Below are 57,321 nucleotides of genomic sequence, written 5' to 3'. Positions count from 1 at the left end.
ATGGCTGCGCAGCAGGCGGATCGACATCCCGGAGGAGTTGTTGCCGTGACGATTTGGCACACGCCCGAACGCGAGCAGCTGCGAAAAACCGTGCGCGCGTTCGTCGAACGCGAGGTACTCCCGCACGTCGATGAATGGGAACGCTCAGGATCGCTGCCGCGCGAGCTGCACCTGAAGGCCGGCGCGGCGGGACTGCTCGGTGCCGGCCTACCCGAGTCGGTCGGCGGAGGTGGCGGCGACGGCGCGGACGCGGTGGTGATCTGCGAGGAGATGCATTACGCGGGCGCGCCGGGCGGGGTGTTCGCGTCGTTGTTCACCTGCGGGATCGCGGTGCCGCACATGATCGCCGCCGGCGACGAACGGTTGATCGACACCTACGTGCGGCCGACGCTGCGGGGCGAGAAGATCGGCAGCCTCGCGATCACCGAACCGGGCGGCGGGTCGGACGTCGGCCACCTGACGACGCGAGCTGTGCGCGACGGCGGCCCGGCTGGTATCGAATACATCATCAACGGCGCCAAGACCTACATCACCTCCGGGGTGCGGGCCGACTACGTGGTGACCGCCGTGCGCACGGGTGGGCCCGGCGCGGCGGGGGTGTCGCTGATCGTCGTCGACAAGGGCACACCCGGATTTGAGGTCACGCGCAAGCTCGACAAGATGGGTTGGCGGTCCTCGGACACCGCCGAGCTGTCGTACACCGACGTGCGGGTTCCTGCCGCCAATCTGGTCGGCGCAGAGAACTCCGGCTTCCTGCAGATCGCCGGGGCGTTCGTCTCCGAACGTGTCGGGCTGGCTGCACAGGCCTACGCCAGCGCGCAACGCTGCCTCGACCTCACCGTCGAGTGGTGCCGCAACCGGGAAACCTTTGGCAGGCCGTTGATCTCACGTCAGCAGGTGCAGAACACCCTGGCCGAGATGGCGCGCCGGGTCGACGTTGCGCGGGTCTACACCCACAACGTCGTCGAACGCCAACTCGCGGGCGAGACGAACCTGATCGCCGAGGTGTGCTTCGCCAAGAACACCGCCGTCGAGGCCGGCGAGTGGGTGGCCAACCAGGCGGTGCAGTTGTTCGGCGGCATGGGATACATGGCCGAGTCCGAGGTCGAACGCCAATACCGCGATATGCGCATCCTGGGAATCGGCGGCGGTACCACCGAGATCCTCACCGCGCTGGCCGCCAAGACGTTGGGATTCCAGTCATGAGCCTGCGTTCCACCTTGGACACGGGGTCGTCTGCCTACGCCGAGGCCGCCGAGGTGATGACCGCCAAGCTGGCCGAACTCGAGGCCGAACACGCCAAGGCGCTGGCAGGCGGCGGCGCCAAATACGTGCAGCGCCACCATGACCGCGGCAAGATGACCGCCCGCGAGCGCATCGAGCTGCTGCTCGATCCCGACTCGCCGTTTCTCGAGCTGAGCCCACTCGCGGCGTGGGGCAGCGACTTCGCAGTCGGCGCCAGCATCGTGACCGGCCTCGGCGCCGTCGAAGGGGTCGAATGCCTGATCGTCGCCAACGATCCGACCGTCAAGGGCGGCACCAGCAACCCGTGGACGTTGAAGAAGATCCTGCGCGCCAACCAGATCGCGTGGGAGAACCGGTTACCGGTTATCTCGCTGGTCGAGTCGGGCGGGGCCGACCTGCCGACGCAGAAGGAGATCTTCATCCCCGGCGGGCAGATGTTCCGCGACCTGACCCGGCTGTCGGCGGCGGGCATCCCGACCATCGCGCTGGTCTTCGGCAATTCGACCGCCGGCGGTGCCTACATCCCCGGCATGTCCGACCACGTCGTGATGATCAAGGAGCGGTCCAAGGTGTTCCTGGCCGGTCCGCCGCTGGTGAAGATGGCCACCGGCGAGGAATCCGACGACGAATCGCTGGGCGGCGCCGAGATGCACGCCCGCACATCAGGTCTGGCCGACTACTTCGCGATCGACGAACCCGATGCGATCCGGATCGGCCGGCGCATCGTGGCCCGGCTGAACTGGCGCAAACAGGGGCCGTCGCCGGCGCCGGTCATCGAACCGGTCTACGACCCCGAGGAGCTGGTGGGCATCGTGCCCGCGGACCTCCGCATCCCGTTCGACCCGCGCGAGGTGATCGCCCGCGTGGTCGACGGTTCGGAATTCGACGAGTTCAAGCCGATGTACGGCTCGTCGCTGGTGACGGGTTGGGCGAGGCTCTACGGCTACCCGATCGGCATTCTGGCCAATGCGCGGGGGGTGCTGTTCTCCGAGGAATCGCAGAAGGCCACCCAGTTCATCCAGTTGGCGAACCGCTCCGACACGCCACTGTTGTTCCTGCACAACACAACCGGATACATGGTCGGCCGCAAGTACGAGGAAGGCGGCATGATCAAGCACGGTTCGATGATGATCAACGCGGTCTCGAACTCGACCGTGCCGCACATCTCGCTGCTGATCGGCGCCTCCTACGGCGCGGGCCACTACGGGATGTGCGGCCGCGCCTACGACCCCCGGTTCCTGTTCGCGTGGCCGAGCGCGAAGTCCGCGGTGATGGGCGGTGCGCAACTGGCCGGCGTGTTGTCGATCGTCAGCCGTGCCGCCGCCGAGGCCCGCGGTCAGCAGGTCGACGAGGATGCCGACGCGGCCCTGCGTGCGGCCGTGGAGGCGCAGATCGACGCCGAGTCGCTGCCCATGTTCCTGTCCGGCCGGCTCTACGACGACGGGGTAATCGACCCCCGCGACACCCGCACCGTGCTGGGGATGTGCCTGTCCGCCATCGCGAATGGCCCGATCAAGGGGACGTCGAACTTCGGCGTCTTCCGGATGTGAGCGCCGAGATGTCAGCGATTTCGGCGTGCTTGGTCACGGTCTGCGTGACCAGCTACGCCGAAATCGCCAAGGAGACGACATGATCACACGAGTTCTGGTGGCCAATCGCGGTGAGATCGCCCGCCGGGTCTTCGCGACGTGCAGACGCCTGGGCATCGGCACCGTGGCGGTCTACACCGACCCCGACGAGAACTCGCCGCACGTCACCGAGGCCGACGCGCGGGTACGGCTGGAGGGCCGCAACGGCTACCTCGACGCCGGCCAGTTGATCCGCGCGGCGAAGTCCGCCGGCGCTGACGCGATACACCCCGGCTACGGATTCCTCTCGGAGAACGCCGAATTCGCCGTAGCAGTGAAGGACGCCGGGTTGACGTGGGTCGGCCCGCCGCCGGACGCGGTCGCCGCGATGGGCAGCAAGATCGAGGCGAAGAAGCTGATGGCCGCCGCAGGTGTGCCCGTGCTCGACGAACTCGACCCCGACGCGGTCACCGAAGATCAGCTGCCGGTCCTGGTCAAGGCCTCGGCCGGTGGCGGCGGCCGTGGTATGCGCGTGGTGCGCGAGTTATCGGAGCTGCCAGGCCAAGTGGAGGCGGCCCGCCGCGAAGCGCAGTCGGCTTTCGGCGACCCGACCGTCTTCTGCGAGCGTTACCTCGCCAGCGGACATCACGTCGAGGTGCAGGTGCTCGCCGACGAGCACGGCACCGTGTGGGCCGTTGGCGAACGCGAATGCTCGATCCAGCGCCGCCACCAGAAGATCCTCGAGGAGGCGCCGTCCCCGCTGGTCGAGCGCACGCCGGGGATGCGCGCGAAACTGTTCGAAGCGGCCCGGCTGGCGGCGACCGCGATCAGCTACACCGGCGCGGGCACCGTCGAGTTCATGGCCGACAGCTCTTCTTCTGGGGAAGGCGAATTTTACTTCCTGGAGATGAATACCCGGCTGCAGGTCGAACATCCGGTCACGGAGGAGACCACCGGTCTGGATCTCGTCGAGCTGCAACTGCTTGTCGCCGACGGCGGCCGACTCGAAGCCGAACCTCCTCCGTCGCACGGCTTTTCGATCGAAGCGCGACTCTATGCCGAAGACCCGGCCAAGAACTGGCAGCCGCAGGCCGGCACCGTCCACCGCTTCGAGGTCCCCCGGAACGTGCGGGTGGACTCCGGCATCGTCGACGGGTCCACGGTGTCGATCTTCTACGATCCGATGCTGGCCAAGGTGATCTCCTTCGCGCCGAACCGCCGTCGGGCCGCCCTGGTGCTCGCCGACGCCCTGGCCCGCGCCCGCATCCACGGCGTGCGCACCAACCGCGACCTGCTGGTCAACGTGCTGCGGCACGCGGCGTTTCTCGAAGGCGCCACCGACACTGCGTTCTTCGACACCCATGGCCTCGCCGAGCTGGCGGCGCCGCTGACCGATGACCACGCCGTGACCGTGTCAGCACTGGCGGCCGCGCTCGCCGATGCGGCGCGAAACCGGGACGGCGCAACTGTTTTCGCGGCAGCGCCGAGCGGATGGCGCAACCTCGCGTCGGGATACCAGACCAAGCGCTACACCGCCACCGCGGGCGACGAGTACGACGTCCGCTACCGGTTCACCCGCTCGCGTCTGGAGTTGCCCGACCACGACGGCGTCGCGCTCGTGTCGGCGACCCCGACGCGGGTGGTGTTGTCGGTGGACGGCGTGGACCGGGCTTTCGAGGTCGCACGTTACGGCCGGGAGGTGTTCGTCGACTCCCCTCTCGGACCGGTGCAACTAGCCGCGCTGCCACGCTTCGCCGATCCCGACGCCGCGGTCGCCCACGGGTCGCTGCTGGCGCCGATGCCCGGTTCCGTGCTCCGCGTCGGCGCCGCGGCAGGCGACACCGTCACCGCCGGCCAACCGTTGGTCTGGCTGGAAGCAATGAAGATGGAGCACACCGTGACGGCACCCGGCGACGGTGTGCTCGCCGAACTCAACGTCGAACCCGGCCAGCAGGTCGACGTCGGGTACGTAATGGCCCGAGTAGAAAGCCCCGGAGGCACCAGTGAATAGTTTTGTCGAAACCGAAGAACAGCAGGCGCTGCGCAAGGCGGTGGCTGCGATGGCAGCCAACTACGGTCAGGACTACTACCTGGAGAAGGCGCGCGCCGACCAGCACACCGACGAATTGTGGTCGGAGGCAGGCAAACTCGGCTTCATCGGGGTTAACCTGCCCGAAGAGTACGGTGGTGGCGGCGCGGGCATGTACGAGCTGTCGCTGGTGATGGAGGAGATGTCGGCCGCCGGCTGTCCGCTGCTGCTGATGGTCGTCTCGCCTGCCATCAACGGTACGATCATCTCCAAGTTCGGCACCGAAGAGCAGAAGCGGCGCTGGATCCCCGGGATCGCCGACGGTTCGATCACGATGGCGTTCGCGATCACCGAACCCGACGCCGGCTCGAACAGTCACCGCATCACCACCACCGCACGTCGCGACGGCAGCGACTGGATCCTGTCCGGGCAGAAGGTGTTCATCTCCGGCGTCGACCAGGCCCAGGCGGTGCTGGTCGTGGGCCGTGCCTATAAGGAGGGAGCCCACAAGTCCGAATCTCTTCGGCCGGCGCTGTTCATCGTGCCGACCGATACAAAAGGGTTGAGCTGGACCAAGATCGAGATGGAGTTGGTCAGCCCGGAGAACCAGTTCCAGCTGTTCCTCGACGAGGTGCGCCTGCCCGCCGACGCGCTGGTCGGTTCCGAGGACGCCGCGATCGCGCAGCTGTTCGCCGGCCTGAATCCGGAACGGATCATGGGTGCGGCGAGCGCGGTCGGGATGGGCCGGTTCGCGATCGACAAGGCCGTCGACTACGTCAAGACGCGCCAGGTGTGGAAGACGCCGATCGGCTCGCACCAAGGGTTGTCACATCCGTTGGCGCAGAACCACATCGAGATCGAGCTGGCCAAGCTGATGATGCAGAAGGCGGCCTCGCTCTACGACGCGGGTGACGATGTCGGCGCGGCAGAAGCGGCGAACATGGCCAAGTACGCGGCCGGGGAGGCGTCGGTGCGCGCGGTCGACCAGGCCGTGCAGTCGTTGGGCGGCAACGGGTTGACCAAGGAGTACGGCATCGCCGCCGCGGTGACCGCTTCGAAGCTCGCCCGCATCGCCCCCGTCAGCCGCGAGATGATCCTGAACTTCGTCGCGCAGACCTCGCTCGGCCTGCCCCGGTCGTACTGATGGGCACGCTCGTCCGCTACGCGGTCGACGGCCCCGTCGCCCACCTCACCCTGGACTCGCCCGAGAACCGCAACGCCTTGTCGACCGCACTGGTCGAACAACTCCATCAGGGCTTCACCGACGCCGTGGCCGACCCCGGCGTGCGGACGGTGGTACTCGGCCACACCGGCGGAACATTCTGCGCGGGAGCCGATCTCGCGGAAGCAGCTGGACGCGATCCCAGTGAGGTGGCCGTTGACCGCGCCCGCGAGATGACCCGGCTCCTGCGCCGCATCCTGGAGTTGCCCGCGCCGGTCATCGGTGCGATCGACGGGCATGTCCGCGCTGGCGGACTCGGGCTGGTGGGCGCGTGCGACATCGTCGTCGCCGGGCAGAACAGCACGTTCGCGTTGACCGAGGCCCGTATCGGCGTCGCGCCGTCGATCATCTCGCTCACGCTGCTGCCCAAGCTGACCGCCAGGGCCGCGAGCCGCTACTTCGTCACCGGTGAGAAGTTCGGCGCCGAGGAGGCCGCCGAGATCGGGCTGGTCACCCTGGCCGCCGATGACGTCGACGCCAGCGTCGCCGAGCTCACCGCGTCGATCGCCAAGGCGTCGCCGCAGGGGCTGGCCGCGTCCAAAGCCTTGACCACCACGCCTATCCTGGAGACGTTCGACCGGCACGCCGAGACACTCACCAGACAGTCGGCCGAGCTGTTCGTCTCCGAGGAGGCACGCGAGGGCATGCTGGCGTTCCTAGAGAAGCGACCACCCCGCTGGGTGCGCTGATGCCGCATTCCATCCTCGTCACCGGAGCGACCGGCACCCTGGGCCATCGCGTCGTGCCGGAAGCGATCGAGGCGGGACACCGCGTTCGAGCGCTGAGCCGCAAGAACCACGTCGGCTACACCGGCGTGCACTGGGCACAAGGCGACCTGTACACGGGGGCGGGCCTCGACGCGGCGCTCGACGGCATCGACGTGGTGATCAACTGCGCCACCCAGCCGGTCGGCGGCAAGGACGTCGCCGCCACGCAGAACCTCGTCGCGGCCGCGAGCCGAGCGGGCATCGGGCACATCGTGCACGTGTCGATCGTCGGCATCGACCGCATCCCGCTGCCGTACTACCGGACCAAGTTGCGTGCCGAACAAGTCCTCACGGCGTCCAGCATCGGCCACACCGTGCTTCGCGCCACGCAGTTCCACGACCTGATCCGGACCTCCTTCACGGCGCAGCGGTACTTCCCGGTGCTGGCGACGCTGCGCGGGGCCCGGTTCCAGCCGATCGACACCGCCGACGTCGCCGCGCGCTTGGTCGAGTTGGTCGACGCCGAACCCGCGGGCCGGGCACCGGACATCGGTGGCCCGGCGGTGCACTCCCACGCCGAATTGGCGCGCATGTACCTCCGGTCCCGGGCAAGCCGCCGCCCGACCGTCGCGGTTCCGCTTCCGGGCCGCATCGCGGCGGGCTACCGGTCGGGTGCCAACCTCGTCCCCGACAACCCGGTGGGCGGCCTCTCGTTTGCTGAGTTCTTGGCGTCCGGGAGATGAATCGGCTTGTCCACATTCTTCGCCGTATGCGGTCAGGCCACAGTTTGGACACTGCTCTTGCTTGTCCCACGGTTCGTCGTAGGCTCGTAGCCGATGAGCAACCCAGCGTCGCGGAACAGTTCGATGCGTGCTGCTGACACCGACCGGATACAGGTGGCGCAGCTGCTCACGGACGCCGCCGCCCAGGGCCGTCTGCAACTCAACGAGTACGAGGACCGCCTGACCAAGGCATATGCCGCGCAAACCTACGACGAGCTCGACCGGATCTCGGCGGATCTGCCGGGCGCGTTCACCCGCGGGCGCAGCGGCGGCCCCTGCCGGCCCGCACCGTCGACCATGCTGCTGGCGATCATGAGCGGCTTCGAACGCCGCGGTCGGTGGAACGTGCCCCGACGGATGACCACGTTCGCGCTCTTCGGCGGCGGCGTCGTCGATTTGCGGTACGCCGACTTCACGTCGCCGGAGGTCGAGATCCACGCGTATTCGATTTTCGGCGGCCAGACGATCCTGGTTCCGCCGGAGGTCAACGTCGAGCTGCGCGGTGTCGGGGTGATGGGCACCTTCGACCAAGCCGTTGAGGGCGAAGGCTCCCCGGGCGCACCGTGCGTGTGTATCCGCGGTTTCTCGTTGTGGGGCCGGGTGGCCGTCAAGCGCAAGAAGCGCAAGGCCGCCTGAGCCAGGGGCACAGGCGACGAGTCAACGGCGTCGGCGCGAGCGTAGATAGTCGCCGACGACGGCGGCGCCCAACCCGTCGAGATCGGGAACCACGACGCGGCCCTCCACTCGGCGGGCCACCTGGTCGATGAACCGGGCCAGCCCGGGATCGTCGCCCAACCGGAATATCGTCACCTGCGCGCCGAGCGCGGCGACGTCGTCGAAGCCCTTGACGGTGTGGGCGATCGTCCGGGGGTGCGGCGGGTAGTCAAAAAACACAGCAGAACTGCGGTCGCCGTGCGGGCTGCTCTCCAAGTGCGCTGTCGGTTCGCCGTCGGTGACGACGAGCACCACCGGCTGGGCGTTGGGATGCCGGCGCAGATGCCGTCCGGCCAGCGCCAGCGCGTGATGAAGGTTGGTGCCCTGCTCGTACACCCCCTCCAGGCCGGTGAGCTCGGCCGCGGTGACCGTGCGCGCGTAGCGGCCGAACGCGATGATCTGCAGCGCGTCCGAGCGGAACCGGGTGCTGACGAGGTGGCTGAGCGCCAACGCCGTGCGCTTCATCGGCAGCCACCGGTTTTCCATCACCATCGAGAACGAGGTGTCGACCAACAGCGCGACCGCCGCCTGAGTGCGTGTCTCGGTCTCGGAGACCTCGACGTCTTCGACGGTGATCTTCAGCGGACGCTCGACGGTGCCCGTACCGGCGCTGCGCAGTACCGCGTTGGTGAGCGTGCGGGTGACGTTCCACGGTTCCGTGTCGCCGAACGCCCACGGTCGGGTCGCACCGGTCAGCTCACCCGCAGCACCAGCGCGACGGGTCTCTCGCTCCCCGTGCCGCCCCGAAAGACGTTGCGCCACATCACGTAGTGCGGTCTGCCCGAGTTGGCGCATCGCCTTGGGCGAGAGCCGCCACTGGCCGTCGGACCCACGGTCCAGGAAGCCCTGGTCCATCAGCGCCCGTTCCAGCTCCGCAAGCGTGCGCGCGTCGACGGCGGCGTCCTCACCGAGTTGGCGGGCCAGCATTTCGAGGTCGACGTCCTCCATCGTGGCGCCGGCATAGCTCTGCGACAGGGCCTCGGCGAGCTGTTCGAGTTCGGCGATGTCCTGCATCGCCTGGGCGCCCTCGCCCATGCCGAGCGGGTTGTCCCCGGAGAACCGCGACGAACCGGTCCAGTCCTCCCCCGGCCGCGCCGCCTGCAGATGCGCGTCGAGCCGGTTGAGCGCGTTCATCAACGACGGCGAGCCGAACGCCTGTTGGGCCAGTGCATCCAATTCAGCCCGCTGCTCGGCCGACAGGCTGTTGCGGAACCGCTGCGCCGCGGCCGCGCGCTGGGCCAGCGAGTCCAGCAACTCCTCGACATTGCGCGGGTTCTCCGGGAAGAACTCGCCGTGCTTGTCCATGAAATTCTCGAAGTCTTGCTGGGTGTCCTCGCCCCGAGAATGTTTGTCCAGCAGATCGTTGAGGTCGTCGAGCATCTCGTTCACGCGCGCACGGTCCTCGTCGGTGGCGTTCTCCAGCGCCTCCTTCATGCCCGCGAACCGCTGGTCGAGCATCTCGCGGCCGAGCAGATCCTTGATCTGCTCGTACTTCTCGCGGGCTTCCTGCGATCGCCAGTCGTAGTCGGACAGCTCCTGCACGGCCTTGGCCGGCGACGGCGGCAGGTTCTCGATCTGCATCTCCTGGAAGCGGGCGTCGTCGTCCAGCGCGCGGGCCAGCTCCTTGCGCTCGGCCAGCACCGCCTCGTCGAGGAGCTTCTTGATCTCGGCGAGGGTGCCGTCGAGGTTGTTGCGCTGCAACAACTCCCGACGACGGCGATTGGCCTCGGCGGCGAGCTTGTCGGCGCCGCGCATGTTCTTGGTGCCGCGCCGCATCAGCTCGGACAGCGCGCGCCGCGGCGAGCTGCCCTCCATCACGTCCTGCCCGATCTGCTCGAGCGCCTCGCGCAGGTCGATCGGCGGTGCCAGCGGGTCGGGCCCGCCGGTGTACCGCGAATACCGCGACGTCCTCTTACTCACCGGCCGCACCCCGCAACCGCCTCGAGTGTGAACCTGACGACGTTATCCGGCGCTTTCCGTCGTCAGATTCACACTGGGGCCCGCACCACGAGACATGGTCAGCCATAGACCGTTTCGCCTTCTCCGGACACCTTGTCGATGCGCTTGGCCAGATACAGCGCCTCGAGCGCCAACTCGACGGCGGCCGCGCGCTGGCCGTCACTCGTCGCGCCGAGCCGCTTCTGGACCTCGGCGATGGCGGGCACCTCGGGCACCGCGGCCAGCACCTCGCGCGCCGAAACGCGCTCACCCGTCGTCACCGCCGAGCCGTTTTCGATCGCCACCACCAGAGGCCCGACGTCGATGCCACCGAGCAGCCGCTGCGCCGTGTCGGCGGTCGCGCGCCTCAGCAGGTGTTCGAGCACCGCCTGCTCGCGGCCCTCTTCGCCGGACTCAAACTCGAGCTTGCCGCGCAGCACGTCGATCACCGTCGACAGGTCGACCACCCGGGCCACCGGCTCCCCCTCACCGAGCACCGCCGACCGGTGGCGGGCGGCCGCGGCGATTGTCTCGGCGGCGGCGATCGCGAACCGCGCGGACACCCCCGAGCGCTGATCGATCGAGCGGGACTCGCGCAGATATCGGGCGAACCGCGCCAGCACCTGCAGCAGGTACTCGGGCACCTCGGCGGCCAGGTGGGCCTCCTGCGTTATGACGCCGACCTCTGCCGCAAGCTCCAGCGGGTAATGCGTGCGGATCTCGGCGCCGAACCGGTCCTTCAGCGGGGTGATGATCCGGCCGCGGTTGGTGTAGTCCTCCGGGTTGGCACTGGCGACGACGAGCACGTCGAGCGGCAGCCGCAGCGTGTAACCCCGCACCTGGATGTCGCGCTCCTCCATCACGTTGAGCATCGACACCTGGATGCGCTCGGCGAGGTCGGGCAGCTCGTTGATCGCGACGATGCCCCGATGCGCCCTGGGAATCAGCCCGTAGGCGATGGTCTCCGGGTCGCCGAGGCTGCGGCCCTCAGCCACCTTGATCGGGTCGATGTCGCCGACGAGGTCGGCCACGCTGGTGTCGGGGGTGGCCAGCTTCTCGGTGTAGCGCTCGCTGCGGTGCCGCCACGCGATCGGCAGGTCGTCGCCCGAGTCCGCGGCACGGCGAATGGACTCGGGGGTGATCGGGACGTACGGGTGCTCGCCCAGCTCCGAACCGGCGATCACCGGGGTCCACTCATCGAGCAGACCCGTCAGCGCGCGCAGCAGTCGCGTCTTGCCCTGACCGCGTTCGCCGAGCAGCACCACGTCGTGGCCGGCGATCAGGGCGCGCTCCAGCTGAGGGATGACGGTGTCCTCGAAGCCGAGGATGCCCGGCCACGCATCACGTCCCTGTGCCAGCGCGGCCAGCAGGTTGTCCCGGATTTCTTGCTTGACGCCCCGCTCGCGATGGCCCGAGGCCCTCAGCTCGCCGACGGTGCGGGGTAGATCTTGGGGTTGAGTCACCACTCCAAGCTACGACTTGTCTCGCCCGCGTGCGGGTTCCCCATGCCCGCCGCGTCCACTCAGCCCTCCGACGGCGGCAGAAGTTGGAACCCGTCGAGGATCGCCTCGCTGTCGCGCTGATATGTCGGGTTCTCGGGGACCAGGGTCTGGACGGTCACGCTGACCGCGAAAGTCCGGCGCTCGGTACGCATCACCGCGCCGAGCGCGACGGCCGGGTGCGGCGCGACGTTACCCATCGCCGGCATCTGGTAGTCGAACGTCCTGGCGGGTACCCCACACAGCGCGCGCTCGGTTTCGCGCACGTCGGTGGCGCCGATGCCCGACTCGAGCGCGTCGCGCATGTTGGTGAATATCAGGCCCGCATCCTGCACGCCCGGCGCGCTCTCGAGCGTCACCACGACGTTCGGCGTGAACCCCTGCGCCGTCAGATCGTCGTTGCGCATGGCGAAGCGGATCAGCTCCGAATCCATCATCGTGGTCCGCACCCATCCCGGCGGCGTCGGGATCCGCATCACCGGCTCGTTGTCGTTTTTCGCCGGGATCGTCGTCAAAGGGTCGTCGACGACCTCGCACTGCGACGAGTCGAGTCCGCCGGAATCGGCCGCCGCCGACAGGTCGTCACCCGCGACCGCGCGCGCGTCGTCGATGGTCCGCGTGCAGGAGACCAGCAGACCCGTCGCCAGCAGGAGAGCGATGGCAGCACGCGACGCAGTGGGCATGCTGTGCAACATAACCACCTCCCGCCGTCTTCGGCGGAGATCAACCAGACATCAGTGCGCGAAGTGACGCGCCCCACTGAGATAGAGCGAGATACCCGCTCTGGCAGCGGCTTCGGTGACCTGCTCGTCGCGAACGGAGCCGCCCGGGTGGATGATCGCCTTCACGCCGCCCTCGGTCAGCACTTCCAGCCCGTCGGGGAACGGGAAGAACGCGTCGGAGGCGGCGACCGCGCCGCGCACCCGGTCGCCGGCGCGCTGCACCGCGAGCCGAGCCGCGTCGACGCGGTTCACCTGGCCCATACCGACGCCGACGGTGGCGCCGTCCGCGGCGACGACGATCGCGTTCGACTTGACCGCCCGGCACACCCGCCACGCGAACTTCAGGTCGGCCAGCGTCGCCGGATCGGCGGGCTCGCCGGTGGCCAGCGTCCAGTTGAGCGGGTCGTCGCCGTCAGCGGTGAACTCGTCGCGCTGCTGTACCAGCAGGCCACCGCTGACCTGGCGGAACTCGGTCCCCCCCGGCTGCGGTTCGGACGCCACCAGCACCCGGATGTTCTTCTTCCGGGTGAGCACCTCCACCGCGCCGGCTTCATAGGCGGGCGCGATGATCACCTCGGTGAAGATGTCGGCGACGGTTTCGGCCATCTCGACCGACACCGCGGTGTTGGCCGCGATCACACCGCCGAACGCTGAGAGCGGATCGCATTCGTGGGCCTTGCGGTGCGCATCGGCCACCGACCGCGACGAGATCGCGATACCGCACGGGTTGGCGTGCTTGATGATCGCCACACAGATCTCGGGGTGGTCGAAGGCGGCGCGCCAGGCGGCGTCGGCGTCTGTGTAGTTGTTGTAGGACATCTCCTTGCCGTGCAACTGCTCGGCCTGCGCCAGGCCCGGCCACCCGGCGTCGTCACGGTAGAGCGCGGCCTGCTGGTGGGGGTTCTCGCCGTAACGCAAGACGGCGCTGCGCCGCCACGTGCCACCCACCCACGCGGGCAGCTTCTGAGCCGGCTCCTCCGGCGCGAGAACGGCACCCATCCAGGAGGCAACGGCGACGTCGTATTCGGCTGTGTGCCGAAAGGCCAGAGACGCCAGGATCTTTCGTTCGGCCAGGGTGAACCCGCCGGACCGCACCGCGGCGAGCACGCCGTCGTAGCCCAGCGGGTCGACGGCCACCGCGACGCTGGGGTGGTTCTTCGCGGCGGCCCGAACCATCGACGGACCGCCGATATCGATCTGCTCGACGCATTCGTCGATGCTCGCGCCGGAGGCGACGGTCTCGGCGAAGGGGTACAGGTTGACCACGACGAGTTCGAAGGCCTCGACACCGAGATCGGCCAGCGCCGAGACATGTTCGGGCTTGCGCTGATCGGCGAGCAGTCCGGCGTGCACACGCGGGTGCAAGGTCTTGACTCGACCGTCGAGCACCTCGGGAAAGCCGGTGACCTCCTCCACGGGTGTCACCGGAACACCGGCGGCGGCAATGGTTTTCGCGGTCGATCCCGTCGAGACGATGCTGACCCCGGCCTCGTGCAGCCCGCGCGCCAGCTCGGCGAGGCCGGTCTTGTCGTAGACGCTGATCAACGCCCGCCGAATCGGCCGCTTGCCTTCGGTCATCCCAATGTCGCCTTTCGTCCCGTCCAGGTCACACCGCGGACAGCCACCGCGGCCAGTACTTCGGCCAGAAGCCGTCGTTCGACGACTTTGATCCGCTCGTGCAGTGTCGCCTCGTCGTCGTCGTCGAGGATGGGCACCGCCTCCTGGGCCAACACCGGCCCCGTGTCGGTTCCCGCGTCGACCAGATGCACGCTGCACCCGGTCACCTTGACGCCGTACGCAAGCGCATCGGCGACCGCATGTGCGCCCGGAAAGGCGGGCAGCAGCGCCGGATGTGTGTTGATGATGTGGCCCATGAACCGCGAAAGGAAGTGCGGCCCAAGGATTTTCATGAAGCCAGCCGAGACGATCAGGTCGGGCTCGTGCGCGGCGGTGGCTTCGGTGATCGCGGCGTCCCACGCAGCCCGGTCCGGGTAGTCGCGCAGGCGCACGGTGAAGGTCGGAACCGATGCGGCCGCGGCGATGTCGACGGCGGCGCAGTCGCGGTCCACACCGACGGCGACGATCGATGCGGGATAGTCGCCCGCGGTGGCGTCCAGCAGCGACTGCAGCAGCGACCCGGTCCCCGACGCCAGCACCACGACCCGTGCAGGAACCTTCGGCGGTACGCGGAGGGGTTGCTGCACGCCTGGCAGCCTAATGGGTGCCGGGCGGGCCGTCGTCGTCCGCCATGAAGTGCTCTTCGGGGTCCTCGACGACGTCGTTCGCGGCGTCGTTCGCGGCGTCGTTCGGCAGGTCGGCGGGGGCCTCGACCTGGTCGGCTTCGGTGCCCGCGTTATCCCTGATTTCGGCTTCGAGGGGTTCATCGCCGACGACCTCGGTGGCGAGTTCCGGTTCGACATCATCGGATTCCGGTTCGGGTTCGGGTTCGGGTGCCGCATCTGCCTCCGCCTCGGCCTCCGCGTCAGGGTCGACGTCGGAGTCGGGGTCGGAGTCGGGGTCGACGACCGCCTTGGGCGCGCGCGGCCTTCGGGCGATGCCGCCGGCCATCACCACCGTCAACGCTCCGATTCCGGCGAACCAGAGGAACACCGCGGGCCCGAACGTCGCCTGATCGACGCCGACGTCGCCGAAGTTGCCCAGCCGCCCACCGCCGGCGTAGCCGAGTAGCGCCATGGTCAGCGCCGCCAGAGCCGACGCGACGACCAGCTTGCCCAACGCCGGGCCGAGCGGAAGCGGATGTCGTGCGCACTGCTGCCCGACCGCGACCGCCGACGCCGCCGCGACGATGAGCAACGCCACCCACACCGGGCCCAGCGGCGGCGAGGGCACCGCCGCCAGCACCGGAAGCGCCGGAATGTCGCCGCCGAACACCGTGAAGGAACTGAAGGTGGCGAGCCCGACGTGTGCGCTGGACCCGACGGCCACCGCGGCCGTTCCGACCAGCACGTTCGGGATGTACAACACCGACAGCACGGTCAGGCTGAACTGTCCGAACATGGAGTCGGTGATCGAGTAGAGCTCGTCCATCGTCGACCAGTGCACGATCAGCGAACCCGCCATCACCACACCCGACAGGCCGACGAGCGCGAGCACACCCGCGACCGCGGCGCGGAAAGCATCCGGCAGCCAGGCGGGCAGCGAGAACCGAAGCGAGGTCGGAGCCATCAGCCGCGTGCCGACCCGGGACCCGACCCCCACCACGGCGCCGATCGCGTGCACGGCCAGCACACCGCCGAAGGCCCGCAACGCGTGCGGTGTCTGCAGTTCGGTGAGCACCGAAGCGGCGTCGTGCACGACGGCCAGCGCGATCGCCGCGATCAGCAGCGGACCGCCCAACGCCGAGGCAACCACCCAGCGCGTCACGAACCACGAGGCGTTCGGACCGGTCGCCGCGGCGGTCGTGCGGGCCGTGCCCCATACCATCGCCAGAGCGGGCATCAGCGGCATCACCCCGAGCTCGGCGCCGCCGATGGACACGGGCACCAGATGTACGCCGAGCCACATGCTGGCGATGGCCCCGAGGGCGCCGGTCATGTCGCTGTTGGCGATCAGCAGTTGCAACAACACGATCGCCGCGATGACGACAAGCGCCACCAACGACGGCCCGAACGCGACCCGAAGCAGCTCACGCGCCTGGCGTGCGCCGACTGGCCGTTGATCCACTGGTTGAGCCGCTCCTGTGTCAGGCTGCCGTGCGGCGGTGACGCACGCGCGGCTCAGACTACTGGCTCACCTCAGGAAGGCGGCGGACCCGACTGCGAGGAAGACGACGGTTGTTGGGGAGCCTGAGTCGTCGCCTCCGACGCCTGCGAAGACGACGACGGCGGTTGACCGTAGGCGGGGAACCCGGTCGGCGGTGTCGGCGGACCCTGTTGACCCTGCTGCCCCTGGGGGTGGCCCTGTTGCGGGGCTCCGGGGTAGCCGCCGGTCGACGGGCCGCCCGGATAGCCACCTGGGTACGTCGACGGATATCCGGGCCGCTGCTGCGGTCCGCCGTGCTGCGGCTGGCCCTGCTGTCCGTAGTACGGGCTCGGTGCGCCGTACTGCTGGTGTCCGTAGGACTGGTCGTACTTCGGACGCGGCGCCGGCGGAGTGATGATGCCCGACTCGAACAACAGCGCGGCCACCGCGACGATCGCCTGGAACAGCGAGAACGCGATGATCAGGTACAGGCCCCAATCGATCGCGGCACCGCTGGGCCGGTTGATCACTTCGGCGATGACGAGGAGGAACGCCGCAACCGCCAGCACCGCGTACACCGAGGTGTGGACGCCTTGCCGGGGCAGGAGCGCCGTTCCGGCGAGCAGTCCCGCGACGAGTGACGCCGCGACGGCGAGCACCAGACCGAACGAGCTTCCGCTGATGCTGCCCAGCCCCGGGAAATCCGACGCGGAGATGGTGAACAACGGCGCAAAGCTCGCGAGGTACACCGCCAGCCCCAGCAGCGCCACGGCGACAGCCAGGTACATCGGCAGCTTGCTCGCGACGTCGGACGCCGTCGATGAGCTCTCCGGCGCCCTGCCGAACTGCTGCGTCGGCGCCGAGAACTGGGTGGTCGGCTGGTGTGCTTGCGGGTATCCCGGGCTACCGGGTGGTCCTTGGGGGTACGACATGGCCTCTCCTGTGCTCGGGCGGGCTTTGAAAACCACGCTAGCGCACAGCGGCTCACGCAGAGACCAGCACCGGTTCGCCCACAGTGCCCTGTTCGGACCGTTCGATCTCGCGGACCAGCGGCAACACCTTCGCGCCGAAGTATTCGATTTCCTCCTGGAAGTGCAAAAAGCCCCCGAGGATCAGATCGACTCCGCGTTTGCGGTACGCCGCAATGCGTTCGGCGATCTGCTCGGGTGTGCCGATCAGCTGCGTGCGGAAGCCGTCGTTGTACTGCACCAAGTCCTCGAACGTCGAATCCGCCCACATGCCGCGCTTGTCCGCGGTCGAGTTGCCGGCCTGTTGGACCGCGGCGCGAAATCCCTCCACGGCGGGTTTGTTGGCCTTGGCGATGATCTCCCGCAGCGTCTCCTTCGCTTCTTTCTCGGTGTCGCGGGCGATGATGAAACCGTTGAGCCCGAACCGCACCTCGCGGCCGACCGTGCGGGCGTGCTCGCGGACGTCGACGATCTGCTCGGTCACCCCGTCGTAGTCCTTGCCGTTGGAGAAGTACCAGTCCGCAAAAAGGCCGCCGTTGCGCCTTGCGGCCGTGGAGTTACCGCCTTGGAACAGTTCCGGATTGGGCCGCTCGGTGGTGTTGAGCGGTTTGGGTTTGAGCGTGAAGTCGTGGATGCGGTAGAAGTCGCCGCGGAAATCAACGTCGTCCTCGGTCCAGATCTTGCGCAGCACCTGCAGGAACTCCGCGCTGCGCCGGTAGCGTTCGTCGTGCTCGAGCCACGGCTCACCGAGGTGGGTGAACTCGTCTTTGAACCAGCCCGACACCACGTTGACCGCGAACCGGCCGTTGGACAGCTGGTCGGCCGTCGCGCCGAGCTTGGCCAGCACCGCGGGCTGCCACAGCCCGGGATGCACCGCGGCGATCACCTTCAGTTTCTGGGTGGCCAGCAGCAGCGCCAGGCTGAAGCTGGTGGATTCGTGCTGATACTCGGCCCCGTAGTGGCCTCGTAGCGCACCTGGCTCAACGCGTACTCGAACCCGTTGTTCTCGGCGGTCCTGGCGAGCTTGGCGTTGTACTCGTAGTTCCAGTCGGTGCGCTGCTCGATGTCGCTGGTCACCAATCCGCCACTGACGTTGGGCACCCAGTAGGCGAACTTCACGTGATCGGCGATGCGTTCGGTCGTCATGGTCTGACATGACAACAGCGACCTGCTTGCACGTCGCCGGTATCGCTCGCGGTGATGCAAACCCCGTGCTTGCCCCCCAGACTGAAACACGTTCTAATTCTCGGCATGGATTACGGGCTCGTACTGTTCACCAGCGATCGCGGGATCACCCCGGCGGCGGCGGCCAAGCTCGCCGATGACCACGGTTTCACCACGTTCTACGTGCCCGAACACACCCACATCCCGATCAAGCGCCAGGCCGCGCATCCGACGACGGGCGACGAGTCGCTGCCCGACGACCGCTACATGCGGACGCTCGATCCCTGGGTCAGCCTCGGCACCGCGGCCGCGGTGACGTCGCGGGTCCGGTTGTCCACGGCCGTCGCGCTGCCGGTCGAGCACGACCCGATCTCGCTGGCGAAGTCGATCGCCACGCTCGACCACCTCTCCGGTGGGCGAGTCAGCCTCGGGGTCGGGTTCGGCTGGAACACCGACGAGCTCGCCGACCACAATGTGCCGCCCGGTCGGCGGCGCACGATGCTGCGCGAATACCTCGAGGCGATGCGGGCGTTGTGGACGCAGGAGGAAGCCTCGTACGAGGGCGAGTTCGTCAACTTCGGACCCAGCTGGGCGTGGCCCAAACCGATCCAACCGCACATCCCCGTCCTCGTCGGGGCGGCAGGAACCGAGAAGAACTTCAAGTGGATCGCCCGGTCCGCCGACGGCTGGATCACCACACCGCGCGACTTCGACATCGACGAACCGGTCAAGCTGCTACAGGACACGTGGGCGGCCGCCGGGCGCGACGGAGCACCGCAGATCGTCGCCCTCGACTTCAAACCCGACCCCGAAAAGCTCGCCCGTTGGGCCGATCTCGGTGTCACCGAAGTGCTTTTCGGCCTTCCCGACAAGTCCCCCGACGATGTCGCCGCGTACGTCGAGCGGCTGGCAGGCAAGCTGGCCGCCCTGGTCTGATCAGGGTTCACCGAAGCCGGCCGCGCCGAGTGCTCGCTGTCCCGCGTCGCCGGTCACCGCGTCGACGAAGGCTCGCGCGAGCTCCCGCCGCGTCGAATCGGACAGCGTCGCAATCGGATAGACGTTGACCACGTCGGCGGCTTCGGGAACCGGCACAGCGGTGACGCGCGTCCCGGCGTCACGGGCGTTGGTGACATAAACGATTCCGGCGTCGGCCTGGCCGCTGGTCACCTTGTTCAGCACGTCGGTGACCGACGACTCCTCGCTGACCGGGTTGAGATCGACACCAGCGGCCTGCTCCACCTTCCGTGATGCCGCCCCGCACGGGACCGCAGGGGCGCACACGACGGCGGTGATCCCAGGTCGGGTGAGATCACGTATTGTCTTGATCTCCTTGGGATTTCCCGGCGATACCACGATGACCATGGTGTTGGTCGCGAAGTTCACCGGGTCGCCGGCGAGCAGTCCGGCGTCTGCGACCTTGTCCATGTTCACGGTGTCGGCGGAGGCGAACACGTCGGCCCGCGCCCCCTGCGTCAACTGCGTGGCGAGGTCGGAGGAGCCGGCGAAGGAGAACTCCACCCGAGTGCCGGGGTGGTCCTTCTCGAACTGCGCGCCGATCTCGGTGAATGCCCTGTTCAGCGACGCCGCGGCGAACACCATGAGCGAATCGCGCTGCGGCCCTTGTCCGCATCCGGTGGCCAGGGTCAGCAGCAGTGCGGCCAGAAGCGAGAGAGGCCTCACGACTGCTCCTCCCTGTGGTCAGGCCAGGCTGGCGCGGTTGATCTTCTCCGTCGGACGCACCGTGATCGCCGCGCCGAGCGGATCGCCGTCCGACATCAACGCGACGAGATCCTCCTCCTCGGAGATGGCCAGGAACCGTGAGTCATCCGAATCGAGTCTGCCGACGATGATCCCGGTGCGGACCGGCCAGTCGTAGCGCACAGAGTAGGTCTCGATCGTCGCGCGCCCTTCCGGGCGCTCGGTCACCGGGACCGTCGGCAGTGCCGCGACGTCGGTGTCGAGGCGCTCGCTGTCATTCGTCCGCCAGTCGGTAGGCAGCGTCGAATAGATGCCGACGGAGTATTTGCTCATCGTGCCGCCGTTGGCGCCCACGAAGCCGAAACATCCGGGCCGATCGCGCATTTGGGTGACGGTCTCGGCGATGGCGTGCAGCGAGTAGCTGTTACCCGGGCCGCCGAAATACGGAAGGCCGCCGGTCACCGTCAGGCCCCGCGGGTCGTCGCCGTCGATGCCCAGCGCCTCGCAGGCGACGAACACCGGGAACGGGAAGCAGCTGTACAGGTCGAAGGTGGCGATGTCGTCGACGTCGATCTGCGCCACCCGCAGGGCTTCGTGTACGGCGTGCACGGTCGCGGGACTGGCGCCGAGGTCGACGCGGTCCAGCAGGTCCTGCTCGGTCATGTCCGAATGCCCGTGCAGATACACCCATTTCTCCTCGGGCACACCGAGTCGGCGTGCGGCCGCCACCGACATCATGATCGCGGCGGCGCCCTGGTTGACCTGATCGCGCGCCACCAGCAGCCGGGGGTAGGGATCACAGATCATCCGATTGTCGTCGGTGACGGTGAGGATCTCCTGCACCGACCGTTCGACCGGTGATGACGAAAACGGGTTCTTCGCAGCGACTCTGGACAGCGGTGCGAAGAGCTCGGCCATCTGCCTGCGATATTCGGCAACGCCGAGTCCCAACCGGCTGCGGCGCGCGTTGTCCAGCAGTCCGTACTGCACTGCGGCGCCGGTCAATCCGTGCGACGCGGTGTACTCGGTGAAGTATCTGTGGATCTGGTGTCCGCGGTCCTCGAGCTGGCCCTCGACGTGTTCGGTGAAGTCGGGCTTGGCTTGTCCCTGTTCGGCGGCACGGCGCCAGTAGCGCGCCGTCGAACCCGGTTCCGAACCGATCACCATCGCCACGTCGAACTCACCCGCCGCGATGGCTTTGCCCGCTTCGGTGACGAGCTTCTGCGGCCCCTGCCCGCCGACCGGTTCGAGCACGACGCGTGCGGGATCGCCGCCGACGCGCCCCATCACCGAGCGCGGGTAGTTGTTCGACTTGCCCAGCGTCGCGGGCATCGGCCCGGAGATCTCGAACTGGCGCAGCGCGTACACGGTCTCGATGGCCTTGGCGGCCACCGTGGCGTCGAGCCCGGTGTCGGCAAGCGCGGCGCGCACCGCTTCGGTCGCGAGGTCGACCGCCGACATGCCCCGATAGCCGGGATCGTCGATGCGCTCGGTGAACTGCCCGACGCCGACGATGACCGGGGTCCGGGAATCGACCATTACAGACCTCCTGACGACTGTTAATTCGTCAGGCTAATCGAGGACTGGAACGCGTTCCTAATCCTGCGGCATGCTTCACACCCCGCGTGGGCCCACCACAAGCCGCGCGTGGGCCCACCCACAAGCCGCGAGCGACCGCTTTTGCACACCGAACAGCGGCGTGTCGGCGTGCAGACGCGGTCGCTCGCGCAACGAGGGGCTTTCCCTACAAGCTCTGCAGGATCTCCCGCGCCAGGTTCGCGGTCTCCGACGGGGTCTTGCCGACCTTCACGCCCGCGGCCTCCAGCGCTTCCTTCTTCGCGGCGGCGGTGCCCGAGGAACCCGACACGATGGCACCGGCGTGGCCCATCGTCTTGCCCTCCGGCGCGGTGAACCCCGCGACGTAGCCGACGACCGGCTTGCTGACGTTGGCCTTGATGTAATCGGCCGCGCGCTCCTCGGCGTCGCCACCGATCTCACCGATCATCACGATGACCTTGGTGTCGGGGTCCTTCTCGAACGCCTCGATCGCGTCGATGTGCGTGGTGCCGATGACGGGATCGCCGCCGATGCCGATCGCGGTCGAGAACCCGAAATCGCGCAGTTCGAACATCATCTGGTAGGTCAGCGTGCCGGACTTGGACACCAGGCCGACCGGGCCCGGACCGGTGATGTTGGCCGGGGTGATGCCGGCCAGCGCCTCACCGGGCGTGATGATGCCCGGGCAGTTGGGTCCGATGATGCGAATTTTTGGACCCTTCCCTCCACCTTTTTCCAGGTTGTACGCCCACGCATACGCGGTGTCCTGCACCGGGATTCCCTCGGTGATGACGACCAGCAGCGGGATCTCGGCGTCGATGGCCTCGATGATCGCGTCCTTGGCGAACTTCGGCGGCACGAACACCACCGACACGTCGGCGCCGGTTTCCTTCATCGCCTCGGCGACAGTGCCGAACACCGGCAGCTCGACATCGTTGCCGTCAGAGTCCTTGTGCGACACCGTCGTTCCGGCCTTGCGTGAGTTGACGCCGCCGACCAGCTGCGTGCCCGCCTTGAGCATCAGCGCGGTGTGCTTGGTGCCCTCGCCGCCGGTGATGCCCTGGACGATGACCTTGGAGTTCGCGTTCAGAAAGATAGACATCGGTCATGGCTCCTTAAGACTTGTTCGCCAGCTCGGCGGCTTTGTCGGCGCCGGCGTCCATGGTGTCGGCCTGGATCACCAGCGGGTGGTTGGCCTCGGCCAGGATGCGGCGGCCCTCTTCGACGTTGTTGCCGTCGAGACGCACCACGAGCGGTTTGTTGGCCTCGTCGCCGAGGATCTTCAGCGCGTTGACGATGCCGTTGGCGACGGCGTCACACGAGGTGATGCCGCCGAACACGTTCACGAACACGCTCTTGACCTGCTCGTCATTGAGGATGACGTCCAGACCCGCGGCCATCACCTCGGCCGAGGCGCCGCCGCCGATGTCGAGGAAGTTGGCCGGCTTCACGCCGCCGTGCTTCTCGCCGGCGTAGGCGGTGACGTCGAGCGTCGACATCACCAGGCCGGCGCCGTTGCCGATGATGCCCACCGAACCGTCGAGCTTGACGTAGTTGAGGTCGTGCTCCTTGGCCTTGAGCTCCAGCGGATCGGTCGCGTCGCGATCCTCGAACTCGGCATGCTCGGGATGGCGGAAGTCGGCGTTGCCGTCGAGCGTGACCTTGCCGTCGAGCGCCAGGATCTGATTGTCGGGGGTGCGCACCAGCGGGTTGACCTCGACCAGCGTGGCGTCCTCGGCGACGAAGACCTCCCAGAGCTTGGCGATCGTCACCGCGGCGGCGTCGAGCACCTCCTCGGGCAGGTGGCCCTTCTTGGCGATCTCGCGGGCGAACGCTTCGTCGACGCCTTTGGTCGCGTCGACGGGCACCCTGGCCAGCCGGTCCGGCTTGGTGGCGGCGACCTCTTCGATCTCCATACCGCCCTCGACCGAGCACATCGCCAGGTAGGTGCGGTTCGCGCGATCGAGAAGGAAGGAGATGTAGTACTCCTCGGCGATGTCGCTGGCCTCGGAGACCAGCAGCTTCTTGACGATGTGGCCCTTGATGTCGAGGCCGAGGATGTTCTGGGCGTGGGTGAACGCGTCGTCGGCGGTGGCTGCGTACTTCACGCCGCCCGCCTTACCGCGGCCGCCGGTTTTGACCTGCGCCTTGACCATCACCGGCTTGCCGATCTCCTCGGCGATCGCCTTGGCGTCCTCGGCGGTGTCGGTCACCCGACCGGGTGTGGTGGGCACGTTGTGCTTGGCGAAGAGCTCTTTCGCCTGGTATTCGAAGAGGTCCATTGGCTTGGGAACGTCCCTGTCTCTAGCGCGTCGAATTGCGGAGTTGTTGGGCCGAAGGCTCGGAGGAACTTTATCCACACGCTCTGAACGCGTTGGCACCGCCCACCGGTCATGTGGTAGATCTCACCGCCCTAACCCAGTGATACAAATCACAATCTCCCGCGGAATAGGCTCTCGGCTTGCAGCCGTCGTCGCGAGTTGGTTAACGTGCCTCTGGTCTCGATAACGCTTTGGTCACGACAGGCTTCTCGACAGGCATCCGAAACGTAAGGACACCCCAGGTTGGCTTCGCACCGTTCGTCCGGATCTCATCGCAGATCGTCGACGAACCGGCAAATCAGCCGCCGTGCAAGCGAATCCCCCGCCGAAGTCACCGACATCATTCCGTTCAACGAGTTCGGTGATCTCGAAGACGTCGACTTCCGCGAGAACAGCGCTTTCGACCGCGAAGCCCAGGTCATCCACGCTCCCGAACTCGACGACCTGACCGACACCGACAACCTCGTCCCGCTGCGTCTCGCCGTGCCCTCCGAGTTCCAGTCCGGACCCCGGCACGCGCGCCGCTCGCACGCCTACCGCGACAGCCACACCGACACCAGCGACGGCATGGACGCGACCGACGTCATCCGGATCGGCAGCCGCAAGCCTGCGCACCGCAAGCAGGAAGTGCCCGTCAAGGGCCGCCTGATGGTCGCCGCGATGGCCGTCGGCGCCACCGCCGCGGGCGCGTACTCGGTGGCCAATGCCGCGCACGAGAACTCCTCGGAGGCCGTCCTGGCCGTCGAGGGGTCCGCGATAGCCAACCCGCTCGGCGAGACGTCGGGCGGTATGCAGGTGGTCGCCGTGACGCCCGCCGCCAGTTCTGCGCTGCACACCGAGGAGATCCAGAAGGCGGCCGCGTTCGCCCAGGAGCGCGCCGAACGCGAAGCCCGGCTGCAGCGGCCGATGTTCGTGACGCCCACCACCGGCGTGTGGACGTCGGGCTTCGGCTACCGCTGGGGCGCGCTTCACGGCGGCATCGACATCGCGAACTCGATCGGCACGCCGGTGCTCGCCGCCTCCGACGGCGTGGTCATCTCGGCCGGTCCGTACGCCGGTTACGGCAACATGGTCAAGCTCCGGCATTCCGACGGCACCGTGACGCTCTACGGTCACCTCAGCTCGTGGTCGGTGGAGGTCGGTCAGCGGGTCTGGGCCGGTGACCAGATCGCCAAGATGGGCAACACCGGCAACTCGACCGGGCCGCACCTGCACTTCGAGGTGCACCTGAACGGCACCGACCGCGTCGACCCCGTGGGTTGGCTGGCCAAACGCGGCCTGTCTTTCGGCAACTAGTCTTACTGAGTGGCCGGCGACGACGACTCCGATCTGACACGTCAATCACCGTCGAGCGCGGAAACGGGCATCATCCGCCGCCACCCTTCCGGCGAGATTCCGACCGGCCAGGACCCCCAGACGAATATCATCCGCCGCCATCCGACCGGTGCGATCCCGGTCGCCGGCCCGCCCACGCAGATGGCGGACGGAGGCGCGACACAGATGTCCGACCGCCCCGCGCCGGAGACGAGTTACATCCCTCGGGCCCGGCCCGTGGCCGTGTCCCCGGCCGGATCGCCGCCGGCCAATCCGAAAACCGCGATCGCCACCGCGGTAACCAGCATCCTGACCGGCTGGGCAACCGCCGTCATCGCCACCGACCTGATCACCGGCTGGTGGCGCACCGATCAACTGTTCTGTGTCGCGGTCGGCTTCCTGACCGCGATCTCGGCGGCCGCTCTCATCGCCGGGCTGATCGGACTTCTGTTGCGCCGCTGGGTGAGCCGCCTCCTGGTCATGGTGGGGTCGATGGTGGCGCTGCTGATCTTCTCCAGCCTTTTCGTCGCCGGGGCCAAGCTGCCCGCCGTGGTGTACGCGATCCCGGTGCTGCCGCTGGCGAGTATCGTGCTCGCCGCGCTGCCGGCCACCGGACGCTGGGAACGCTCCGGTTAGAGCTTGGTGATCGGCGCGTGGTTGTGCATGAGCTTGACCCGACCGGAGCTGCCGAAATCGATCAGCGACATCGCCGACTCGCCCACGCCGCTCACCTCTTCCACGCGGCCCAGCCCGTACTTGTCGTGCGTGACCCGGTCGCCGGGCTCGAGCACCAGCAGTGGCCGCTTGCCCGTACCCGACCGCGTCGGCGACGGTCTCGGCGTGCCGAACCGGCCCGCCCCGCTCACGGGCGCGCTGAACGACGGTGTCGGATCGGTGCGCCGCCAGTCGATCAGGTGTTGCGGAATCTCCTTGAGGAAGCGTGATTCCGGGTTCAGCATCGGTTGGCCCCATGACGAACGGACCTTGGCTCGGCTGAGGTAGAGCCGCTGCCGGGCACGGGTGATGCCGACGTAGGCCAGCCGGCGCTCCTCGGACAGCTCGGCGGGGTCGCCCAGCGCCCGCATGTGCGGGAACATGCCGTCCTCCCACCCGGTCACGAAGACGACCGGGAACTCGAGGCCCTTGGCGGTGTGCAACGTCATCATCGTGACGACACCGGCGCCGTGCTCGGGAAGCTCGTCGGCGTCGGCTACCAGTGAGACCCGTTCCAGGAACTGAGCCAGCACGCCGGTGTCGGGGATGTCCTCGTCCAGCTGCTCGTCATCGGCGAGCGCCTGCGCGTTGGCCAGGTCGGTGCTGAATTCGTGTGCGACGCTGACCAACTCGTTGAGGTTGTCCAGCCGCGCGAGATCCTGCGGGTCGCTTGACGACTCGAGTTCGGCGCGGTAGCCGGTGCGGTCGAGTACGGCCTCGACCAGTTCGCCGAGTTCATCGTCGAGGCGGCCGCGCAGTTCGTCGAGCATCTCCACGAACGCCGAGATGCATTTCTCCGCACGGGTGTTGAGCATCGGCACCTTGCCCTCGGCGGCCGCCTGCAGGGCGTCGTTGAAGCTGCAGCCGGCGTTCTCGGCGTACACCGCGACGCAGGCTTCGGCGCGGTCGCCGATGCCGCGGCGCGGAGTGTTCAGGATCCGGCGCATGCTCACCGAGTCGCCGGGGTTGTCCAGCACCCGCAGGTACGCGACGATGTCGCGGATCTCCCGACGTTCGTAGAACCGTACGCCGCCAACGACTTTGTAGGGGATGCCCGCGCGGATGAACACCTCTTCGAGCGCACGCGAGGAGTTGTTGGTGCGATAGAACACCGCGACATCTGAATAACTGCCACCGCCGTCGACGAGCGCATCGATCTCCTGCGCGACGAATCGCGCCTCGTCGTGCTCGTTGTCGGCGACGTAGCCGACGATCAGCTCGCCCTCCCCCTCGTCGGTCCACAGGCGCTTCTCGCGTCGGCCGGCGTTGCGGGAGATGACCGCGTTCGCGGCGTTCAGTATGTTCTGGGTGGAACGGTAATTCTGTTCCAGCAGAATGGTTGTCGCATTCGGATAGTCGCGCTCGAAATCCTCGATGTTGCGGATCGTCGCGCCGCGGAACGCATAGATCGACTGGTCGGCATCGCCCACCACGCACAGTTCGGCCGGCGGCACGCCCGCTGGATCATCTTGCGAGGCCGCCGTCCCGACCAGTTCGCGCACCAGCACGTATTGGGCGTGGTTGGTGTCCTGGTACTCGTCGACGAGGATGTGCCGGAACCGACGCCGGTAGTACTGCGCGATCTGCGGGAAGGCCTGCAGCACGGCGACCGTCTCGCCGATCAGGTCGTCGAAGTCGAGCGCGTTGGCCGCGCGCAGGCGGCGCTGGTACTCGGCGTAGACATCGGCGATGATGCCGGGCAACTCCTCGCCCGCCTCCGAGGCCTCGGCGGCCGCCTGCTCCGGGCCGACCAACTCGTTCTTGTGGGTGGAGATGGCGTTGGACAACAGCCGCGGCGAGTACCGCTTGGTGTCGAGCCCCATGTCCTTGCCGATCATCAGCAGCAGGCGTCGCGAGTCGTCGGCGTCATAGATCGAGAAGTTCGAGTTCAGCCCTGGCAGCAGCGAGGCCTGGTTGCGCAAGATCCGCACGCAGGTGGAGTGGAACGTCGACACCCACATTGCACGGGCACGGGGCCCCACCAGGCCCACCACCCGCTCGCGCATCTCGGCAGCCGCCTTGTTGGTGAAGGTGATCGCCAGCACCTGCCCGACGCCCACGTCACGGGCGGCGAGCAGATAGGCGATCCGGCGGGTGAGCACAGCGGTCTTGCCGGAGCCGGCACCTGCGACGATGAGCAGCGGCGAGCCCTCGTGCAGGACGGCTTTACGCTGCTGCGGGTTGAGCCCCTCGAGCAGTTGGTCGGATTCGGTGGCCCCGTTCGGTGCGATCAAGTTGGGTGCGCTCATGTCGGTATCGAACTTACCGCTGTGCAGGGACACTCCCGCGGTCGAACCGCCGCACAGCTTTGCGCTGGCACAGCGTTTGGTGGCACACTTTGTCCCGTGCTCAGCAAACAATGCTTCATCTACGGGTGCCGATCCGCGGTGCCCGTGGTCTAGCGGCTTCTGCGAGAGTCTCCTGTGTGAGCCCGAGGACCGGACGAGGACGAGACCTGAACACACGACGAGGCGGTGAAACCCATGACGACCGGAACCGAGACTGTGCCCGATATCGATGACCTGCGCCGGGAGATCGACCGGCTGGACGCCGAAATTCTGGCGGCCGTGAAGCGCCGCACCGAGGTGTCCAAGATGATCGGTCAGGCTCGGATGGCCTCCGGTGGCACCCGCCTGGTGCACAGCCGCGAGATGAAGGTCATCGAGCGCTACAGCGAACTAGGCCCCGACGGCAAAGACCTCGCGATGCTGTTGCTGCGGTTGGGCCGCGGTCGCCTCGGCCACCAGTGACTTCGGTGCCCAGACAGTCGCTGAGCGACTGCTAGAGCACCGAAACCACCGCTTCAGCGCAGCGCGTCGGTCAGCCACGGCGTCAACCATTCCACCGCTTCGGGCGTGGGGTGCACACCGTCGCTGCGGATGCGGATGCCGTCGATCCAGTTGGTGTAGCCGCCGTTCGGGCCGAGCTTGCGGTTCAAATCGAGCACGGTGACGTTCGAGCGGTACTTGACGGCGCTGCGCAGCAACGCGTTCCAGTCGTCGACCCGGTCGGGATCGTCCTCCGGATACAGGCTGCCGTCGCGCTTCTCGGCGCGGCGGTTGTAGGGCTCGGTGGTGACGACGACGCGCGCGCCGGTCGAGGACAGGATGTCGAGCGCGCGGTTGAGTTCGGCGCGCAGATAGGCGTCGTACGTCGGCTCGCCGATGTGGGTCCACACGCCTTCGTTCATCCGGTCGACGACTTCCCATCGGCCCACGATCATCAGCACCACGTCGGGCCGGTCATGTTTGACCCGCTCCGTCCACCTGCTCGGCCACGAATCGCACGCGGGCTTCTGGTTCAGCGTCTGACCGACATAGCGGTACGGCCCGCCGCGCGCGATGCCGCATCCGATCGTCGTGTAGTCGGTGAATCTGAGCCCCGGTGTCTCCGGCAGGTAGCGCATCAACGTCCACGCCACCGAGTCGCCGAACACCGCCACGGTCCTGGTGTTCGGATCGCGGCTGGTGTGGCGCTGCACCTGGATCGGCACCTCCGGCGCGACCAGCGCCGCGGAGTCGATGCTCGGGTCCTCCATCGGCGGCCCGGTCGGCACGCCGACCGGCAACACGCTCATCGTGATCACCGCGGCGGTCGCCGCCGTCGCGCCGGCCAACGGCAGCATCGGCACGATCACCGGCCGCCAGCGCCGGATGGGCTGCTCGAGCAGCCACCACGACAGCGCCGCGACCGCCAGCGTCGCCGCACACCGCAGGCCGAACAACGACCAGCCGGACCATCCGGTGCGTTCGCCGTTGAGCGCCAGGAAGATCGGCCAGTGCCACAGGTAGACGCCGTAGGAGATCGCGCCAAGCCAGACCAGCGGCCGCCACGCCAGCACGCGCGCGACCGGCCCTTCCTGATCCATCGCCACCGCACCGATCACGCACGCGGCGGCGAGCGCGACGACGATCAGCAGGCCCTTGCGGAAATCGCCGGCGCTGCCGGTCGCCATATGCACCGCGAACCCCAGGACGACGACACCGACGACAGACACCGCGCGGGCGGCCCCGCGCAGCCACCGCGTCCTGATCACCGGCCCGGCGAGCGTCACCGTGGTCCAGTCCCGCACCAGCAGGGCCGCCGTCGCCGCGCCGACCAGCAGCGCCTGTGCGCGGGTGTCGGTGCCGAAGTAGATCCGGTTCAGCGTCCCGTCGTCGACGAAGACGATCGCCACCGCCGCCGAGGCGATCGCCCCCGCGCCGGCAACGCCCAGGACCGCCCATCGCAGATGGGTCGGGTCTCGACGACAGAAGACGAACGCGACGGCGATCAGCAGCAGCGGCCACAGCAGGTAGTACTGCTCCTCGACCCCCAGCGACCAGGTGTGCTGCAGCGGCGAGGGTGGCGCCCCCTGGGAGAAGTAGTCGGTGCGCTGGGCGACGAACGCCCAGTTGGCCACCCAGAAGAACGAGGCAACGGCGTCGTCGCGCAGGTTCGCGACCGCCTCCGTCGAGAAGAATTCCCGCGCCGCCACCACCGCGAGCACCATCACCAGCAGCGCGGGCAGGAGTCTGCGGGCGCGACGTATCCAGAAGTCGCGCAGCCGGATTCGCCCGGTGCGGGCGTGCTCGTCGAGCAGCAGCGAGGTGATCAGGAAGCCGCTGAGCACGAAGAACAGGTCGACGCCGAGGAAGCCGCCGTCAACGCCGGGGATGCCGCCGTGGTCAGCGAGCACGAGTGCGACGGCGACGGCGCGGATGCCGTCGAGGGCGGGGATCTCGCCACGCCGACGCGCACGCGAGGAGGGATGTACTGACAGCGGGCGGCGATCAGCGGGCGCGACGGAGCGACGCGCGTTCACTTGCGAAATCTTGCCCGTGCGAGCGGACCTGCCGCGGCAGGCGCGGCGGCGTGTCGACCTACTTCGTCAGTGCGATGTATTTCACCTCGAGGTACTCCTCGATGCCCTCGAAGCCGCCCTCGCGCCCGAAGCCCGACTCCTTGATGCCGCCGAACGGCGCCGCCGGGTCGGAGACGACGCCTCGGTTGATGCCGACGATGCCGGACTCAATACCTTCGGCGACGCGCAGCGCGCGGTCCAGCGACTGCGTGTAGATGTAAGCCGCGAGCCCGTACTCGGTGTCGTTGGCTGCGGCGACACCCTCATCCTCGGTGTCGAATCCGGTGATCGGCGCGACGGGCCCGAACACCTCCTCCTTGAGGATGCGGGCGTCGGCGGGCACGTCGGCCAGCACCGTGGCCGGGTAGAAATTGCCCGGCCCGCCGGGCGCAACCCCGCCGACGGCGACCTTCGCACCGCGCGACACCGCGTCGGAGACCAGGTCTTCGACCGTGGCGACCTGTTTGGCGTTGATCAACGGTCCGAGTGTGGCCGACTCGTCGACTCCCTTGCCGAGGGTGAACTCGCTCATCCGCTTGACCAGCTTTTCGGTGAACTCCTCGCGCACCGAGTTCGCGACGTGGAAGCGGTTGGCCGCGGTGCAGGCCTCCCCGCCGTTGCGCATCTTGGCCAGCACGGCGCCCTCGACGGCGGCGTCGACGTCGGCGTCGTCGAACACCACGAACGGGGCGTTGCCGCCCAGCTCCATCGACGTGCGCAGCAGCTTGTCGGCCGACTGTTTGACCAGCGCCTTGCCGACGCCGGTGGAACCGGTGAAGGTCAGCTTGCGCAGCCGGCCGTCGTCGATCAGCGCGGCGGTGACGTCGCCGGGGTTCTTCGTCGGCAGAACCGAGAGCACCCCCTTGGGCAGGCCGGCCTCGTCCATCAGCTTGGCCAGCAGCAGCATGGTCAGCGGCGTTTCCTGCGCGGGCTTGACGATCATCGTGCACCCGGCGGCGAACGCGGGCCCGATCTTGCGGGTGCCCATCGCCAGCGGGAAGTTCCACGGCGTGATCGCGTAGCACGGGCCGACCGGTTGTTTGGTGACCAGGACGCGTCCGCTGCCCGCGGGGCTGGGCGTGTAGCGGCCCGCGATGCGCACTGCCTCCTCGGCGAACCAGCGGAAGAACTCGGCGCCGTAGGTGACCTCGCCCATGCTCTCGCGCAGCACCTTGCCCATCTCCAGGGTCATCAGCGTGGCGATGTCCTCGGCGCGTTCGGTGATCTTCTCGAACACCGCGCGCAGAATCTCACCGCGTTCGCGCGGAGCGGTGGCCGCCCACTCGGCCTGCACAGCGCAGGCGGCGTCGAGCGCGGCAATCGCATCATCGGCGGTGGCGTTGGCGACGGAGGTGATCACCGAGTCGTCGGATGGGTCGAGCACATCGAAGGTGGACGAGCCGTCGCGTTCCTCACCGCCGATCCACAGTCCGGTGGGCACTGACGACAACAGCTTCGCGGTATCCATAACTCTTCTGTACACCTTTGGTCTTTTCGCCGCACTAGGGTCATGTTCATGAATGCCGACCCCGACCAGATACCCGATATCACCTCGACTCCGGCGTGGCAGGCGTTGCAGCGGCATCACGACGAGATCGGCGCGAAACACCTGCGCGAGTTGTTCGCCGAGGATCCGGCCCGCGGCACCGAGTTGGCGACGATGGTCGGCGACCTCTACATCGACTACAGCAAGCACCGGGTCATCCGCGAGACGCTGGACCTGCTGGTGGATTTGGCCCGCGCCGCCCGACTGGAACAGAAACGTGACGCCATGTTCTCCGGCGCGCACATCAACACCTCCGAGGACCGCGCCGTCCTGCATACGGCCTTGCGGTTGCCGCGCGGTGCCGACCTGGTGGTCGACGGGCAGAATGTCGTCGCCGACGTGCACGAGGTGCTCGACAAGATGGGCGACTTCACCGACCGGTTGCGCAGCGGCGAGTGGACCGGCGCGACGGGCGAGGCCATCAAAACCGTCGTCAACATCGGCATCGGCGGGTCGGACCTCGGACCGGCGATGGCCACCCTGGCGTTGCGGCACTACGCCGACGCCGGCATCTCGGCGCGGTTCGTCTCCAACGTCGACCCGGCGGACCTGGTGGCCAAGCTCGATGGACTCGACCCTGCCACAACGCTTTTCATCGTCGCGTCGAAGACGTTTTCGACGCTCGAGACGTTGACCAACGCGACGGCGGCGCGCCGGTGGCTGACCGATGCACTCGGCGATGCCGCGGTGTCGCGGCACTTCGTGGCGGTCTCGACGAACAAGAAACTGGTCGACGATTTCGGCATCAACACCGAGAACATGTTCGGGTTCTGGGACTGGGTCGGCGGACGGTATTCGGTCGACAGCGCAATCGGTTTGAGCGTCATGGCCGTGATCGGCCGCGAGCGGTTCGCCGAGTTCCTGTCCGGCTTCCACATCGTCGACGAGCACTTCCGCACGGCGCCGCTGGAATCGAATGCGCCGGTGCTGCTGGGGCTGATCGGGCTCTGGTACAACGAGTTCTTCGGTGCGGAAACCCGTGCGGTGCTGCCCTATTCGAACGATCTCGCCCGCTTCGCCGCTTATCTGCAGCAGCTGACGATGGAGTCGAACGGCAAGTCGGTGCGCGCCGACGGTACGCCGGTCACCACGAGCACCGGTGAGATCTTCTGGGGCGAGCCGGGTACCAACGGCCAGCACGCGTTTTATCAACTGCTGCATCAGGGCACGCGTCTGGTGCCGGCCGACTTCATCGCGTTCTCTCAACCGACCGACGACCTGCCGACCGCAGATGGCAAGGGCAGCATGCACGACCTGTTGATGAGCAACTTCTTCGCGCAGACGCAGGTGCTCGCGTTCGGCAAGACCGCCGAGGAGATCGCCGCAGAAGGCACGCCGCCGAATGTGGTGCCGCACAAGGTGATGCCGGGCAACCGGCCCAGCACGTCGATCCTCGCGACCCAGCTGACCCCGTCGGCGCTCGGACAGTTGATCGCACTGTACGAGCACCAGGTGTTCACCGAGGGAGTCATCTGGGGTATCGACTCGTTCGATCAGTGGGGTGTCGAACTCGGTAAGACGCAGGCCAAGGCGCTGCTTCCGGTCATCACCGCCGACGGCTCTCCCGCCGAACAGTCGGACTCCTCCACCGACGCGTTGGTGCGCAGATACCGCAGCGAGCGCGGCCGATCCGCCTGACTCAGCGTGCGGCGCGAGCCTTCACGAACGAGCGCACACCGACGATCAGGTACACCAGCAGCAGAACGAACATGATGGTGCTGGTGATGACGGCCGCGGGTCGCTCGGCCGTGCCCGCGAACACATCGCCGAGACCGAACACGTTGCGTAGCGCACCGAGCGCGGCGAGCAGCGCGATCGCCAGGGCCGCGTGCGTCGCGTGCTGGCGCGCGCGGTCGGAGCGACGCCCGATGAGCGCGGCGATGAGCAGCAGGACGCCGACGAATGCCGGAATCAGCGCGGTGATGCTGACCGCGCCGCTGGCGATGTACGCGATCACCCCTGTCGCGACGAGCAGTCCTCCGGTCCAGGTGGTCAGGGCGAGCATCGGGATCCTTTCTACGGCTTATCGCCGACGACTCTACCCACGCAGCGAATCTCAGCGCGGCTCAGGCGTCGGGGTCCGGCCGGGTCCAGCCCAGGATCATCGCCGGCGCGCAACCGCCGAACACCAGGACGGCCAACGACATCAGCGCGCCCGAATAGGCCACGTCGGCGTCGGTGTCCTGCAGATAGATCGACGCGACGAGCAGGTAGCCGATCGGGATCAGCATCAGGTACTGGGTGATCGTCAGACCGACCGAGCGGGCGCTGTTGCGCTGCTGCACTTCGTACTCGTCGAGGGCCGCCTCCGGGGCGTCGCCCTGCCTGCCGGACACGATCTGCAGCATCGTCCACAGCGGGAGGAAGACGATGCACGCCCCCAGCCATAGCACGGGCGCCCACCGCAGTCCGAATGCGCTCAAGACGCTCACCACGAACAAGGACGCGAACGTGATGGCCAATCCCACGACGAGAATCCGGCGGCGGGACTGCGTGCGCCACCCGGGAAGCAAATTCGCGTACGTGCGCTCTCGCTTGAGAAACCGCCGGGTGCGCGATTCCTGGTAGCGGTCGAGCAACGTCGGGTCAGCCTGCCGGGTCGACGGGGACATCTCGGTCTCCTCCTTGCGATCGGGTACTCGTGCGGTAGAGCTCGGTGGACAACGGGGTGAACTCCGTTCGGGAGAACACGGCCTCGACGGGGAGACCGAAGACATCGCAGATCCGGAATGCCAGGTCCAGGCTCGGATAGTGGTCGCCACGTTCGAGCGCGCCGACCGTCTGCGGGTTCACGTCGATCAGCGCCGCGAGCTCGGCACGGGTCATACGACGCTCCGCGCGTAGGACACCGATTCGATTGTGGATGGGGAGCGTTTTACCCCTTCTCACCGGACTCACACAACATAGTGTTGGGAAAACACAACAAAAAGTCAAGCGTTTAGGACGCGGCACCGCAGCGGTGGTGCGAATTCATACGTGACACGCCGTCGGCGGCGGAGTAATCCGCACGTTCGGCGTCGACGCCGTGCCTCCACGGAAAAAGCGACGCGGCGCACGCTCAGCGAGGAGCGTGCGCCGCGTGGCCGGGCGCTGGATCGAGCTGCTAGTGGTTACGGGGCGGGGATGTTGATGCAGCCGACGTTCGGCAGGCAACCGCTCGCGCCACCGGGGCCGGCAGTCCCACCGGGTCCGTTCGGAGCCAGCGACCCGCTTGCACCGCCGGGTCCGGCCGTACCGCCGGGGCCACCGGGGATCACACCCGAGGCGCCGCCACCGTCAGCGGTGCCTTGGGGACCACCGGGGACGTTCACCTCCGCACCGCCACCGGGAGAGGCGTCGATGTTGCCGGTCACGGCGCACGGGGTGCCGTCGGCATTCAGACACGGAGGAGGTGCCGGCTGCGCACCGGCCACCGGCGCGACGGCGATCGCAACTGCCGCGGCGCCCGAGAACAACAGGGGCATCATCTTCGTCAGTTTTACGTTCATGTTCTGAGGGCTACCACGTCAGCGGATTACTAAAACCTTCAAACTTTCTCCGCCGGATGAGGCTCCGGTCACAGCCTGCCGACCTGCTTGAGTCCGGAAACGGTGTCCGCCAGCGTTTCCTGTGGATCGCGGTACGAGATTTCGAGTTCGGTTTCGCTGGGCGAATCGTCAGAGGCCGGCATCTGCGTGTAGTACTGCATCGCCGCTGCGGTGACCGGCGCGTCGAAGGGCAGCAACGGGCCAACCACGTCGACCACCCTCCCGATGTTGCGCAACACCGTATCCGGCACGGGGTACACCCGCAGCGACTTGTTCGCCGCCTTTCCGATCATCGACGCCAAGTCGGCGATCGGAACTCGCTTGCCGCCGGCCATGTATCGGCGTGGCCCCTTGCCGGGTTCGAGCAGCGCCGCGTGCAACGCAGCCAGGTCTCGAACGTCGACCACGATCCATGCGGCGCCGCGGCCCGGCACCCCGCGCATCTGGACCGCGGCTAAAACACCTTCTGCCGCTTCACCGAATTGGTCACCCGCGGGCGGCCCCAGCACCATGCCCGGGTACGTGATGCTCACCGGCGCACCCGCATCCTGTAGGCCTCGCGCGTACTTCTCCACCTCCGCCTTGGACTTCCCGTAGCCGTCAGTCCCTCCCACGACTGGAAGGTCGGCGTGCAGCACACTGCGATCCGGGTCGAACAGTGCCGTGAAGCTGGAGACGTGGATGATCGGGTCGAGGCCACGCTCGGCAGCCCCACCGAGCACGTTGTGGGCGCCGTCGAGGTTGGTCCGCAGCATCTTGTCGGCCTGCCGGGGATCGACTGAAACCATTGCCGCGGAGTGGATTACGGCATCACAGCCGTCCATAGCCGCGGCCGTCGACTCAGCGTCGGCGATGTCGCCGACGGCGTAGTCGTCGGTCGCGACACCGATCTGCGCGGCGCTCGTCTTCAACCGTGCCGGATCGCGGACCAGAAATCTCACCTGATGGCCCGCTTCGGCCACGGCCTTCGCCGTCCACGCCCCGACAAAACCGGTACCCCCGGTCACCAGCACCCTCATAAAAACCTCCTCTAGGAACTAGCGCTGCGGGTTCCCCCAAGCGCCAGCCTCTACACGGAGGCCTACGCGAACGGCTTCGTCAGCCGCGGCGGCAGCACCCGCAGCACGCGAACCAGCGGGGCCCACGGCCACCACGGAACAGCCGCGCGCCCACTTTCGCGTTCGATCACGGCGACCATTGCCCGGACACCGGTTTCGTTGTCCACCATCAACGTCGTCGACTCGGATCTGGCCGTCATCTCGGACTCGATGTAACCCGGCTCGAGCACCGTGACCTTGATGGGCCCGCGCGCATACTCCGCGCGCAGGGACTCCCCGAGTGACGACACGCCGGCCTTGCTGGCGGCGTAGGCGGCCTTGACGCCGGGCACGCCCTTGTTACCGAGAACCGATGAAACCAGTACCAGGTGTCCGCCGCCGGCCTTCTTGAACATCTCCAGTGCGGTCTCGATCTGAACAAGCGCCGCAACGAGATTCGTTTCCATGGTGGCCTTGTTCGCCCACAGTTTGCCCGAGCCCAGCGGCGCACCCTTGCCGACACCGGCATTGACGATGACGCGGTCGATCCCGCCGAGTTCGTTGCAGAGCTCGGCGAACACCTTCGGGACCTGCTCGTGATCGTTGACGTCGAGCGCGGCCACAGCGACGTTGATCCCGCGATGCCGCGCGAGCAGCTCGGCCTTGAGCTCATCGAGTCGGTCGACGCGCCGGGCACACAACGCCAGGTCACGACCCTTCGCGGCGAAGGCGCGGGCCATCCCGGCGCCCAGCCCCGAGCTAGCGCCGGTGATCAGGATCTTCTGCCGAGTCACCCCGACAGACTAGGCGAGGCGATCGCCGTCAGAATGGCCACATGGTTCTCCTGCGGACAGTGACATTCCTGCTCGCCGCGCTCTGCGTCGCGCTCTCCCCGACGGTCGCCGCCGCCCAACCGGCTTCTGACCTGTACCGGCTTGTCGATACGGCCGCGCAGCGCCTGGCCACGGCCGACGCGGTCGCAGCCGCCAAGTGGATCAACGGCGGGCCGATCACGGACGCACAGCGCGCCGATGCGGTTCTGGATGCGGTGGCCGCCGACGCCTCTGCGCGCGGCATCGACCCGGGGTACGTGCGCGCGATCTTCGCCGACCAGATCGACGCCACCGAGGGCGTCCAGTACACCCGTTTCGGCCAGTGGAAGTTCGACCCGGCCACCGCGCCTCGCACCGCGCCGGACCTCTCCGAGACACGTTCGCAGATCGACGAATTCAACAAAGCGATGGTCGACCAGATTGCGCTGCAGTGGAATTCGTTGCAGAGTCCGCACTGCGCAGCCATGCGGGAGGATGCGACAGCCGCCGTCGCCGACGCCCGCCGGCTGGACCCGCTCTACCGGCACGCGTTGTCGGCGGCCACCCGATCGTACTGTCGCGCCAACTGAACCGACGTAGGATGAGCGCATCGACGAACCCCGGAAACGACCCCGCCAGAACCGGTCCCGAGACACCGTGGAGGTGCTGCTCGAGGCCGCGGCTCAGGTTTTCAATCGCGAAGGCCTGAAGGCGACGACGAACCGCATCGCCGATCGCGCCGGCGTGTCGATCGGCAGCCTCTACCAGTACTTCCCGAACAAGGAGGCGTTGATCCGGGCGTTGGCCGAACGCCACGTCAACGAGGCTCGAGCGCGCATGGATGCGGTCTTCAAGCGCCTGCGTGACGAGGAGCCGCCGTTCGAGGAGTCGATGCGCATGATTCTCGAGGCGGTCGTCGACCTGCACCGCGACCGTCCGGGTCTGCACCGGCTCATGCACCGCCTCGGACCGCGCCTGCCGTCCGACCTCGACGCGCTGGGGTCGTTCGAGGACGACATCTCCGGCGAGGTGGCTTACCTCCTGGGCCGGTGTGGCCGCGGCGGCGATGACGCGGAACTGACCGCCCGGACCGTGGTTCACATGGTCGACGCACACCTTCACCGGGTGATGACCGGCCGCGACATGGACGTCGAGCAACTGGTGGCGCTGGTGGACCGGCTGGCGCCGCCGTCTTAGCGCCCTCTGTCCGCCGAACCGGACAACACGTCGTCGCGAACCGCGCGTAGCGTCGCCACCATCTGGGTGAGGCCGGGTTCCTCGATCGGGTAGTGTCCGCAGTTCTCGAGCAGCACAAGCGATGTCGGCGCGGCGATGCGGTCCAGGAACCGGGTGCTCAGTTGCGGCGGAGTCCAGCGGTCCGCCGCCGGATGCACCAGGGTGACCGGTGCCGCGCGGAATGCCTCGGGTACCGCGTGCCGGAAGTTCAACCAGCTACTGAGGAATCCGAGCGGGACCCGCACGCCGCCGCCTTTGGGGTCGGTGACACACAGCCGGGTCAACTCCGGGTCGTGGCTCATGTTGTTCATGTCGACCAGCCACCGGATCGGCACCCGGATGCGGCCGAACAACGGGTCGACCGCCTTCATCAACGCCGGCGCGATGGGCCCGATCGCCGAGGTGCGCGCAGCCGCCCGTCGTGCGTCGGGGTCGGCGGGATCGAGCAGACAGGTCGCCACGACGTGCGCGACTTCGCCTGTGCGCGCAGCCACCTCGTAGGCCATCATCCCGCCCATGCTGGCGCCCAACAGGACGAGCGGTCGCCGATCGTCGGCGCGTTCGGCGGTGACGAGATCGGCGAGCATGTCCAGCCAGTCCGGATAGCGGACCGACCCTGGATCAGGCTCGACGGTGTCGCCGTAGAGCGGCATGTCCGGCGCGAGCACTTCGACCCCCTCCCGTGCGGCGGCCGCCGCGATCGGCCACAGCGCGCCCGAGTAACCGCCACCGCCATGAACGACCATCAGTCGCATCGCGGCGTCCGGTGCGCTCGCGCGCGCGACGTGGATTCTGCGGCCGCGCCAGGTCCACCAGGTCGACGTCGGGTCGATCGGTGGGTCGGGGCGGTGGCGGGCGGGGATGAACGATGCGTATCGGGCGTATTCCATGCCTATCAGCGTCAGCCGACGATCACCGGCTGACAACTCGCGTTAGCGGACCGCGCTGCCTGCAGCGACGCGCGGCTGCTCACATTTACTTGAGCAGCCGCGACAGTCGCCGGTCGGCGAGCACCTTGCCACCGGTCTGACAGGTCGGGCAGTACTGGAAAGACTTGTCGGCGAACGACACTTCGCGCACGGTGTCCCCGCACACCGGGCACGGCAGGCCGGTTCTGGCGTGCACCCGCAGCCCGGAGCGCTTCTCCCCCTTGAGCGTCGCGGCCTGCTGTCCGACCGAGCGAGTCACCGCATCGGAGAGCACACCGATCATCGCGTCGTGCAACGCCGACAGTTGCGCGTCGGTCAACTTGGCCGCCGTCGCGAAGGGCGAGATCCGCGCGACGTGCAGGATCTCGTCGCTGTAGGCGTTGCCGATACCGGCGATCACCTTCTGGTCGGTGATCACCGTCTTGATCCGACCGCTGTTGCCCGCGAGCAGGCTTGCGAGGTCGTCGGGCCCGATCGACAGGGCGTCGGGCCCCAGCGTGGCGATGCCGGGCACCTTGGTCGGATCGTCGACGACCCACACCGCGAGCCGCTTCTGGGTCCCGGCCTCGGTGAGGTCGAAGCCTGCCCCTTCGCCCGGAGTCCCGAGGTGCACGCGCAGCGCGATCGGCCCCTTGCCCGGCTTCAGCGGCGCTGCGGCCAGCTTGTCCGACCACCGCAACCACCCGGCGCGCGACAGGTGGGTGATCAGGTGCAGGTCGCCGACTTGCAGCCCGAGGTATTTGCCCCACCGGTTGGCGTCTGTGACGGTCTGACCGTGCAGCGCCGTGATCGGCGGGTCGAAGGTCTTGAGCACCGAAAACGCCGAGACGTCGATGCGCGCCACCGTGCGGCCGACGGCATGGCGGCGCAGGTGGTCGGCGAGTGCTTCGACTTCGGGGAGTTCGGGCATGGTTCCAGTGTGCCGGTCAATCGCTTCGCGAGGCACCGCCGGCGATCAGCGACAGCAGCCAGCTCACGACGGACAGCACGATCGCGGCCCAGATCGCCGTCCACCAGAAGTCGTCGATGTAGAGCCCCCAGTGCGTGGTGTGCTCGGTGATCCACGACGTAATCCACAACATCAACGCGTTGATGACGACGTGGATCAGCCCGAGAGTGAGGATGTAGAGCGGGATCGAGATGATCTGCACGATCGGCTTGATGAACGCATTGACCAGACCGAAGATCACCGCGACGACGAAGATGATGCCGACTTCCTGCAGTCGCGAGTCGGCCCCCACGAACCTGATTCCGGGAACAACCAGTGTCACCACCCACAGCGCGAGACCGGTCAAAGCGGCCCGCAGGAGGAACGACATCGCATTAGCCTAAACCAGTCGACGCACCGGAGGGGCAGCCGTGGATTTCATTCAGCGAACCATCGACCTCGCACGGCGAAACGTCGAAGAGGGTGGTCGCCCGTTCGCCACGGTCATCGCCAGGGACGGACAGGTGCTGGCCGAGAGCGCCAATCAGGTTGTCCAGACACATGATCCGACCGCGCACGCCGAGATCCTCGCTATCCGGCAGGCGTGCACAATGCTCGGCACCGAGCACCTGGTCGGCACGACCATCTACGTTCTCGCCCACCCCTGCCCGATGTGCCTGGGCTCGTTGTACTACTGCTCCCCTGACGAAGTGGTCTTCCTGACCACCCGCGACGACTATGCGCGCTACTACGTCGACGATCGAAAGTACTTCGAGCTCAACACGTTCTACGACGAGTTCGCCAAGAACTGGGCGCAGCGGCGGCTACCGATGCGCTATCAGCCCGAAGACGCCGCCATCGACGTCTACCGGTTGTGGATGCAACGCAACGCTGCCGGACGCCCCTAGTCCGGCCCAGTAGCGCTCTTAAGTGGTTGATTGCACGCACCCGATACGTGCGATCAACCCGTTAAGCACCTCCGGTCGCCGAACGCAGAAGATAGGTGTCCATGATCCAGCCGTGACGCGCCCGCGCGTCGGCGCGCACCCTGGCGATCTCCTCACCGACCTCGCCCACGGTGCCCGACATCAGCAACTCGTCGGGCGTGCCGAGATAGGCACCCCACCAGATACCGGTGTCGGGCGGACACGTCAGGAACGAGCAGTCGGCGTCGAGCATCACGACCGCGCTTCCGGTCAGCCCGCGGTCACGCAGTTGCCTGCCGGTGGTGATCAGCACCGGTTCGCCGACGTCGTTGAGCGGGATGCGATGTCGCGCGGTGAGCGCCTGGATCGCGGTGATGCCGGGGATCACGTCGTAGTCGATGTCGACGTGGCTTGCCACGGTGTCGAGGATGCGCAGGGTGCTGTCATACAGCGACGGGTCGCCCCACGCGAGAAATGCTCCGGTACCGCCGTCGGGGAGTTCGGCCTCGATGGCGTCGGCCCACACCCGTGCCCGCGCGGCGTGCCAGTCGGCGACCGCCTGCCGGTACGCCGGGCCGTCCGACGCCTCCCTGACCCGCGGCGGGTCGGGTAGTTCGACGAATCGGTATCCGGGCTCGCGGATGAAGCGTTGGCAGATGAGTCGTCGCAGCGCCACCAGGTCGTCTTTCGGGGAGCCCTTGTCCATGACGAAGAACACCTGCGTGTCGTTGAGCGCGGCCACCGCTTGGGCCGTGACGTGGTCGGGGTCGCCCGCGCCGATGCCGATGACGTGAATTCGACGGGTCACGCCCGCGAGTATGCCTTCAGTGTTTGCGGCCGCGCGAAAGCCGGAGCCGCCTGGCCCGCTTGGCGTCCTTCTTCTCTGCGGCCTCTTCCTTGCGGATGTTGTGGTCGTCCTTGGGCGGCAACTGCAACTCGTGTTCGGCGGGCAGACCGGCCTGCAGTTGGCGGCCTCGCTCGACCTCGGCGTCCACTTCCGCGCCGAACAGCAGCGCCAGGTTCGTGATCCACAACCACAGCAAGAACACGATGACACCGGCCAACGCGCCGTACGTCTTGTTGTAGCTGCCGAAGTTGGCCACGTAGAGCCCGAATGCCAGCGACGCGAGCAGCCACACGACGATCGCAAGCGCCGCGCCGCCGCTGATCCATCGGAATTTCGGCTGCTGGACGTTGGGTGTGACGTAGTACAGGATCGCGACCGCAATCACGACGAAGAGCAGGATCAGCGGCCACCGAACCACGTTCCACGCCGTGACCGCCGCATCTCCCAACCCGATCGCATCGCCGAGCGCCTGGGCCACGGGTCCGCTGACCGCCAGCATGAACACCACGGCGGCCGCCATCACCAGACCGATCAGCGTCAGCAGCAGCTGCACCGGTCGCAGCTTCCACACCGGTCGGCCCTCGTCGATCTCGTAGATGCGGTTCATCGCACGCCCGAATGCGCCGACGTAACCCGATGCGGACCACAACGCCCCTACGATGCCCACCACCAGCGCGAATCCGGCCGTGGGCGATTTGACGAGTTGCTCGACCGTCGGGCGCAGAGTATCGAGCGCGGACGCGGGCGCCACATCCGAGGCGATGTCGAGCAGCGCATCGACCGTGCGCCTGCCCTGACCGAACACGCCCAACAGCGACACCATGACGACCAGCGCGGGAAAGATCGACAACACCGCGTAGTAGGTCAGCGCTGCGGCCAGATCCGTGCACTCGTCCTTCTGGAATTCGCGCACCGCCTTGCGCATCGAATACAGCAGGGACGGTCGGGTGAGATCGGTCGGCGACTCGGGTTTGCGGGGATCGTCCGGGTCGGGAGCCCGGACGGCTCCGTCTACTCTGTCGGCCTCGTCAATTGGCATACCACCCGGTACCCCGACCGGAGAGCATCAAACGCTTTCGGTACCGCAAGTATCCAGTACCGCGGGTATTGACTGAAGCGGGGGCTCTTGCCTACCTTGAGAGAACCGCCACCGAAGGGACGTCAACGATGACCAACCCGACCCTGACCCCCAGCCGCGCCGAGTTCTCCGAGCGCCTTCTGAGGGGATCAGTCAAGAAGTCGTACGCGCCGGTCGTTGACATCGATTGGGACGCTCCGCTGGATCCGGACAAGTTCTTCCTGCCGCCGAAGCTCGTGTCGCTGTACGGGACACCGGTCTGGGACGCGATGAGCAAAGAGCAGCAGATCGAACTGTCCCGCCAGGAACTGGTCAACACATTGTCGGCGGGCATCTGGTTCGAGAACATCCTCAACCAGTCGCTGCTGCGCAAGATGATGCATCAGGACCCCACCGCCAGCGCAACGCACTACGAACTCACCGAACTCGGCGACGAGACGCGCCACATGGTCATGTTCGGTAAGGCGATCCAGCGGGTCGGCGCTAAGCCGGTGTGGCCCAAGTGGTATCAGCGCGTGATCATCAACGCGCTGCCGTTCGTATTTCAGGGCTCCGCCCTGTGGGTCGCGGCGTTGATCGGCGAGGAGATCTTCGACTCGCTGCAGCGTCAAATGATGGACGACGACGAACTGCAGCCGATCGTTCGGCGCCTCATGCGGATTCACGTCACCGAGGAGGCCCGGCACATCCAGTTCGCCCGCGACGGACTGCGCAAGCGTGTCCCCAACATGCGGCGGTTGCCGAAGTTCGTGCTGTCCAACGTGAACGGGCTGGGAGGCTACTTCTTCCGCTTCCTGTTCACGAACAAGGTGCAATACCAGCGAGTCGGGCTCGACCCCCGGCCTACACGGCGCCTCGCGCGCCGCAGTCCGCACCGCCTCGACACCCAGGTCGCCGGATTCGCACCGCTGGCAGCCTTCCTCGAGGAGGTCGGGCTGATGGGTCCGATCGCCCGCCGGATGTGGCGTCGAAGCGGCTTCCTGCCCCGATGAGCGCTGTCTACGACGGCCCTGCGGCCCTACGAATGGACGACACGGATCATGGCGTTCGGGTGCGCCTGACCGGTCACATCGACCCCATCGACGGCAGATACCACTGGCGCGGAATGGTTTTCGATCTCGCATCCGATACGCGACTGCCCAAGGCGGTCCGCATCCAGATCGCCGACCGCACCGCCGAGGGGCAGCTGACCGAGGTGACGCCGTGGGGCACGCACTGTGTTGCGGGTGTCGGCGCCCCGCCGTACTTCCTGGACGATTAGGGCGACGGCGGCTTGCGCTGCACGGCGACCCGCTCCCACGTCACGGCACCGTCCGGTTCACCGGCGAGCGCGGCATACACCTTGTCGGCCTTGGCTTCCGGCATCAACGGCGGAAGCAACGGCGTCTTCGGGTCGACGATGGCCTCGATCAGGGTCGGCCGGTCGGCCGCGAACGCCTTGCTCCACGCCGCCGGCGCCTGTTCGGACTCGACCACTCGCAAACCCTGTAGCCCGAGCAGCTCGGCGTAGTCGGCGTAGGGGAATGCCGGGACGTGCTGTGAGTCGGGAAAGCGCGCGTCGCCCTCCATCTCCCGTTGCTCCCAGGAGACTTCGGTCAGATCCTGGTTGTGTAGGACGAGGATCACGAACCGCGGGTCCGTCCAGTCCCGCCACCGGTCGGCGATCGTGACGAGTTCGAGCAGACCGCTCATCTGCATCGCACCGTCACCGACCAGCGCGACGACCGGACGCTCCGGCGCATCGAGCTTGGCCGCTATCCCATAGGGCAGGGCGCATCCCATCGACGCGAGATAGCCCGACACATGCGCGGGGACACCGGGCGGCAGCCGGAGGTGGCGGGCGTACCAGTACGTCGCGGATCCGACATCGACGGCGACGCGGGAGTGGCCCGGTAAATGCTCGGACAGCGTTCGCACGACGAATTCCGGGTTGGCCAAATCGGATTGGGCCTCGGCGCGTTCCTCGGATTCACGGTGCCAATCTTGCGTCCAGCCCTCGACCTGTTGCTGCCAAGAACGGTCGGTCTTGCGGCGCAGCAGCGGGGCCAGCCGCGACAACGTGTCCGCCGCATCGCCGGTCAGCGCCACATCGACCGGATACTTCGCGCCCACGACCCGTGGCTCGACGTCGATCTGCACCGCGCGAGCCTGACCGGGTGCCGGATAGAACTCCGTCCACGGGTCGTTGCTGCCGACGATCAGCAGCGTGTCGCAGTCGGCCATGAGCTGTGCACTCGCCGTCGTGCCCAGATGTCCCATCACCCCGGTGTGCCACGGCGCCGACTCGTCAAGGACCGGCTTGCCGAGAAGCGACGTCGCCACGCCCGCGCCGAGGAGTTCGACGATCCGGGTGAGCTCGTCCTCGGCGCCCCTCCCACCACGTCCCACCAGTACGGCGATCTTCTCGCCGTCGTTGAGCAAATCGGCGGCGCGACCCACATCGGCGTCGCGCGCCACCACGTGTGCACGGGTGTACACCGCGGCCGAGGGGACCACACCGTGGCTGTGCTCCAACTCGTCGGGCATCTCTGCCTTCTGGACGTCATGCGGCACGATCAGGCACGTCGGCGTGGAAGTCGCCAACGCGGTACGCATGGCATTGTCCAATGCCATCGGCAGCTGCTCCGGGGCGAAGACGGTCTGGACGTATTGCGCGCAAACATCCTTGAACAGTGCGTGCAGATCGACCTCTTGCAGATAGCCGCTGCCCAGCGCCGTCGAAACGACCTGCCCGACGATGGCCACCACGGGCCTGCGGTCCAGCTTGGCGTCGTAGAGGCCGGCGAGTAGATGGATCGCACCCGGGCCCTGGGTCGCAAGGCAGACCCCGACCTCGCCGGAGTACTTGGCGTGGCCGCAGGCCGCGAAGGCCGCGAGTTCCTCGTGCCGTGTCGAGACGAACTCGGGATCACCGGCCCGCGCGAGCGCGCCGAGCAGGGTGTTGACGCCGTCTCCGGCGTACCCGAAGACTCGCGTCGTCCCCCAGGCGCGCAACCGTGCGACCATCGCGTCCGCGACGAGCTCGGTCACCTCGTTGCTACTCGGGGTTTTCGGCGGTCAGTGCCTGGAAGCTCTTAGCCTGGCCGCGCGCCAGCGCGGCACGCACCACGCCGATGAGCAGCCCCTGTATCGCCGCGGCGATGAAGACCTCCTTGGTCGATCGGCTGAGGTCCTCGGGATCCGGCTCTTCGTCGTCCGGGTTCACCCGCTGCCAGATCTCGGTGAAGATCTTGCCTGCGATGAGCCCACCCACGACACTGCTGACCATCGACAGGGGTTTGTACATAGCTTTGGCCGCACTCACGGCGTCCAGATTCCCGATGCGCCAATACCTAAACCACGAACTAGAACACGTTCTAGTATTGCCGCGTGCGGTTCACCTATGCCGAAGCCATGACCGATCCGACGTTCTACATTCCACTGGCACAAGCCGCGGAGGCGGCCGGCTACCACGCGATGACGATCGCCGACAGCGTTGCCTACCCGTTCGAGTCGGACTCCAAATACCCCTACACCCCGGACGGACGGCGAGAGTTCCTCGACGGCAAGGCGTTCATCGAGGCGTTCGTGCTCGCCGGCGCGCTGAGCGCGGTCACCAGCACGCTGCGCTTCAACTTCTTCGTCCTCAAGCTCCCCATCCGGCCGCCCGCGCTGGTGGCCAAGCAGGCCGGATCGCTGGCCGCGCTATTCGGGAACCGTCTCGGCCTGGGTGTCGGCACCAGCCCATGGCCCGAGGATTACGAACTGATGGATGTGCCGTTCGCCAAGCGCGGTAAGCGCATGGACGAGTGCATCGAGATCATCAGGGGGCTGACCACCGGCGATTACTTCGAGTTCCACGGCGAGTTCTACGACATCCCCAAAACGAAGATGACACCGGCGCCCACCGAACCGATCCCGATCCTCGTCGGCGGCCACGCCGACGCCGCACTCAAGCGGGCGGCGCGCAACGACGGCTGGATGCACGGCGGCGGCGACGCCGAGGAGCTGGACCGACTCCTCAAGCAGCTCAAGCAGTTCCGTGACGAAGAGGGCCGCACCGGACCGTTCGAAGTACACGTCATCTCCCCCGACGCCTATACAGCCGACGGCATCAAACGACTCGAGGACAAGGGCGTCACCGACGTCATCGTCGGGTTCCGGATTCCCTACATCACCGGACCCGACGCAGAACCGCTCGACACCAAGATCCGTCACCTGGAGAAGTTCGCCGAGAAGGTCATCGACAAGCTGTGACGAGCACGCTCTGCAGCTCGCGAGGCGCGAAAGGGGTTACCGAGCGGACCGCCGGCCACAATCGCTGAACCAGAAAGGCAAATGAGGCAGCGCCGGACCCGTAGGGGGCCAGCGTCGAGCAGCGCCGCAGGCGCTTCCGCATCGGGGGGTGTGGCGGGCGCCGGCGGCGGCCGCTCCGCTGCATGTGCACGACGGTTGGCCGGTGGCGGGGTGTGGGACCGGCCACGCGCGCATCCGGTCCCACACGGCCACCGCTGTTATTCGTCGTCGTCAGATGGTGCCTGCTTGTCTTGCAGGGTGCGGTCATACACGGCGTCGGCGTCCGCCTTGCCGATGATGACCTCTTCCACCGCGGCCAACGAATATCCCGCTGCGGCAAGAAATTTCAGGTAGTCAGCCGATTTGACGTGCTGACCCCACGAGCCCGAGTGACGCCAGGCATCCTTGGGTGTGCGGGCCTCGAGAGCACCCAGCACCAGTGCGAGGGTGATCACCTGGGCGCGAGGGTCACCGGTTGCGCCCAGTCCTTTGATCAGCTCCCGGATGCCGGTGCTCTTACCCAATCCGAGCAGTTCGGCTGCGGTGTCGTCGCCACGGTTTTCCTGCAGGAGGTACTTGTCGCGAGCCAGGCAGTCGGCGACGAACACCGCCGCCCCTTTGGGTGGGGTTTTGCGCGCCAGGAGCTTGCGCACATAGTCCCGGCGCACGGTGGCGGCGGCGTCACCGAGCTTGTTGAGCGCGATCACCTTGCGGCGTTCGCGCTTGGCCGCCTCAGCGGCTTCGGCTTCGCGCTGTGCCCGTGCTTCGGCGTCCTCACCGCCCGCGCCGTTCGTGGCGTCGTCGCGGCCGTGCACCACCGGGCGGGTGTTGGTCAGGAACGAATCGAGCTGCAGGCCTGCACCTTCGTAGTCGATGCAGTACCACTCGGGGGCGAACACCGTTGTTTCGAGCACCGTGGAGAAGTGACGCAGGCCTTCCTCGGCTTCGGCATTGAGATCGTCTTCGGTGGCGAAGTCGATGCAGTCCTCGTCAACCCGCTCGCCGGTAGCGCGGTCGACGAACCCCATTTCCTCGTCCAGCCACACCGCCCAATGGGCCGGATCGGTGATCTCGTCCTCGGTGACCGCTTCGCCGTCGGCGGTGCGCAGCCACCGCAGCTCGACGCAGCTGGTGTCACGCCAGGCTGGCTGCTCGTCGAGGACCCGGTAGCCCTGCGCCCGGTAGGATTGGGCGGCGTCTTCGAGTGCCTTGGCGCTCTGGCGCTGCTGGCGCAGCTGGGCGAGGGTGTGCTCGAACTGCGGGCCGCCAGCGGCATCGATGAGCTGCTGCAGCGTGCCCTCGTCCGCGTCCTCGAACTCGGTTAGCGCGGCGGCCTCGACCAAGCTGAGCTGCCCGGCGTCGAGCGCATCCATCGCCACCGTCGGGCTGGTCGCTGTAGCAGCGGCTTTGACGGTGTCGCGCGGGACCGCCAGACGTTTGGCGACCTTGGTGACCGACACCCCGGCATCGAGCAGCTGCTGGATGCCTCGGGCGCGTTGGGCGTCGGTGAGGTTGCGGCGTTTGTCGTTTTCGACGATCTGCTGGCCGATGCGTTCGGTGAGCTGTGTGCGGTCGTCGGCGGCGGTCGCGGGCCGGATGTACACCGGGATGGTAGCCAGCCCGGCAGCGCGTGCGGCCAGGGTGCGCCGCTGTCCCGCCCGGACCCGAACGATCGCGTCGTCACCGCGTTCGGCGACAACCGGGGTCAGCACGCCGTGCTCGCGGATGCTGTCGAGGAAGTCCTTGTCCAGGTCGGCCTCGTCACGCACGTTGTCCTCCAGGACCAGACTGGTCGGATCCAGGTGCTCCAGGGTGCCGCCCAGCGGCGCGTCCGGACCTTCGTGATGGTCGGTGCCGTATTCGGGGTCGGCCGTGGTGATGGTGTCGGTCATTGCACTGCCTTTCGGTGGGGGGCGTTGCCGCCCGTTCTGTTTGCCTTCTGGCACTGGAGATTTGGGCCGGCATTAGGGCCGTGGAGTGCAAGGTCCGGGCGCAAAGTTTTCCTCGCGAGCGCCAGCGAGCGGAAAAGTTTGCGAGCCCTTGGGCCCGAAGCGCAGCGGAGGCCGTGGCCTTGCGCGCAGCGGACCGCCGGCCACAATCGGAGGGCCAGAAGGCAAACAAACTAACGCTGGGCCCGCAGGGCCCGGCGACAGCAGCGCCGCAGGCGCTTCCGTTAAGGCGCGGGCCGCGGCGCGGTCCGCCTCGTCGCACCCACGCTGCAGCGCGCGGGCCGCCGAAGTCGGGAACCGGCCTCGCGCGATCGACTACCGGCTCGACGAGGTGGCCAGTACCGCTTGCCGCACGGGAGGCAAGGGTTTTCCGGAAGTGTTGGCGCTATTGAGAATTGGCAAAGAGATACGGCGGCGTGGCCGAGCGGAACGACCAGCGACGCGAACCGTGTGAATCAGGAGTGCGCAGACCACCAGTCGTAGAGCTGGTCGAGCGGTGGGCCGTCAGCGTCGGCCAGCGCTGCGATCGTCATCCTCGCCAACTTCGCGCTGGTCTATATCCGCACCAGGAATCTGCGCAAATCGTTGGCCGATCCGTCCGAGCCGACGCGCCTGGCGCTGCGTTCGATAAAGGTCCCCACCGTGACGACGCTTGGCCTGGCAATCATCGCCTCGTGGTTGGCTGTCAGCCTGGCCCGATTCCCGCAGAGTTGGTTGACGGAGCCGAACATCGCCTTCGTCGTCTTCGTCGTGATCCTCACGTACGTGCTGCCGACGGTCGTCGCAACCGCGATCTGTTACTCGGTCGCGAGCACCGACGAACGGCTCGCAATCCGGGGCTGGCGAGTGCGCCTGCCGTCTCGCTAGTGCAGCGGCACCGACATTCTGTCGCTGAGCTGACGAAGTGACAGCCCGAAGGTCTCCAGCACGCGCACCCCGCGGTCATGCGCAGAGTCGATCGCAAAGATCGCATGATCGGTGTAGACGCGGCTGACGCATCTGACGCCGGTGAGCGGATACGTGCATTCCGGCACCAGCTTGGCCGTGCCGTCTTTGGCGAACAGGTTCATCATGACGAACACGCTTTTCGCGCCGATGGCGAGATCCATGGCTCCGCCCACCGCGGGAATCGAGTCGGGGGAGCCGGTGTGCCAGTTGGCCAGATCGCCACGCTGGCTGACCTGGAATGCACCGAGGACGCAGACGTCGAGATGACCGCCGCGCATCATCGCGAACGAGTCCGCATGGTGAAAGTACGAAGCGCCGGGCGTCTCGGTGACGGGCACCTTGCCCGCATTCGTCAGATCCCCGTCGATCTCGTCGCCTACCGCTTCGCTACCCATGCCGAGCATGCCGTTCTCGGTGTGTAGCACCACATCTGCTTCCGGAGGCAGGTAGTCCGCGACGGTCGTCGGTTGGCCGATTCCCAGATTGACGTATGAACCGGGCGGAATGTCGCGAGCGATGATGGCTGCCAGTTCTCGACGGTCCAGTGGATCGCGGTCGAGGTGTTCCACAGTGCTGCGAGTGGGGACATGCAGCGTCACGACGCCACCTCCGTCATGTGTTGGGCGGTCGACAGGTCGAGAATCCGGTCAACGAATATTCCGGGTGTGACCACGATTTCGGGATCGATGCCACCCGCGTCGACCACGCGCGACACTTCGGCGATGGTGAGTGCTGCAGCGGTGGCCATCACCGGGCCGAAGTTGCGGGCGGTCTTGCGGTATAGGAGGTTCCCCGCCCGGTCGCCGATGTGGGCGCCGATGAGCGCGACATCGCCCCGGATCGGATACTCCAGCACGTAGGTCCGACCGTCGATCGTGCGCGTCTCCTTGCCTTCCGCGAGGGGGGTGCCGACGGCTGTCGGACAGAAGAATGCGCCGATTCCTGCACCCGCCGCCCTGATCCGTTCGGCCAGATTTCCCTGCGGAACCACCTCGAGCACGATCTTGCCCGCGCGGTACAGCTCGTCGAAGACGTACGAATCGGCCTGTCGCGGAAACGAACAGATGACCTTGGTGACGCGACCGGCCGCGAGTAACGCGGCGAGGCCGGTGTCACCATTGCCCGCGTTGTTGCTGACGATGGTGAGGTCAGTGGCGCCTTGCTCGATCAGTGCGTCCATGAGCACGGTCGGCATGCCCGCCATCCCGAATCCGCCCACGAGAATTGTTGACCCGTTCTCGATTCCGGCGACGGCCTGTCGTGCGGTGTCGCAGATCTCGGTGCGACTCATGGCCTCTCCCCCATGTCGTCATCGAAGTCAGGTAGGACGTCAGCGGCAATCCGGAACGCCGTGTTGGCATCCGGGACTCCGCAATAGATCGCGGTCTGCATCAAGAGTTCCTTGATCTCGTCGTTGGACAGCGCGTTGCGGCGGGCGGCCAGCAGGTGCATCTTGAGTTCTTCGTGGTGCCCGCGCGCCACCAGGGCGGTGAGCGTGATCAGCGACCGGCTGCGACGGTCCAGTCCCGGGCGCGTCCAGATTGCGCCCCAGGCATATTCGGTGATGAACCGCTGGAAGTCAGCGGTGAAATCGGTGGTCGCGGCGATGGCCCGGTCGACGTGCGCGTCACCGAGAACTTCTCGGCGAACCGCGAGGCCGCCGGCATACACCTCGTCGATGGTCGTCGGCGAACCTGTCGATGCGTGTTCGGCTATCAGCGCTGCGACTCTAGCGGGGACCTCGGCGGGAGCCAGGTGCCCCACGCCGTCGAGCACGACCAGCTGTCCGTCCTTAACACCGGCGGCTATGCGCTGCAGATGATCCGGCGGCGTGGCGATGTCCTGGCTCCCTGCGACCGCGAGCACCGGTGTGGTGATCTCGTGCAGCCGGTCGACGACGTCGAAGTCGGCCAGCGCCTCACATACCTGGGCATACGAGTCCGCGTCGGTGGCCCGCAGGGCTTCCAGAAGTGCTGAGCTGACAAGCGGCTCACGATCGGCGAAGCCTTCGGGGAACCAGCGCTGCGCGGCGGCGGCCACCATGGTTTCGGTTCCGCCCGACCGCACGGTGGCGGCGCGCTCGCGCCATGCGTCCGGCGTCCCGATCGCCGCGCCGGTACACAGCACGGTGGCCGACGCGATCCGGTGCGGAGCGTCGAGCAACAGTTGCAGCCCGACGCAGCCGCCTACCGAATCGCCTGCGTAATGGAATGTCTCGGTGGTGAACCCGTCGGCCAGTGCCAACACTGCCTCTGCCAATTCGGCGATGGTGAACGCGTCCGCGGTGTCGCCGCGGCCGTGGCCTGGCAGATCCCAACCGACCACACGCCAGTTCTGGCTCAGATGGGCGGCGGCCGCGCTCCACAATGTGGCGGCACTGGTGCCCAGTGACGGCCCGAGAAGAAGCAGCGGGGCGGTGTCCGCTCCCCCGAACTCGGTGCCGACGATTCGCGGAATGCTCACGGGGCGTCCTTCAGGTAGTGACCGGCCCGGTGCAACGCGGCGTCGACGAGTTGCTCGACGGCTCCGAGGTATTCAGCACTCGCAGCGTGTCCGGTCAGGTCCGTCATTGTCTTCTGCTCGGATAGCACGCGGTCGGCGGCGCCGAGGTTTGCGCGGGCGCGCTCCACATCGATTTGTAACCCGGCCAGTAGCTCCGTCGCGTGCGCCGCGGCGACGACGGTGTGTCGTGCCAGCGTCCGCAGGGTGGCCCATTCGGCATGCCATGCACCGTCGGAGCGTTCGTCGACCGACATCGCCGATGCGGTGTGCAGTGTGGCGGCGAGCGGCGCTGCGGTGATCGCGGTGCGGCGCAGCAGCACTGAGCGCACCGGATTGCTCTTGTGCGGCATGGTCGACGAACTGCCGCCGCCTGCCTCGGCGAACTCGCCGATCTCGGGCCGGCTGCCTGTGGCGACATCGGCGGCGATGTACCCCCATGCGTCGCAACAGGAAACCAGGGCATCGCCGATTCTTGTGATGGCGGATCGCGTGGTGTGCCACGGTGGCGCGGGAGCTAGACCGAGGGCGACGGCCAGCGAGTCACTCAAGCTGATCGCACCTTCCACCGAGCCGCTCAGCTCGACGGCTGCGGCCAGGGTGCCCGCCGCACCCCCGGCTTGGACCGGCACGCGTAATTCGGTCAGCGGTTCAGCGGCGTCCAGCACCGCCGACAACCACCGTGTCACTTTCACACCAACGGTGCTCGGCAACGCGGCCTGTGTGAGCGTCCTCGCGAGCATCGGTGTGCCTGAATGCGTTTCAGCCAGCCGCGACAGCGCCCGCACCTGGTGGGCGAGTTCCTTGCGGAGGCGGTCGACGGCGTCTCGGACACACACCATCAGTGCGGTGTCGACGACATCCTGACTCGTCAAGCCGCGATGGAGCCACTGCGCGGTTGGCTTTGCGGTACGGATGCGCAGCAGGGCAACCAATCCGCTGACCGGATTGCCATCGGCATCGGCGCCGCGGGCGATCGCCTCGAGGTCACCGTCGGCCAAGTACCCTGCGAGATCGGCCAACGCCTCCTCAGGCGCAATCCCGGCACCGACGAGCGCGGCCAGCCAGGCCTGCTCGACGGCGACCATCGCGGCGAGGAAGGCACGATCGCTCATCAGATCATCGGCACGGTGATCCCCCGGCCAGAACAGGTCCGTCATGGCCGATGTCCCGGATAGGTGAGGAAAACTGTCTCGTCGTCCCCGGCTTGAAGCCTGATGTCGAACCGCAGGCCGGCCGCCTCGCGCGTCGCGATCAGCGTCTGACGGCGCTCCCGGGCAAGCGAATTCAGCAGCGGATCGTCGGCGAGTTGCTCACACGGGACGTAGGCCCGGGTGAACAGTCGGTTGAGCAGCCCGCGGGCGAAGACGGTGATGAGGAAGAACGGTGCGGCACCAGAACGCGTGGGACCTGGCGACACCGTGGAGAAGCTGTAGTGACCCGCGTCGTCGGTGGCGGCACGGCCCCATCCGGTGAACGTCCAGCCGTCGCGACGCAGCGAGCCGGTGGCCGTAGATATCACGCCGTCGGCGTCGGCCTGCCAGATCTCGAGCAGCGCGTCGGGAACCGGGTTACCCGCCCCGTCCGTGACGACGCCGTGGAACTGGATCGCACCGGGTGAGCCGGGCGGCACGAGATCACTGTCGCGGTCGAACGGCAGCGCGTACCCGAAGAACGGCCCGACGGTCTGGCCGGGCGTGGCGGTCAGCAGCGTGGACATCAGTGGTCGGCTCCTTCGTCGACAGGGGTCCGATTGGCACCGGACAGCACGATGTCCCAGCGGTACCCGGTCGCCCATTCGTGGGTGGTCACGTCATGGTCGTAGCTGGCGACCAGCCGGTCGCGCGCCTTCTGGTCGGTGATCGATTGGTAGATCGGGTCGAGCGCGAACAGCGGATCGCCGGGGAAGTACATCTGAGTGATCATGCGTTGCGTGAATTCGGTTCCGAACAAAGAGAAGTGGATGTGCGCGGGCCGCCACGCGTTGCGGTGGTTCTTCCACGGGTAGGGCCCGGGTTTGATGGTGGTGAACCGGTAGTAGCCGTCGTCGTCGGTGACGCAGCGCCCGACGCCGGTGAAGTTCGGGTCGATCGGCGACGGATGCTGGTCGCGCTTGTGGATGTAGCGACCGCCCGCGTTGGCCTGCCAGATCTCCACTAGCTGCCGACGTACCGCCCGACCGTCACCGTCGACGATCCGCCCGGTCACGACCATGCGTTCTCCGATCGGGGCGCCCGTGTGCTGGATTGTCAGGTCGGACTCGAGTGGATGGACGTCGCGCTCGCCGAAGCATGGTGTCCACAACTCGACGCCTTCCGGATCGGCGTGGTGCAGATCCTTGGTCGGGTGGCGCAACAGGCTGCTCCGATACGGCGCGTAGTCGAGCCGCGGTTGCGTCTCTTCCACACCCGAACGCAGGTAGGCGGACTCGATCGCGCCGATCTCGCAGCTGACCTCAGCCTGACTTGCCGAAGCGCTGTCCGAGTTGATGGCGGGCGTTGCTGTCATGCGGTGCACGGTATCGGCTCCTGGGAAGTGCAGTGAAGACTAGAATTTCGCTCAGCGGAAGGATGCAAAGGATGGCAGGTAACACGTCGACCCCCGGGGCGACGGTCACAAGTCGTTTGCTGGCAATCGTCGCCGCGTTCGACGAGCGGCACCGCAGCCTGGCGCTGTCCGAGCTTGCCCATCGCGCCGGTCTGCCGGTTCCGACCACGCATCGACTGGCAGGCGAACTGGTTGCCGGACACGCGCTGCAGCGGCGAAAAGACGGTCGTTTCGAGGTGGGCAGATTGCTGTGGGATGCGGGACTGCTCGCTCCCGTCGAAGGCAGATTGCGCCAGATTGCCGAGCCATATCTGCATGACATCTACGCGGCGGCGACGGCCACGGTGCACCTTGCGATCCGCGAGGGCACCGAGGTGCTCTATCTCGAGCGGATGATGGGCAGCACCTCGGTCCCCATCGTCAGCAGCGTCGGAAGCAAGCTACCCATGCACTGCACCGGAGTCGGCAAGGTTCTGCTTGCCTACGCACCGGAAGAGATTCAGGAACATGTGTTTGCCAACCTGATCCGCGTCACGCCGTACACGATCGTCGCCCAGCCGGTGCTTGCCGCCCAGATCGATCGAGTTCGTCGAGACGGAGTGGCGACCACAAGCGAGGAAATGTCGCTCGGCGCGTGTTCGCTGGCCGTCCCCGTGGTGCGATCGTCCGACGACTCCGTGGCCGCAGCGATCGGGGTGGTCGTGCCAAGCCTCCGACGCGATCGCCAGAGACTGCTCGGTGCCCTGCAGGTCGCGGCGCGCGGCATCGGCCGCTCGCTGTGACATTGCCGCCCAGCTTCGCCCGCCCGACGACCCACAGGGCACCAAGGCCAGGCCCTCAGTGGTCGACGAGTTGTGTCGCTCTTTGCAGTTCCTCGGTATACCGCTTGTCTTGCCGATGGAGGGCAATGCATGCCAGGGCAGAGCCGGTCTGATTCGCGGGCACAGTCAGCAGTTGGATGTGCGCGCTCGAGGGTGGGCTTACGGCGCTGACGACGAGCGCGCCTTCAACCGCCCCGTGGTAGCGGAGGGGAAACGCCAAACTCCATACTCGCCCTGGTATTTCAACAGCGCCGTTGCCGCGGCATTCGGTGATCAGTAGGTCAATGTCAGGGCGTTGGTCCTATCCGGGGGGTGAACATCACCAAGCTTGCTCGATGCACCGGTACGTGGCTTCTGCTCGACAGGGCCCGGGGCACCGCCTGCCACGGCCTTGCTGAGCACGGTCTCGGGCGTAGCGCCACTCCGTCTTCGACGAGATCACTTCACTGCTTGGCAGACGGGGCTCTGCGGTTGGCGGCGTCACCCACGGTGCTTCTAACGAATGGTGGCGGCGCACATCACGAGGCCCTCGGTCGGCGCACAAGGTTTGTCGGTACCTCCGATAGGGTTTGCATAAGTTTGGTCAGCACACTGGTTCCGATTGTTGACGACGGTTGAAAACTAGGCCAGAAGCGACGGTGAAAAGTAGGCCACGTGGTCGTGGTTATTGTGCCGTGTTGTCGGCTCTGGCGGAGGGCAAGGTGTCGAT

Annotated in this window: 55 protein-coding genes and 1 pseudogene (1 of these 56 only partly in view); 21 read left to right on the top strand and 35 right to left on the bottom strand. The window is 67.3% G+C overall.

Annotated elements, in window-relative coordinates; genetic code table 11:
- The 8 genes from RMCN_RS26510 to RMCN_RS26475 all read left to right on the top strand — a co-directional run.
- On the top strand, nt 1-49 hold the 3' end of the coding sequence (locus RMCN_RS26510; RefSeq protein WP_084377776.1) for an acyclic terpene utilization AtuA family protein. The gene continues 1,658 nt to the left of window position 1, outside the view; only the last 49 of its 1,707 coding nucleotides appear in the window; its start codon lies beyond the left edge, outside the window; it ends in the stop codon at nt 47-49.
- The gene (locus RMCN_RS26505; protein ID WP_067395610.1) at nt 46-1,206 is read left to right on the top strand and encodes an acyl-CoA dehydrogenase family protein; all 1,161 of its coding nucleotides are present in this window, start codon (nt 46-48) and stop codon (nt 1,204-1,206) included. Before RMCN_RS26510 ends, RMCN_RS26505 begins: the two co-directional genes overlap by 4 nt.
- On the top strand, nt 1,203-2,795 hold the full coding sequence (locus RMCN_RS26500) for an acyl-CoA carboxylase subunit beta (RefSeq protein WP_067395608.1): 1,593 nt from the start codon (nt 1,203-1,205) through the stop codon (nt 2,793-2,795). The genes RMCN_RS26505 and RMCN_RS26500 overlap by 4 nt, the downstream gene beginning before the upstream one ends.
- A gap of 79 nt (nt 2,796-2,874) precedes the next feature.
- On the top strand, nt 2,875-4,824 hold the full coding sequence (locus tag RMCN_RS26495; RefSeq protein ID WP_067395605.1) for an acetyl/propionyl/methylcrotonyl-CoA carboxylase subunit alpha: 1,950 nt from the start codon (nt 2,875-2,877) through the stop codon (nt 4,822-4,824).
- Nucleotides 4,817-5,986: an acyl-CoA dehydrogenase family protein gene (locus RMCN_RS26490; RefSeq protein ID WP_084377774.1), complete on the top strand. Its 1,170-nt coding sequence runs from the start codon at nt 4,817-4,819 to the stop codon at nt 5,984-5,986. Before RMCN_RS26495 ends, RMCN_RS26490 begins: the two co-directional genes overlap by 8 nt.
- A complete protein-coding gene (locus tag RMCN_RS26485; protein WP_067395602.1) occupies nt 5,986-6,753 on the top strand; it encodes an enoyl-CoA hydratase family protein in 768 nt (255 codons plus the stop codon). Before RMCN_RS26490 ends, RMCN_RS26485 begins: the two co-directional genes overlap by 1 nt.
- The gene (locus tag RMCN_RS26480) at nt 6,753-7,514 is read left to right on the top strand and encodes an SDR family oxidoreductase (RefSeq protein ID WP_067395599.1); all 762 of its coding nucleotides are present in this window, start codon (nt 6,753-6,755) and stop codon (nt 7,512-7,514) included. Before RMCN_RS26485 ends, RMCN_RS26480 begins: the two co-directional genes overlap by 1 nt.
- A 93-nt stretch (nt 7,515-7,607) precedes the next feature.
- Nucleotides 7,608-8,189 (top strand): DUF1707 SHOCT-like domain-containing protein, encoded by a 582-nt coding sequence (locus RMCN_RS26475; protein ID WP_067395596.1) that lies wholly within the window; start codon nt 7,608-7,610, stop codon nt 8,187-8,189.
- 21 nt (nt 8,190-8,210) lie between these two features.
- Here RMCN_RS26475 and RMCN_RS26470 read toward each other — a convergent pair whose 3' ends face one another.
- The 8 genes and pseudogenes from RMCN_RS26470 to sfnG all read right to left on the bottom strand — a co-directional run bounded on the left by RMCN_RS26470 (nt 8,211) and on the right by sfnG (nt 18,242).
- Entirely contained in the window at nt 8,211-10,187 is a 1,977-nt protein-coding gene (locus RMCN_RS26470; protein WP_067395645.1) for a vWA domain-containing protein, read from the bottom strand.
- A 98-nt stretch (nt 10,188-10,285) separates the two neighbouring features.
- Nucleotides 10,286-11,668, bottom strand: coding sequence for a sigma 54-interacting transcriptional regulator (locus RMCN_RS26465; RefSeq protein ID WP_067395642.1), 1,383 nt, complete (start codon nt 11,666-11,668; stop codon nt 10,286-10,288).
- Nucleotides 11,669-11,727: 59 nt separating this feature from the next.
- Nucleotides 11,728-12,387, bottom strand: coding sequence for a hypothetical protein (locus tag RMCN_RS26460; RefSeq protein WP_067395639.1), 660 nt, complete (start codon nt 12,385-12,387; stop codon nt 11,728-11,730).
- 51 nt (nt 12,388-12,438) lie between these two features.
- Nucleotides 12,439-14,004, bottom strand: coding sequence for a bifunctional phosphoribosylaminoimidazolecarboxamide formyltransferase/IMP cyclohydrolase (gene purH, locus RMCN_RS26455; protein ID WP_064412123.1), 1,566 nt, complete (start codon nt 14,002-14,004; stop codon nt 12,439-12,441).
- Nucleotides 14,001-14,630 (bottom strand): phosphoribosylglycinamide formyltransferase, encoded by a 630-nt coding sequence (gene purN, locus RMCN_RS26450; RefSeq protein WP_064412124.1) that lies wholly within the window; start codon nt 14,628-14,630, stop codon nt 14,001-14,003. The genes purH and purN overlap by 4 nt, the downstream gene beginning before the upstream one ends.
- Before the next feature lie 10 nt (nt 14,631-14,640).
- On the bottom strand, nt 14,641-16,110 hold the full coding sequence (locus tag RMCN_RS26445; protein ID WP_067395593.1) for a cell division protein PerM: 1,470 nt from the start codon (nt 16,108-16,110) through the stop codon (nt 14,641-14,643).
- Nucleotides 16,111-16,181: 71 nt separating this feature from the next.
- Nucleotides 16,182-17,060: a DUF5336 domain-containing protein gene (locus RMCN_RS26440; protein WP_067395590.1), complete on the bottom strand. Its 879-nt coding sequence runs from the start codon at nt 17,058-17,060 to the stop codon at nt 16,182-16,184.
- Between the two features lie 52 nt (nt 17,061-17,112).
- Nucleotides 17,113-18,242: pseudogene (gene sfnG / locus RMCN_RS26435) on the bottom strand (dimethylsulfone monooxygenase SfnG).
- A gap of 105 nt (nt 18,243-18,347) precedes the next feature.
- Here sfnG and RMCN_RS26430 point away from each other — a divergent pair.
- Entirely contained in the window at nt 18,348-19,196 is an 849-nt protein-coding gene (locus tag RMCN_RS26430) for an LLM class F420-dependent oxidoreductase (RefSeq protein ID WP_064412128.1), read from the top strand.
- Here the strand turns inward: RMCN_RS26430 and modA are convergent, their stop codons facing one another.
- The 4 genes from modA to sucC form a co-directional block, all read right to left on the bottom strand.
- Nucleotides 19,197-19,940 (bottom strand): molybdate ABC transporter substrate-binding protein, encoded by a 744-nt coding sequence (modA, locus tag RMCN_RS26425; RefSeq protein WP_234787798.1) that lies wholly within the window; start codon nt 19,938-19,940, stop codon nt 19,197-19,199.
- A gap of 18 nt (nt 19,941-19,958) precedes the next feature.
- Complete coding sequence (locus tag RMCN_RS26420; protein WP_067395588.1) at nt 19,959-21,497, bottom strand: acetyl-CoA acetyltransferase; 1,539 nt, start codon at nt 21,495-21,497, stop codon at nt 19,959-19,961.
- A 205-nt stretch (nt 21,498-21,702) separates the two neighbouring features.
- Nucleotides 21,703-22,617, bottom strand: coding sequence for a succinate--CoA ligase subunit alpha (sucD, locus tag RMCN_RS26415; RefSeq protein WP_067395586.1), 915 nt, complete (start codon nt 22,615-22,617; stop codon nt 21,703-21,705).
- Between the two features lie 13 nt (nt 22,618-22,630).
- Nucleotides 22,631-23,797 (bottom strand): ADP-forming succinate--CoA ligase subunit beta, encoded by a 1,167-nt coding sequence (sucC, locus tag RMCN_RS26410; protein ID WP_067395584.1) that lies wholly within the window; start codon nt 23,795-23,797, stop codon nt 22,631-22,633.
- Nucleotides 23,798-24,079: 282 nt separating this feature from the next.
- Between sucC and RMCN_RS26405 the strand changes: the two genes are divergently transcribed.
- Nucleotides 24,080-25,132, top strand: a complete 1,053-nt coding sequence (locus RMCN_RS26405) for a M23 family metallopeptidase (protein WP_067395582.1) — start codon at nt 24,080-24,082, stop codon at nt 25,130-25,132.
- 9 nt (nt 25,133-25,141) lie between these two features.
- Nucleotides 25,142-25,786 carry a hypothetical protein gene (locus RMCN_RS26400; protein ID WP_231744747.1) on the top strand — a complete coding sequence of 215 codons (645 nt, stop codon included), beginning with the start codon at nt 25,142-25,144 and terminating at the stop codon, nt 25,784-25,786.
- Here RMCN_RS26400 and pcrA read toward each other — a convergent pair.
- Nucleotides 25,783-28,113, bottom strand: coding sequence for a DNA helicase PcrA (gene pcrA, locus RMCN_RS26395; protein WP_067395634.1), 2,331 nt, complete (start codon nt 28,111-28,113; stop codon nt 25,783-25,785). The genes RMCN_RS26400 and pcrA overlap by 4 nt on opposite strands.
- Before the next feature lie 234 nt (nt 28,114-28,347).
- Here pcrA and RMCN_RS26390 point away from each other — a divergent pair, with 234 nt between their 5' ends.
- Nucleotides 28,348-28,614, top strand: coding sequence for a chorismate mutase (locus tag RMCN_RS26390; protein WP_064350728.1), 267 nt, complete (start codon nt 28,348-28,350; stop codon nt 28,612-28,614).
- Between the two features lie 53 nt (nt 28,615-28,667).
- Here the strand turns inward: RMCN_RS26390 and RMCN_RS26385 are convergent, their stop codons facing one another.
- Nucleotides 28,668-30,668, bottom strand: a complete 2,001-nt coding sequence (locus RMCN_RS26385; protein WP_409366075.1) for an acyltransferase family protein — start codon at nt 30,666-30,668, stop codon at nt 28,668-28,670.
- Nucleotides 30,669-30,726: 58 nt separating this feature from the next.
- Nucleotides 30,727-32,175 (bottom strand): NAD-dependent succinate-semialdehyde dehydrogenase, encoded by a 1,449-nt coding sequence (locus tag RMCN_RS26380; protein ID WP_067395579.1) that lies wholly within the window; start codon nt 32,173-32,175, stop codon nt 30,727-30,729.
- A gap of 48 nt (nt 32,176-32,223) precedes the next feature.
- On the opposite strand from RMCN_RS26380, the gene pgi reads away from it, so the two are divergent.
- Nucleotides 32,224-33,891, top strand: a complete 1,668-nt coding sequence (pgi, locus tag RMCN_RS26375) for a glucose-6-phosphate isomerase (protein ID WP_067395629.1) — start codon at nt 32,224-32,226, stop codon at nt 33,889-33,891.
- A gap of 1 nt (nt 33,892) precedes the next feature.
- On the opposite strand, the gene RMCN_RS26370 is transcribed toward pgi, so the two are convergent.
- The 6 genes from RMCN_RS26370 to RMCN_RS26345 all read right to left on the bottom strand — a co-directional run bounded on the left by RMCN_RS26370 (nt 33,893) and on the right by RMCN_RS26345 (nt 37,611).
- Nucleotides 33,893-34,258 carry a hypothetical protein gene (locus RMCN_RS26370; RefSeq protein WP_064350617.1) on the bottom strand — a complete coding sequence of 122 codons (366 nt, stop codon included), beginning with the start codon at nt 34,256-34,258 and terminating at the stop codon, nt 33,893-33,895.
- A gap of 61 nt (nt 34,259-34,319) precedes the next feature.
- Nucleotides 34,320-34,865 carry a hypothetical protein gene (locus tag RMCN_RS26365; RefSeq protein WP_067395577.1) on the bottom strand — a complete coding sequence of 182 codons (546 nt, stop codon included), beginning with the start codon at nt 34,863-34,865 and terminating at the stop codon, nt 34,320-34,322.
- On the bottom strand, nt 34,840-35,151 hold the full coding sequence (locus RMCN_RS26360; protein ID WP_064412135.1) for a helix-turn-helix transcriptional regulator: 312 nt from the start codon (nt 35,149-35,151) through the stop codon (nt 34,840-34,842). The genes RMCN_RS26365 and RMCN_RS26360 overlap by 26 nt, the downstream gene beginning before the upstream one ends.
- A gap of 212 nt (nt 35,152-35,363) precedes the next feature.
- Complete coding sequence (locus tag RMCN_RS26355) at nt 35,364-35,741, bottom strand: hypothetical protein (RefSeq protein ID WP_067395574.1); 378 nt, start codon at nt 35,739-35,741, stop codon at nt 35,364-35,366.
- A gap of 68 nt (nt 35,742-35,809) precedes the next feature.
- Nucleotides 35,810-36,799 carry an SDR family NAD(P)-dependent oxidoreductase gene (locus RMCN_RS26350; protein WP_067395571.1) on the bottom strand — a complete coding sequence of 330 codons (990 nt, stop codon included), beginning with the start codon at nt 36,797-36,799 and terminating at the stop codon, nt 35,810-35,812.
- 62 nt (nt 36,800-36,861) lie between these two features.
- Nucleotides 36,862-37,611 carry an SDR family oxidoreductase gene (locus RMCN_RS26345; protein WP_067395568.1) on the bottom strand — a complete coding sequence of 250 codons (750 nt, stop codon included), beginning with the start codon at nt 37,609-37,611 and terminating at the stop codon, nt 36,862-36,864.
- A gap of 41 nt (nt 37,612-37,652) precedes the next feature.
- Between RMCN_RS26345 and RMCN_RS26340 the strand changes: the two genes are divergently transcribed.
- The gene (locus tag RMCN_RS26340; protein WP_067395565.1) at nt 37,653-38,219 is read left to right on the top strand and encodes a chorismate mutase; all 567 of its coding nucleotides are present in this window, start codon (nt 37,653-37,655) and stop codon (nt 38,217-38,219) included.
- A 67-nt stretch (nt 38,220-38,286) separates the two neighbouring features.
- Nucleotides 38,287-38,826, top strand: coding sequence for a TetR/AcrR family transcriptional regulator (locus RMCN_RS26335; RefSeq protein WP_084377772.1), 540 nt, complete (start codon nt 38,287-38,289; stop codon nt 38,824-38,826).
- Here RMCN_RS26335 and RMCN_RS26330 read toward each other — a convergent pair.
- The 3 genes from RMCN_RS26330 to RMCN_RS26320 all read right to left on the bottom strand — a co-directional run bounded on the left by RMCN_RS26330 (nt 38,823) and on the right by RMCN_RS26320 (nt 41,113).
- Nucleotides 38,823-39,755: an alpha/beta hydrolase gene (locus RMCN_RS26330; protein ID WP_067395559.1), complete on the bottom strand. Its 933-nt coding sequence runs from the start codon at nt 39,753-39,755 to the stop codon at nt 38,823-38,825. The genes RMCN_RS26335 and RMCN_RS26330 overlap by 4 nt on opposite strands.
- Nucleotides 39,756-39,840: 85 nt before the next feature.
- On the bottom strand, nt 39,841-40,704 hold the full coding sequence (locus RMCN_RS26325) for an Fpg/Nei family DNA glycosylase (RefSeq protein WP_064412141.1): 864 nt from the start codon (nt 40,702-40,704) through the stop codon (nt 39,841-39,843).
- A 16-nt stretch (nt 40,705-40,720) separates the two neighbouring features.
- Nucleotides 40,721-41,113, bottom strand: coding sequence for a phage holin family protein (locus RMCN_RS26320; protein WP_064412142.1), 393 nt, complete (start codon nt 41,111-41,113; stop codon nt 40,721-40,723).
- 40 nt (nt 41,114-41,153) lie between these two features.
- Between RMCN_RS26320 and RMCN_RS26315 the strand changes: the two genes are divergently transcribed.
- On the top strand, nt 41,154-41,630 hold the full coding sequence (locus RMCN_RS26315; protein ID WP_064412143.1) for a nucleoside deaminase: 477 nt from the start codon (nt 41,154-41,156) through the stop codon (nt 41,628-41,630).
- Between the two features lie 61 nt (nt 41,631-41,691).
- Here RMCN_RS26315 and cobF read toward each other — a convergent pair whose 3' ends face one another.
- Nucleotides 41,692-42,456: a precorrin-6A synthase (deacetylating) gene (gene cobF, locus RMCN_RS26310; protein ID WP_067395556.1), complete on the bottom strand. Its 765-nt coding sequence runs from the start codon at nt 42,454-42,456 to the stop codon at nt 41,692-41,694.
- Between the two features lie 16 nt (nt 42,457-42,472).
- Complete coding sequence (locus tag RMCN_RS26305) at nt 42,473-43,534, bottom strand: YihY/virulence factor BrkB family protein (protein WP_067395553.1); 1,062 nt, start codon at nt 43,532-43,534, stop codon at nt 42,473-42,475.
- 128 nt (nt 43,535-43,662) lie between these two features.
- On the opposite strand from RMCN_RS26305, the gene RMCN_RS26300 reads away from it, so the two are divergent.
- A complete protein-coding gene (locus RMCN_RS26300) occupies nt 43,663-44,565 on the top strand; it encodes an AurF N-oxygenase family protein (protein ID WP_067395550.1) in 903 nt (300 codons plus the stop codon).
- Nucleotides 44,562-44,834 carry a DUF4873 domain-containing protein gene (locus RMCN_RS26295; RefSeq protein ID WP_201028961.1) on the top strand — a complete coding sequence of 91 codons (273 nt, stop codon included), beginning with the start codon at nt 44,562-44,564 and terminating at the stop codon, nt 44,832-44,834. Before RMCN_RS26300 ends, RMCN_RS26295 begins: the two co-directional genes overlap by 4 nt.
- Here RMCN_RS26295 and RMCN_RS26290 read toward each other — a convergent pair.
- Both RMCN_RS26290 and RMCN_RS26285 read right to left on the bottom strand, forming a co-directional pair.
- The gene (locus RMCN_RS26290; RefSeq protein ID WP_067395544.1) at nt 44,831-46,603 is read right to left on the bottom strand and encodes a thiamine pyrophosphate-requiring protein; all 1,773 of its coding nucleotides are present in this window, start codon (nt 46,601-46,603) and stop codon (nt 44,831-44,833) included. The genes RMCN_RS26295 and RMCN_RS26290 overlap by 4 nt on opposite strands.
- Nucleotides 46,604-46,610: 7 nt before the next feature.
- The gene (locus RMCN_RS26285) at nt 46,611-46,877 is read right to left on the bottom strand and encodes a DUF4235 domain-containing protein (RefSeq protein WP_067395541.1); all 267 of its coding nucleotides are present in this window, start codon (nt 46,875-46,877) and stop codon (nt 46,611-46,613) included.
- A gap of 65 nt (nt 46,878-46,942) precedes the next feature.
- Between RMCN_RS26285 and RMCN_RS26280 the strand changes: the two genes are divergently transcribed.
- Nucleotides 46,943-47,809: a TIGR03619 family F420-dependent LLM class oxidoreductase gene (locus RMCN_RS26280; protein ID WP_067395539.1), complete on the top strand. Its 867-nt coding sequence runs from the start codon at nt 46,943-46,945 to the stop codon at nt 47,807-47,809.
- Between the two features lie 257 nt (nt 47,810-48,066).
- Here RMCN_RS26280 and RMCN_RS26275 read toward each other — a convergent pair whose 3' ends face one another.
- Nucleotides 48,067-49,740, bottom strand: coding sequence for a ParB/RepB/Spo0J family partition protein (locus RMCN_RS26275; protein WP_084377770.1), 1,674 nt, complete (start codon nt 49,738-49,740; stop codon nt 48,067-48,069).
- A 699-nt stretch (nt 49,741-50,439) separates the two neighbouring features.
- On the opposite strand from RMCN_RS26275, the gene RMCN_RS31670 reads away from it, so the two are divergent.
- Complete coding sequence (locus RMCN_RS31670; RefSeq protein ID WP_234787797.1) at nt 50,440-50,664, top strand: hypothetical protein; 225 nt, start codon at nt 50,440-50,442, stop codon at nt 50,662-50,664.
- Here the strand turns inward: RMCN_RS31670 and RMCN_RS26265 are convergent.
- The 6 genes from RMCN_RS26265 to pcaH are packed head-to-tail and all read right to left on the bottom strand — an operon-like array spanning nt 50,661 to nt 55,752.
- Complete coding sequence (locus RMCN_RS26265) at nt 50,661-51,344, bottom strand: 3-oxoacid CoA-transferase subunit B (protein WP_067395537.1); 684 nt, start codon at nt 51,342-51,344, stop codon at nt 50,661-50,663. The genes RMCN_RS31670 and RMCN_RS26265 overlap by 4 nt on opposite strands.
- Nucleotides 51,341-52,036 (bottom strand): 3-oxoacid CoA-transferase subunit A, encoded by a 696-nt coding sequence (locus RMCN_RS26260; RefSeq protein WP_014211512.1) that lies wholly within the window; start codon nt 52,034-52,036, stop codon nt 51,341-51,343. Before RMCN_RS26260 ends, RMCN_RS26265 begins: the two co-directional genes overlap by 4 nt.
- The gene (gene pcaDC, locus RMCN_RS26255) at nt 52,033-53,208 is read right to left on the bottom strand and encodes a bifunctional 3-oxoadipate enol-lactonase/4-carboxymuconolactone decarboxylase PcaDC (RefSeq protein ID WP_067395535.1); all 1,176 of its coding nucleotides are present in this window, start codon (nt 53,206-53,208) and stop codon (nt 52,033-52,035) included. The genes RMCN_RS26260 and pcaDC overlap by 4 nt, the downstream gene beginning before the upstream one ends.
- On the bottom strand, nt 53,205-54,404 hold the full coding sequence (gene pcaB, locus RMCN_RS26250) for a 3-carboxy-cis,cis-muconate cycloisomerase (RefSeq protein ID WP_067395533.1): 1,200 nt from the start codon (nt 54,402-54,404) through the stop codon (nt 53,205-53,207). Before pcaB ends, pcaDC begins: the two co-directional genes overlap by 4 nt.
- Nucleotides 54,401-54,964 (bottom strand): protocatechuate 3,4-dioxygenase subunit alpha, encoded by a 564-nt coding sequence (gene pcaG, locus RMCN_RS26245; protein ID WP_014211509.1) that lies wholly within the window; start codon nt 54,962-54,964, stop codon nt 54,401-54,403. The genes pcaB and pcaG overlap by 4 nt, the downstream gene beginning before the upstream one ends.
- Nucleotides 54,964-55,752, bottom strand: a complete 789-nt coding sequence (gene pcaH / locus RMCN_RS26240; protein ID WP_067395530.1) for a protocatechuate 3,4-dioxygenase subunit beta — start codon at nt 55,750-55,752, stop codon at nt 54,964-54,966. Before pcaH ends, pcaG begins: the two co-directional genes overlap by 1 nt.
- Nucleotides 55,753-55,823: 71 nt before the next feature.
- Between pcaH and RMCN_RS26235 the strand changes: the two genes are divergently transcribed.
- The gene (locus RMCN_RS26235) at nt 55,824-56,573 is read left to right on the top strand and encodes an IclR family transcriptional regulator (RefSeq protein ID WP_067395527.1); all 750 of its coding nucleotides are present in this window, start codon (nt 55,824-55,826) and stop codon (nt 56,571-56,573) included.
- Nucleotides 56,574-57,321 lie beyond the last annotated feature (748 nt).

The sequence above is a fragment of the Mycolicibacterium novocastrense genome (assembly GCF_001570485.1).
GTDB lineage: Bacteria > Actinomycetota > Actinomycetes > Mycobacteriales > Mycobacteriaceae > Mycobacterium > Mycobacterium novocastrense.
This window is presented reverse-complemented; position numbering and strand designations above follow the sequence as displayed.

Coding starts and splice junctions, on each gene's coding strand:
- pcaH (WP_067395530.1), bottom strand. CDS start 55,752: ATGACAGCAACGCCCGCCATCAACTCGGACAGCGCTTCGGCAAGTCAG.
- RMCN_RS26430 (WP_064412128.1), top strand. CDS start 18,348: ATGGATTACGGGCTCGTACTGTTCACCAGCGATCGCGGGATCACCCCG.
- RMCN_RS26260 (WP_014211512.1), bottom strand. CDS start 52,036: ATGAGTCGCACCGAGATCTGCGACACCGCACGACAGGCCGTCGCCGGA.
- RMCN_RS26235 (WP_067395527.1), top strand. CDS start 55,824: ATGGCAGGTAACACGTCGACCCCCGGGGCGACGGTCACAAGTCGTTTG.
- RMCN_RS26355 (WP_067395574.1), bottom strand. CDS start 35,741: ATGAACGTAAAACTGACGAAGATGATGCCCCTGTTGTTCTCGGGCGCC.
- RMCN_RS26480 (WP_067395599.1), top strand. CDS start 6,753: ATGCCGCATTCCATCCTCGTCACCGGAGCGACCGGCACCCTGGGCCAT.
- RMCN_RS26440 (WP_067395590.1), bottom strand. CDS start 17,060: ATGTCGTACCCCCAAGGACCACCCGGTAGCCCGGGATACCCGCAAGCA.
- RMCN_RS26495 (WP_067395605.1), top strand. CDS start 2,875: ATGATCACACGAGTTCTGGTGGCCAATCGCGGTGAGATCGCCCGCCGG.
- RMCN_RS26325 (WP_064412141.1), bottom strand. CDS start 40,704: ATGCCCGAACTCCCCGAAGTCGAAGCACTCGCCGACCACCTGCGCCGC.
- RMCN_RS26475 (WP_067395596.1), top strand. CDS start 7,608: ATGAGCAACCCAGCGTCGCGGAACAGTTCGATGCGTGCTGCTGACACC.
- RMCN_RS26460 (WP_067395639.1), bottom strand. CDS start 12,387: ATGCCCACTGCGTCGCGTGCTGCCATCGCTCTCCTGCTGGCGACGGGT.
- RMCN_RS26340 (WP_067395565.1), top strand. CDS start 37,653: ATGGTTCTCCTGCGGACAGTGACATTCCTGCTCGCCGCGCTCTGCGTC.
- RMCN_RS26390 (WP_064350728.1), top strand. CDS start 28,348: ATGACGACCGGAACCGAGACTGTGCCCGATATCGATGACCTGCGCCGG.
- sucD (WP_067395586.1), bottom strand. CDS start 22,617: ATGTCTATCTTTCTGAACGCGAACTCCAAGGTCATCGTCCAGGGCATC.
- RMCN_RS26305 (WP_067395553.1), bottom strand. CDS start 43,534: ATGCCAATTGACGAGGCCGACAGAGTAGACGGAGCCGTCCGGGCTCCC.
- RMCN_RS26295 (WP_201028961.1), top strand. CDS start 44,562: ATGAGCGCTGTCTACGACGGCCCTGCGGCCCTACGAATGGACGACACG.
- sucC (WP_067395584.1), bottom strand. CDS start 23,797: ATGGACCTCTTCGAATACCAGGCGAAAGAGCTCTTCGCCAAGCACAAC.
- RMCN_RS26330 (WP_067395559.1), bottom strand. CDS start 39,755: ATGGAATACGCCCGATACGCATCGTTCATCCCCGCCCGCCACCGCCCC.
- RMCN_RS26300 (WP_067395550.1), top strand. CDS start 43,663: ATGACCAACCCGACCCTGACCCCCAGCCGCGCCGAGTTCTCCGAGCGC.
- pcaB (WP_067395533.1), bottom strand. CDS start 54,404: ATGACGGACCTGTTCTGGCCGGGGGATCACCGTGCCGATGATCTGATG.
- RMCN_RS26320 (WP_064412142.1), bottom strand. CDS start 41,113: ATGTCGTTCCTCCTGCGGGCCGCTTTGACCGGTCTCGCGCTGTGGGTG.
- RMCN_RS26365 (WP_067395577.1), bottom strand. CDS start 34,865: ATGTCCCCGTCGACCCGGCAGGCTGACCCGACGTTGCTCGACCGCTAC.
- RMCN_RS26380 (WP_067395579.1), bottom strand. CDS start 32,175: ATGGATACCGCGAAGCTGTTGTCGTCAGTGCCCACCGGACTGTGGATC.
- RMCN_RS26275 (WP_084377770.1), bottom strand. CDS start 49,740: ATGACCGACACCATCACCACGGCCGACCCCGAATACGGCACCGACCAT.
- RMCN_RS26350 (WP_067395571.1), bottom strand. CDS start 36,799: ATGAGGGTGCTGGTGACCGGGGGTACCGGTTTTGTCGGGGCGTGGACG.
- purH (WP_064412123.1), bottom strand. CDS start 14,004: ATGACCGAAGGCAAGCGGCCGATTCGGCGGGCGTTGATCAGCGTCTAC.
- RMCN_RS26500 (WP_067395608.1), top strand. CDS start 1,203: ATGAGCCTGCGTTCCACCTTGGACACGGGGTCGTCTGCCTACGCCGAG.
- RMCN_RS26420 (WP_067395588.1), bottom strand. CDS start 21,497: ATGGTCGATTCCCGGACCCCGGTCATCGTCGGCGTCGGGCAGTTCACC.
- RMCN_RS26370 (WP_064350617.1), bottom strand. CDS start 34,258: ATGCTCGCCCTGACCACCTGGACCGGAGGACTGCTCGTCGCGACAGGG.
- RMCN_RS26485 (WP_067395602.1), top strand. CDS start 5,986: ATGGGCACGCTCGTCCGCTACGCGGTCGACGGCCCCGTCGCCCACCTC.
- pgi (WP_067395629.1), top strand. CDS start 32,224: ATGAATGCCGACCCCGACCAGATACCCGATATCACCTCGACTCCGGCG.
- pcrA (WP_067395634.1), bottom strand. CDS start 28,113: ATGAGCGCACCCAACTTGATCGCACCGAACGGGGCCACCGAATCCGAC.
- pcaG (WP_014211509.1), bottom strand. CDS start 54,964: ATGTCCACGCTGCTGACCGCCACGCCCGGCCAGACCGTCGGGCCGTTC.